Origin of the sequence: Bradyrhizobium jicamae (genome assembly GCF_018130215.1) — a bacterium.
In the GTDB taxonomy this organism is placed as follows: Bacteria; Pseudomonadota; Alphaproteobacteria; order Rhizobiales; family Xanthobacteraceae; genus Bradyrhizobium; species Bradyrhizobium jicamae_A.
This window is the reverse complement of record NZ_JAFCKQ010000004.1, coordinates 111,221-165,041: the sequence shown is the minus strand read 5'-3', so window position 1 is coordinate 165,041 and position 53,821 is coordinate 111,221. Positions and strand designations below refer to the sequence as shown.

Here is a 53,821-nt window from a genome sequence, read left to right as displayed (position 1 = left end):
CGGCTGGCTGTCGCGCATCAGGCGGTCGATGTGCATGCGGATGTGGGCCGCTTCGGCGGTGGTGTTGGCGAGCGCAATCGCGCGGTCGAAGGCGACGCGGGCCTCGTCGTTGCGGCCGAGCTGCATCAGGAAAGCGCCGCGCACGCCGAAATAGTGGAAATAGTTGGAGAGCCGCGGCGCCAGCGGCTCGATCATCTCCAGTGCAGCCCCGGGCCCCCTCACCTTGGAGACCGCAACCGCACGGTTCAGCGTCACCACCGGCGACGGCTGCATGAGCTCGAGCGCGCCGTAGAGCAGGTCGATCTGCGTCCAGTCGGTATCCTCGGGTGTCTCGGCACGGGCGTGCAGGGCCGCGATCGCGGCCTGCACCTGATAGGGTCCGCTGTTGCGGTGGCGCATCGCCTTGTCGATCAGCGCCAGTCCCTCGGCGATCAGCGCCTGATTCCACAGGCTGCGGTCCTGGTCGTCGAGCAGAATCACCTGGCCTCCCGCATCGAAGCGAGCGGCGGCACGGGCATGCTGCAGCAACAGCAGCGCGGTCAGCCCCATGATCTCCGGCTCGCTCTGGAACAGGCGGAGCAGCAGCCGGGCGAGGCGGATCGCCTCCTCGCAGAGTGGCGAGCGGATCTCCGCGGTGTCACCGCTCGCCGAATAGCCCTCGTTGAAGATCAAATAGATCATCGCTGCGACCGAGGCGAGCCGCTCGCTGCGCTCGATCGCGCCCGGGGTCTCGAACGGCACCTTGGCGTCGGCAACGCGCGCCTTCGCCCGCGTGATGCGCTGCTCCATTGCCGCTTCCGACACCAGGAAGGCGCGCGCGATCTGCTTCACCGTGAGGCCGGAGACGATGCGCAGCGCCAGCGCGATCTGCTGCGTCGCCGGCAGGTCCTTGTGACAGCAGATGAACAGCAGCCGCAGGATGTCGTCGCGGTAGTGCGAGCCGTCGAGCCGTTCGGCGATCTCGTCCTCGGCATCGTCGAGATCGGAGATCGCCTGATCGTCCTCGGGAAGCGGCTGCTGCTTCCTGTTGCGCCGGACCTCGTCGATTGCAACGTTGCGGCCGACCATGATCAGCCACGCCGCCGGATCGCGCGGCGGGCCGTTCTGGGGCCAGCTCTTCAGCGCGCGCAGGCAGGCGTTCTGGAATGCCTCCTCGGCGGTATCAAGGTTGCGGAAATAGCGCAGCAGCGCGCCGACGGCCTGGGGACGCGCCGAGGTCAGCGCGGCATCGATCCAGGCTGTATCGGTCACGGCTTGGCACCTCCGGGATGGAACACCCCGACCGGGCGGATCTCGTAGGTGCCGCCGGGATTGGCCTTGCCGAGATCACGCGCGACATCCAGCACCTCGTCGAGGTTCTTGCAGTCGACGATGTAGAAGCCGAGCAGCTGCTCCTTGGTCTCGGCGAAAGGGCCGTCCAGCACCAGCGGCGGATCGTCCTTGCGCAGCGTGGTTGCGGCCGTGGTCGGCAGCAGTCGCGCGACCGGGCCGAGCCGGCCCTGTTTGGCGAGTTGCTCCTGCACGACGGACAGTTTTTGCATGACGTCGGCGTCGTGTTCCTTGCTCCAGGACCCGACGAAGTCTTCGTCATGATAGCAAAGGATGGCGTAAAGCATGGACAGGGCATCTCCGTTCATTCCAGGAACGAACGATTATGCCCGCTGCCGACATCGGAACGAAAGAAATTTTACCAGCCGGTTCCGAATGCTAGAGCGTTTTCGAGCGAAGTGGATACCGGTTCGCGCGAAGAGAACGTCAAAACAACAATCTGGAGCTCCGCTCCGATTCCATCGGAACGGAAACGCGCCAGAGGTCGCGGCGATGGACCGTCAGACCGTCACCGCGACTGACGCGACGCGACGATTACCAGTAGATGCCGTAGCGGGCGGCGATGCGGCGGGCCTTGGCCTCGTCGCTCTCGTAATAACGGGCACGCGCCTTCTTCACCGGCTTCGCCGTGTACCGCTTCGGCGTCTCGGCCGGCGCGGCCTGCGGCTGAGCCGGCAAGGCTTGCACGTCGCCTTGCACCTGACCCTGCGTGGTCTGGGCTTCGGATGCCGGCGCGGGATCAGCCGGCTTGGTGGTCTCGGCCGCCTGTGCGGGGGCGGGCGTGTCGTTGGCGGCCAGCACGAGGCCGCGGCTCTGGCCGGCCTGGGCGGCGGCGGAGGCGAGGACGAAAGCGGAAATCAGGAACAGTTTGCGCATGGAAGTTCTCCCCTGTTGATGGCAGGACACTAAACGGGTGGTTCTGGCCATTCCGTGATCTAGATCACACTAGTCTTGGAGGTATCCGGATGAGTAACGGCGCACTCGCCTTGCTGGTGCACGGCGGCACCGAGAACTGGTCGCCGGCACGCTGGAAGGCGCGGTTCGACACGGTTTGCGCCGACCGGCGCGTGGTGTTGTTGCCCGAACCGGCGCTCGATCCGGCCGACGTGCATTACGCCGCGGTCTGGAAGCCGAAGCCCGGCGAACTCGCCGCGTTCCGGAATCTGCGTGTCATCTTCAATCTGGGCGCCGGCGTCGACGCGCTGATGGCCGACCGCTCGCTGCCCGACGTGCCGCTGGTGCGGGTCGCGGTCGACGACCTGACCGACCGCATGACCGAATATGTCGTGCTGCATGTGCTGATGCATCATCGCCAGGAGCTCTATTTGCGGGAGTCGCAGCGCGCGAGGCGCTGGGCGCCGAAATATCAGTGGGTGGCGGGCGCGCTGACCGTCGGCATCATGGGGCTCGGCACGCTCGGCGCGGCGTCGGCGCGCGCGCTCAGGGCGCTGGGCTTCCATGTGGTGGGCTGGAGCCGCAGCGAGAAGCAGATCGACGGCATCGCATGCTTCCACGGCGCCGAGGGCTTCGATGGCTTCCTGCGCCAGACCAACATCCTGGTCTGCCTGCTGCCGCTGACGCCTGATACGCGGCATGTCCTCAACCGCGGCGTCTTTGCCAAGCTCAATCGCGACAGCCCGCTCGGCGCGCCCGTGATCATCAATGCCGGGCGTGGCGGCCTGCAGAACGAGGCCGATATCCTGCGCGCGCTCGACGACGGCACACTCGGCGCCGCCTCGCTCGACGTCTACGAGGCCGAGCCACTGCCGGAGGACAGCCCGTTCTGGAGCCATCCCAGGGTGGTGCTGACGCCGCACAATGCGGCCGATACCGATGCCGACGAGATCTCGAAATACGTCGCGCGCCAGATCCTGCGATTTGAGGCGGGTGGTGTGCTGGAGAACGTGGTGGATCGCAAGCGGGGGTATTGACCGCCGTCCCGGCGAAGGCGGGCCCGACATTCGACCGTCATTGCGAGGAGCTCGCGACAAGATTGCAAAGCAATCTTGCGATGAAGCGACGAAGCAATCCGTCGTCCGCATATTGGGAGACATGGATTGCTTCGCTTGCAATGACGGCGGAGAGACCTCAGCCCATCGTGGCCACCACTTCGGCGAGCCGGTCGTAGGCGGGCTCGACGCCCTTGTCGACACCGGAATTGAGATGGCCGTCGCGGGCTTCCCGGGTCGGATGCCTGATGGTGGTGGTCAGCGTGGTCTTGCCGTCGGCCTCGACGAAGACCGACGTCACCAGATATTCGTCGCTGGTGAAGCCGGGCATCGCGAAGACCTCGCCGAACACGACGCGCTCGGGGCGCACCACCTCGCGGTAGGTCCCGCTCAGCACGTGCTCGATGCCGTCGGTCGAGCGGAACACGAAACGGTACGCGCCGCCGACGCGCAGGTCGATCTCGCAGACCGGCATCGCAAGCTCGGCGCAGCCGAGCCAGCGGACGACATATTCCGCCTTCGTCATGGCATCGAACACCAGGCGCCGCGGCGCGTCGAACTGGCGCGTCATCGCGAATTCGAGATCCGATGGGGTCGTGATCTTCAGCTTCTTATCCACGCGTGCGTCCACGTTGCTTCTCCTTGTCTACGCTGGTTTTACGTTTGGTCCGCGGCGAGGCCTTTGCGGTCACCTTGGCGACCTCCTCCGCCTTCATCTCCTCGAGCAGGCCGTCGAGGCGGTTGAAGCTCTCGTCCCAGAAGCGGCGAAAATTCCCGAGCCAGAAGTCGACCTGCCTGAACGAGGCAGGCGCGATGCGGCATGGCCGCCACTGCGCCTCGCGGCCGCGCGAGATCAGCCCGGCATGCTCCAGCACCTTGAGGTGCTTGGAGATCGCCGGCAGGCTCATGTCAAACGGCTCGGCCAGTTCCATCACCGAGGTCTCGCCGAGCGCGAGCCGCGCCAGGATCGCGCGCCGGGTCGGATCGGCCAGCGCCGCGAAAGTCGAGCTGAGGGGGTCGAGCGGCATTCTTGTTTAGCCTCTTATTTAGCCCCTAGGTTAAATAACCTTGAGGTTAAATACGGCCTGACGAGGCGTACGTCAAGCGCCGATTTTGTCGCGCGCTCGACGCGGCTCGTGCCAGGTCCAGGTCTAGGAAGACTTGCGCGCCAGGGTGACGTGCGTTGCGTTCGGGCTCACGACGCGATCTGCGACCGCATAGCCGAGCCGCGGCAGGTCGAGCCCCGCAAACAGGCTCTCGCCCTCACCCAGCACGACCGGCGGCAGCACCAGGTGCAGTTCGTCCAGCAGACGCGCCGCAAGGAATTGCCGCACCACCGCGACGCCGCCGCCGACCCTGATGTCCCTGCCCTGGGCTGCGGCGCGCGCCCGCTCCAGTGCCGCAACGATGCCATCCGTCACGAAGTGAAAGGTCGTGCCGCCCTCCATCGGAAGATCCGGCCGCGCGTGATGGGTCAACACGAACACCGGCGTGTGATACGGCGGATTATCGCCCCACCAGCCTTTCCAGGACTCATCGGGCCATGGCCCGCGGACCGGCCCGAACATGTTCCGTCCGAGGATCCAGGCGCCGATATTCTCCATCGACTTCCGCGCGATCTCGTCATCGAGCCCTGTGCTGCCGCCCTCCTGGCCGGTCATCTCGCGAAACGTGCGCGTCTCGAAGAACCAGCTGGCTGGCAGCGCGAGACCGCCCTCGCCGAAAGGATGCTCGAGGCTCTGGCGGGGCGCTGCGCCAAAGCCGTCGATCGATACCGTGAAGACTGAAGTCCTGACTTTTCCCATGATGTCTCACTTCCATGACTGACGCGTCGCATGGAAGACGGCGGGGGTGACCGGGAGCCGACATTCGACGCGGAAGAAATCTCGCGGCTATTTCGCCCCGCACATGACGTCGATGGCGCCCTGCACGATCGCTTCCAGCTCCTTGCGGGGGACGCGGGCGCGGGCGCGGATCGCAATGGTGTGGATGGTCGCGGATGCGAGATGCGCGAGTACGGTCGGATCGGCACTGCCGGGCAATTCGCCACGCTCTTTCGCGAGGCGGAAGCAGATCGCAAAGGCCTTGTCGAGCTCGACAAAGCCTTCCAGCACCATGGCCCGGATCGCGGGATCCGACACCGCCTCGGAGGCCGCCGTCATCACCGTGAAGCAGCCGCGCGGCGATTCCCCCCCGGTGTAGATGTCGAGCGCGATCGCGTAGATGCGCTTCAGCCGCTCCCGAAGCGGCGCGTCGCTGCGGAAGATGTCGGCCATCGCGGCGCGCGCGTCGTCGCGGTAGCGCTGGTAGCTCTTGATATAGAGCTCGCGCTTGTCGCCGAAGGCGCCATAGAGGCTCGGCCGGTTCATGCCGGTGGCGGCAGAGAGATCATCGAGCGAGGTCGCCGCAAAGCCGTCGCGCCGGAACAGATCGAGCGCCTTGGCGAGCGCGACCTCCGGCTCGTAGGCGCGCGGCCGTCCACGGCGCTTCGGCGCAGCGGGCGCTGCGATTTTGGCAGCAGCTGGCGGCTTGTTATTTTTTTGTACCATTTCGCATTAAATTCCTTGACGAAGCAAATATTATCCAAGACAGTACAAAAATCAATATCGGCCGGGATGCCCGCGCCGAACTCCGAAGGAGGCACCCATGGATCTGTATTTCTCGCCGCTCGCCTGCTCGATGGCGACCCGTGTCGCGCTGTATGAAGCGGGCCAGGCGGCCAATTATCTCGAGGTCGATCCCAGGACCAAGCAGGTGCGGAACGACGGCTCCGACTTCAGCACGATCAACCCGATCGGGCTGGTGCCGACCTTGCGCACCGACGACGGCATCGTGCTGACCGAGAACGCCGCGATCCTGCAATATGTCGCCGACCAGTTCCCGCAATCCGGCATCGGCACCACGTCGAATGCCGAACGCTCAAAGCTGCATCAATGGCTCTGCTTCATCGGCACCGAACTGCACAAGGGCCTGTTCCTGCCCTTGCTCGACAAGAAGGCGCCGCCGGAAGCCAAGAACTACGCGCTGGAGAAATACGTCTCCCGGCTCGACTATCTCGAGAACCATCTGAAGGGCCGCGAGTTCCTGCTCGACCATTTCAGCGTCGCCGACGCCTATCTCGTCACGGTCATCAACTGGACCATGGCAACGCCGCCGATCGAGCTGGCAAAATGGCCGGCGCTGAAGGCCTATTACGAGCGTCTGCGCACCCGGCCGTCGTTTGCAAAGGCGATCGCCGAGGAGTTCGAGCTCTACAAGGCCGAGAAGGCGAGAGACAAGGCCGCGGCGTAAGGCAAACTGCGCTCCCTCGCCCCGCTGTTGCGGGGTCGAGACGAGCGAAGCTCGCTCTTAGAGGGTTGGGGTGAGGGGCTGCCTCCGCGAGCAGCGAGCGACCCGGGCTACAACACCAATCAGAACGGGCGCTCGCCCAGCCCCGGCACATCCGCCGGCCGCGGGCCGGGTGCCGGCCAGTGGAAACGGCGATCCTTCTCTGCAATCGCGATGTCGTTGATGGAGGCCTCGCGGCGGCGCATCAGGCCGTGCTCGTCGAACTCCCACTGCTCGTTGCCGTAGGAGCGAAACCAGTTGCCGTCGGCATCATGCCATTCGTACTGGAAGCGCACCGCGATGCGGTTGCCGTCGAACGCCCAGAGATCCTTGATCAGGCGGTAGTCGCGCTCCTTCTCCCATTTGCGGGTGAGAAAGGCCACGATCGCCTCGCGTCCCTCGAACACCTCGGAGCGGTTGCGCCACCGGCTGTCCTCGGTATAGGCGAGCGCGACGCGCGCGGGATCGCGCGAATTCCAGGCATCCTCGGCCATGCGCGCCTTCTGGGCTGCGGTCTCGTGGGTGAACGGCGGAAGCGGCGGGCGTGACATCGGCAACCCCTTGCTGTTGTTGAAGCGCAAACTTAGTGCCGCGGCCGGAAGAGTCGATGGGGCGTTTGCTATCGGCCGATAGCTACTCCATATCGGCCTTCATCAGCGCGCGAATGCCCTTCGGGATCGGCTGTGCGCGGCCGCCGCTGATGAAGGCGACGCGGACCTGCGCCTTCACCAAAACATCATGGCCGCGCTTGACCTCCTGCGCCAGCATGATCGAGGCGCCCTTGACCGCGACCGGCCAGGTCACGACGTCGAGGATGTCGTCCATCCGCGCGGGTTTCAGGAAGTCGAGCGTCATCGAGCGCACGACGAAAGCGAAGCCGCCGCCCTCCACCTCGGTCTCCTCGAACAGCGCGTTCTGCTCGGCGCCCATCAGGCGCAGATGATTGGTTCGCCCACGCTCCATGAAGCGCAGATAATTGGCGTGATAGACGATGCCGGAAAAGTCCGTATCCTCGTAATAGACGCGGACCTGCATGTGGTGGCGGCCGTCGCGGATCTCGCCGTCGATGTGGGGGAGGGTCAATTGCGGCCTCGATTTGCGCTGAAGCTCGCATGATCCTTCCGGAAAACCGCCTTACACTTTCCCGGATCATGCTCCAGCGCCGGTATCGCGCGAAACCGCCCGGCCGCGCAAGCGCGGTCAGGACATCGCAGGCCCCCTGGCGCCGAGCGTAACCTGCACGATCTCGGGCGGCACGCCGAGGCGGAACGGCATGATGCTGCAGCCGAGGCCGCCGGAGACGATGACGTCGGTCTTCAGCTTGAGATGGCCATAGGCGAGCCGCATGCCGTGCTTCACCGGTACTGCGGGTGACCAGCCGAGCAGGCGCACCTGGCCGCCATGGGTGTGGCCGGACAGTTGCAGCGCGACGCGCGAGGGCACGCGGACCGCGATGTCGGGCTCATGCGCGAGCAGGATCACCGGCGCGTCGTCGGTGACCTGGGCCAGCGTCGCGCCGAGATCGTCGACGCCGACTTGCGCGACGTGACGGAAGCGGCGCGCCGGCATGTAGGCGAGCTGATCGCCCAGCCCGGCGAGCCAGAACGGGCGGCCGTCCTTGACGAGCCGCACCGCATCGTTCTCGTAGACGGGAATGCCGACGTGCTCCAGCGCGCGGCGCGCCGGCGGCGTGCCCTCTCCCCGGCGCTGCAACGCCTTGTCTTCCCAGTAATCGTGATTGCCGAGGATGGCGTGCACGCCGAGCGGCGCCTTCAGGCCTGCGAGCACCGCCGCCCACTCGGATGCCGGAATGAACCGGGTGACGTGCCGCAGCCCCGCGACATAGTCGCCGAGCATCACGATGATGTCGGCATTCAGCGCATTGGTGCGATCGACGATCTCCGAAATGCGATCGAGCGACATCCAGGGATCGCAGGCGTGGATGTCGGCGATTACGGCGATCTTCAGAGGAAAATCCGCCGGCCACCGCCGCGGCGACAGGTCGTAGCGCGTCAGCGCCAGCCGGACCACCGGCTCGCTGACGCCGTAGGCCGCGGTCGAGGCACTGGTGGCGGTCAATCCGCCGGCGGAATAAAGAAACTGGCGACGCGAAATCATGGACATGTGATCGGTGATGCCTGATCGATCATAGGCCCGTTGATTAGAGCGGAATTGGGCCGCATTTGTGCAGAACGGCTGCAGACATGCCGCCATCATTACCGGCTTGCGCGCTGCATTGCACCAACACGTCCCTTCACGTCTTCGGGATCAAGATCACTCGTCGTCGCCATCGCCGCCGAACAGGCCGAACTGCGCCGGATCGCGGTTCGGCTCGGCGAGGCCGAGATGGCGGAAGGCATGCGAGGTGAGCAGGCGACCGCGCGGGGTGCGCTGCAGATAGCCGCACTGGATCAGATAGGGCTCGATGATGTCCTCGATCGCATCGCGCGGCTCCGACAGAGCCGCTGCCATGGTCTCGACGCCGACCGGGCCGCCGCCGTAGTTCATCGCGATCGTGGTGAGGTAGCGGCGGTCCATCGCATCGAGGCCCGCACTGTCCACTTCGAGCGCGGAGAGCGCGCGATCAGCGATCTCCCGGTCGACGGAATCGGCATCGGCTGCGGAGGCGAAATCGCGCACGCGGCGCAGCAGGCGGCCGGCAATGCGCGGGGTGCCACGGGCACGGCGCGCGATCTCGTTGGCGCCGTCGGACGTCATGCCGATGTTGAGCACGCGGGCGCCCCGCGTCACGATCTTCTCCAGTTCCTGCTCGGTGTAGAAGTTCAGCCGGATCGGGATGCCGAAGCGGTCGCGCAGCGGATTGGTGAGCAGCCCTGCGCGCGTCGTCGCGCCGACCAGGGTGAACTTGGCCAGCTCGATCTTCACCGAGCGCGCCGCGGGGCCTTCGCCGATGATGAGATCGAGCTGAAAGTCCTCCATCGCCGGATAGAGCACCTCCTCGACCGCCGGGCTGAGGCGATGGATCTCGTCGATGAACAACACGTCGCGCTCTTCGAGATTGGTGAGCAGCGCTGCGAGATCGCCGGCCTTGGCGATCACGGGGCCCGAGGTGGCACGAAAGCCGACGCCGAGCTCGCGCGCCACGATCTGCGCCAGCGTGGTCTTGCCGAGGCCGGGGGGGCCGACGAACAGCACGTGATCCAGCGCCTCGCCGCGCTTCTTCGCGGCCTCGATGAAGATCGAGAGGTTCTTGCGCGCCTGCGCCTGGCCGACGAACTCCGTCAGCGATTGCGGGCGCATCGCGGTGTCGCCGACGTCATCGGTGCGGCGTTCGGGGGTGACGATGCGGGAGGGCGTGTTCATGCGTAGACAATATCACGAGGCTGGCAATTCCCCCTCGCCCCGCTCTTGCGGGGAGAGGGTCGGGTTTCTCCCCGCAAGCGGGGCGAGGTGAAGCACAGCTCTCGCGGAAGTCTACAGCTCACTTCGACAATTCCTTCAGTCCCAGCCGGATCAGCTGCGCGGTCTCGGCATTTTCGCCCGCGCTGCGCGAGGCGGCGGCGATGGCGGCCGCCGCCTGCGGCTGACCGTAGCCGAGATTGACCAGCGCGGAGATCGCATCCGTCACCGGGCGCGGGGCGCGGTTGTTGTCGATGGCGCCTGACAGTTGCACCACTGCCGGATCGACATTGGCGTAGCCCGGCGCCTTGTCCTTCAACTCGCTGACGATGCGCTCGGCGACCTTCGGCCCGACGCCCGGCGTGCGCGCGACCGCCGCCTTGTCACGCAATGCGATCGCATTCGCGAGATCGGTCGGCGGCAGCGTCCCGAGCACCGCAAGCGCGACCTTGGCGCCGACGCCCTGCACGGTCTGCAGCAGGCGAAACCATTCGCGCTCGTGATCACTGCGGAAGCCGAACAGCTTGATCTGGTCCTCGCGGACATAGGTCTCGATCGAGAGCACCGCGGCCTCGCCCGGCGACGGCAGCGCCTGCAAGGTGCGGCCGGCGCAATGCACCTGATAGCCGACGCCGCCGACGTCGAGGATCACGTAATCCTCGCCGTAGGAATCGATCAGACCCTTGAGCTTGCCGATCATAGGCTCGCCACCTTCAGCCGCAGCGCGGCGCTCTGGCGGTGATGGGCGTGGGTGATTGCGATCGCGAGCGCATCGGCCGCGTCGGCGGAGGGCGGCTCGGCTTTCGGCAGCAGGATCTTCAGCATCACCTGGATCTGGTTCTTCTCGGCGTGGCCCGCGCCGACCACGGTCTTCTTGACCTGGTTCGGCGCGTATTCGGCAACCGAGATGCCGAACATCGCAGGCGCCAGCATGGCAACGCCGCGCGCCTGGCCGAGCTTCAACGTAGCGACGCCGTCCTTGTTGACGAAGGTCTGCTCCACCGCCGCCTCCGCCGGCCTGAAATCGCCGAGCACGGCGGCCAGCCCCTCATGGATCGCCAGCAGCCGGCTCGCCAGCGGCAGATTGTCCGGCGGTTCGACCGACCCGCAGCCGACATAGACCAGACGATTGCCCTCGGTCTCGATCACGCCCCAGCCGGTGCGGCGGAGACCCGGATCAATACCGATGATGCGGACGGGAGAGCGAATCGGAGACGATGCCATGCGGTAGTGATACCGCCTGCGTCCGGAGAACGAAACACAAACAGAGCGTCATCCCCGCCTCTGTCATGCCCGCGTCCCGATCCCATATGCTGCTGATGGGCGCATCGACAGGAGCCGCCATGTCCTGCCTTGTCGTTTTTTTGACGATTGCCGTCCTGGCGATCGCGTGGTTGTCGGGGCATTTCACGGCCATGCGCGCCATCGAAAAGGGACGATCGAGCCGCGCCTGGTTCGCCTGGGGCGCGTTGCTGTTTCCGCTCTTTCCCCTTCCGTGGGTGATCCTGACGCTGCTGCCGACCAAATAGGGCCGCCTCCGGGGCGGCCTTGTCATCGGCCGTCGCGGCATCCGCAGGCAGCGTCAGCCGCCCATCTTCGCGATCAGCGCGTCGGACACTTCGAAATTCGCGAACACGTTCTGCACGTCGTCGTGCTCGTTGAGCAGGTCCATCAGCTTCAGCAGCTTTTCGCCGGTCTCGTCGTCGACCGCCACCGTGTTCTGCGGCTTCCAGGTCAGCGCCGCCTTGCGCGGCTCGCCGAACTTGGCTTCCAGCGCCTTGGCCACCTCACGGAACGTCTCCTGCGAGGCGTAGACCTCATGACCGGCTTCGCTCGAGATCACGTCGTCGGCTCCGGCCTCGATCGCGGCATCCAGCATCGCGTCATCGGAGGCGACGCTGGCGTCGTATTCGATGATGCCGGTGCGGTCGAACATGAAGGCGACCGAGCCGCTTTCACCGAGATTGCCGCCGGACTTGGTGAAGAAGGAGCGGATGTCGGAGGCGGCGCGGTTACGGTTGTCGGTCAGCGCCTCGACGATCACGGCGACGCCGCCCGGGCCATAACCTTCGTAGCGGATCTCGTCATAATTCTCGCCGTCGCTGCCGGCGGCCTTCTTGATGGCGCGCTCGATATTGTCCTTGGGCATGTTCTCGGCCCGGGCCGCGACCACCGCAGCGCGCAGGCGCGGGTTCATCGCCGGATCGGGGGTGCCGAGCTTGGCCGCCACGGTGATTTCGCGGGCCAGCTTGCCGAAAAGCTTCGACTTCTGGGCGTCCTGCCGGCCCTTGCGGTGCATGATGTTCTTGAATTGGGAATGGCCGGCCATGCGACGTCTCTTGGAAGCTTCAGGTCTGAACGGGTTGGAAAGGCGGCCTTATAGGCCTGTGACCGGCCAAAATCAAAGATCGGCAGGGCACTCAACCGCCAAATACTACCGCAAGCCGGAATATGAGGCACTTGTTAACCCTGACTTCACGACCGGATGAGAGGATTCGCTCGCGTCCCACCTCAATTTTCCAGAGTCCAACTTTTCAAGAGTCCCCCATGGCGTTCGGATTGTTTCGAAGGCAAGGGCCGGAGCCGGTTGCGCCTGCCGTTGATCCAAAGGTTCCAGCGGCGGCAGCGGCTGCCCCCGAAGCACCTTCCGCTGAGGCCGATTCGGCCAAGGCGATCCTGGAGCTGTTGGAACTCGAACTCGGCGCCATGATCCGCCAGCTCGAGCGTGCCGCAGGCTCCGTGGCCGACGGTGCCGAGGCAACCGCAGCGACGCTCGCAACCATCCGCGCCCGCACCGACGCCCTGACCGGGCGCAGCAACGACGCGCAGAGCACTGCAACCACGTTCTCGGAAGCCGCCGACCGCTTCACCCACTCCGCTGAAGGCATCGGCCAGCAGGTGCGCAGCGCAAGCCGGCTCGCGGATGACGCCGCCGCGGCGGCCCGCGAGGCCACCGCCAATGTCGATCGCCTGCGCGAATCGTCCGCTGCGATCGGCAACGTCGTCAACCTGATCGCGCAGATCGCGCGCCAGACCACGCTGCTGGCGCTCAACTCGACCATCGAGGCCGCGCGCGCCGGCGCCGCGGGCAAGGGTTTTGCCGTGGTCGCAACCGAGGTCAAGGCGCTGGCGGTGCAGACCCAGAGCGCGACTGAGGAGATCACCAGGAAGATCGAGGCGTTGCAGAAGGACGCCACCGGCTCGGCGGATGCCGTACACCGGATCTCCCAGGCGATCGAAGCGATCCGCCCGGTGTTCGAGAACGTCAACGGCGCGGTCGCCGAGCAGAACGAGATCACCGGCGAGATGGGCCAGAATGCGGCCTCCGCTTCCCGCTTCATCGTCTCGGTCGGCACCAGCGCCGGCGAGATCGACAGCGCGACGCGCGAGGCGGCTGATCATGGCGACGATGTCGCCCGGGCCGGCAAGGCGGTGACCGCCTTCGCCCAGAAGCTGAAGGCGCGCTGCGCGGTGCTGCTGCGCCAGAACGAACGCGGCGATCCCCGCGAGAACGAGCGGCTGCCCTGCAACCTGCAGATCGAGATCAAGACCGCGCGCGGCTTCATCACCGCGCCGGTCTACGAGATCGCGATGGATGGCATCCTGATCAGCGGGCCGGATGCCGACAGGCTGCCCGCCAATGAAAGCCTGAGCGCAACGCTTGCCGATATCGGCGCCTGCCGGATCAGGATCGGCGAGCGCTCCAAGGCCGGTGCGCAGGCTCGCTTCGAGGCTGCGACCGCCGAGCTGCGCGGGAAGATCGAAGACCGGATGTGGGCGATCCACGAGGAGAATGCCGAGCTCGTCACCCGTGCGATGGAAGCAGGCAACGCGCTGACCAGGACCTTCGAGAGCGGGCTGGCGAGCGGCGCCATCACGATCGACGACATGTTCGACACCAATTATGTCGAAATCCCCGGCACCAATCCGGTGCAATACCGCACCAGGATGCTCGATTGGGCCGATCGCACCTTGCCTGCATTCCTGGAAGCGTTCCTCGCCAAGGACAAGCGGCTGGCATTTTGCGCCACCGTCGACCAGAACGGCTATCTGCCGGTTCACAACAGGATCTACTCGCAGCCGCAGCGACCGGGCGATGTCGCCTGGAATACCGCCAACAGCCGCAACCGCCGCATCTTCAACGATGCCGCGGGCCTTGCCGCGGCCCGCAACCAGCGCGCCTATCTGATCCAGAGCTACGCGCGCGACATGGGCAACGGCAACACCGTGATGATGCGCGAGATCGACGTGCCGATCCGCGTGCGCGGCCGGCACTGGGGCGGATTCCGCACGGCGTACAGGCTCTGATGGGATCAGGAGCCCGGATGCAGCGAAGCGCAATCCGGGACCAGTGTTTCCAAGGTCAAGAATCCCGGATTTCGCTGCGCTGCATCCGGGCTACGCAGTTCGCGCTCAGGCAAGACCGAAGCCGCGAATCAGGCTCTAGGTTGGAAATTGTCGCGGCAGGTCGACGGACCGCTTTGACGGGAGGAAGCTCGAAGATGTCGGTCGTGCAGCTTGCAGTCCTGGACACGTCATCCAGCCGGGCGTTGGCCGAGCGGCTGGTCGACCAGCTCGCCGACCGGATCGGCGGTCTAGGGGTGGAACTCGCCGACATCGCCGGCAACGTCCAGGAGGTGGCAAACCGCGTCACCAACCAGTCGGAGCGGTTCCACCATTTGCAGAACACGGCAGAGACCATGGTGTCGGCCAATCACGACATCGCCAATGCCTCGCAGGCGGTGCAATCGACCGCATCCGCTGCGGTCGGCCAGATCGCGGAGTCGCGCAGCGTGGTCGAGACGGCCGTCAACCACATCTCGGAGCTGGTCGCCGCGGTCGGCCGGATCGAGGCGCGGCTCGCCGCAGTCGGCTCCGCGCTGAGCCAGGTCGCCAAGGTCTCCGGCTCGATCGAGGCGATCGCCAAGCAGACCAACCTGCTGGCGCTCAACGCCACCATCGAGGCCGCGCGGGCCGGCACCGCCGGCCGCGGCTTTGCCGTCGTCGCCAGCGAGGTGAAGAGCCTCGCGGAGGCGACCCGCCAGGCGACGCATCAGATCTCCGACACCGTACGCGACCTCGACGGCCAGATCGGCAGCCTGATCGGCGAAAGCAGCGACGCGGCGCTGCGCGCAAAGAGCGCCGGCGAAGGCGCCCAGCAGATCTCCGGCATCATCATGCGCGTGCAGGAGGGCTTTTCGTCGGTCGGCGCCGAGATCGGCAGCGTCGCGCGCGCCGCGACCTCCAATCTCGGTCATTGCGACACCGTGATCGCCGAGCTGAACGAGCTCGCCAAGGGCGTCGATCTCTCCTCGCGCGACCTCAAGCACGCCGACGAGCGGGTGGCGAAGCTGCTGGAAACCTCCGAAGGCCTGATCGCGCTGATCGCCGACAGCGGCGTCGAGACCTCGGATGCGCCGCTGATCCGCGTCGTGACCGATACCGCAAGGCAGATCTCCGAGGTGTTCGAGAACGCCATCGCGCGCGGCGAGATCACGCTCGCGCAATTGATGGACGAGAAGTATCGCGAGATATCAGGCACCGATCCGAAGCAGTATCTCACCGACTACGTCGCCTTCACCGACCGCGTGCTGCCCGCGATCCAGGATCCGATCCAGAAGAGCGACCCGCGCATCGTGTTCTGCGTCGCCTGGGCCAAGGGCGGCTACCTGCCGACCCACAATCCGAACTACCGGCTGCCGCAGGGGCCCGATCCGGTCTGGAACAACGCCAATTGCCGCAACCGCCGCCTGTTCAGCGATCGCGCGGTGAAGAAGGTCGCGGCCAACACCAAGCCGTTCCTGCTGCAGACCTATCGTCGCGACATGGGCGGCGGCAAGTTCGTCCTGATGAAGGACGTGTCATCGCCGATCTTCGTCGGCGGCCGGCATTGGGGCGCGTTCCGGATGGGATTCAGGCAGGGCTAGCTCGCTACAGCTGCGCTTCGATCGCGGCCTTGTCGATGACCGACCAGACATTTTCGATCCGCCCGTCGCGGAACTCGTAGAACACGTTCTCGCTGAACTGGACGCGCCGACCATTGACCGGCAGGCCGAACAGCACGCCCGTCGGCGTGCAGTCGAAGTGCAAGCGGCTCGCGATGCGCGGCGGATCCGAGACCAGCAAGTCGATGTCGAAATGGAGATCGGGAATGGCGCGAAAGTCGCCTTCGAGCATCTCGCGATAGCCCGACAGCCCGACCCGCTTGCCGTTGTAATGCGCATCCTCGTGCACGAATGCCGCCAGATTGGCCCAATCCTGTCTGTTCAGGCAGGCAATGTAGCCGCGGTAGATCTCGGCCAGGTCGGTTCTCGTCATGCGTTGCCTGTCGCCGCTCTCGGGTGCCCTCCCCTCGCGTCGAATAGAGCACCTCCCTCCCGGAAAGGCCAGCCGATCCGGCAGCTCACCCATCCAAGGGCGCCAGCCGGCACAAACGTCAATGGCGGACGACCAAAACAAGTGGCCCCAGCGCCGGGAAGCGCCGGAGCCAGTATCTGCTCAACCCCTTACATTTAGGCCGTATAGTTGAGGAGCATGGAGCCTGACGACGAAGCCGTCGTGCTCGAACCGGTTGCGCCGTATCCCGAGCTCCCTGATTGCAGGTCCTGCAGCAGCTTGATGAAGTCTTGCAGGACCTGCGTTTCGCTGCTGCCGCTCGTCGACGAGCTGTCGCTCGACGCGTCGGTGCTCGATGACGATGAGCCGGCGCTCGTCGAAGAACTCGTACCGGAGGAAGTGTCCGATGGCGGTGGCCCCGGAGGCGGCCCCGGCGGCGGACCACCGGCGCCGTTGAGTCCACCATTCGTGCCGCTGCCCGAATTGCCGAACGTATTGGAAAAGAGGTTCTGCAGTTCGGTCGCCTGCGAGCTGGTCAGGTTGCCATTCGAGACCTGTGCCTGGATCAAATTGTCGATCGTCGTCTGCATGTCGGTTGGCGTCGAGCTCGACGATGTGCCTGCCGCCGCTTGCCGGTCCGCGTTGAGCGAGGTGTCGATGCTGGTCAGTGCCGTCGAGAGCGCGCTTTCATCGGCAGAGCTGATGGTGCCGGACGCTACTTCGGACTGAAGTTCAGTCTGTAACCTTTGCAGGGGAGAGCTGTAACTGCTCACGCTCGTTGCTGATGTGATTGTCATGTCGTTTGCCCAAGAAGTTAAAGCCCCGGCGAACCATGAGCAATCGTGTTTAATTTTCTCCTGTTGCGGCGTCGTTTGCAGTTTCGAAGTATTTCGGGAGGCGCGTCGAGCAATCTCGAAACAAGAAATTCGTACGAGCATCTCGAAGGTCGCGGCCTCAACGACCTGCGATTCCCCGGACGTCTCGAATGATCAGCGTGCTTGCGATCGGCAACTCTTGCCGGCGCTGCAGATCTTGCCGATGTCGTTGCATGCGCGCATCGGCTGACGAAGACAATTCAGCACCGGCATCTGCTCACGAGATCCAGAACTCCGGGACCGCGGGCGACAGCCGTCCGCCGGCGCGCACCGGTGCGATCTTCACGGCAAGCCCGGTCGTGTCGTCGGTCTCGATCGCAACGCCGCTCAGTGTCGCCACACCGGCGGCCGGCTCGAAACGGCTCGACGGGATGCCGGTGAGGAAGCGCTGCAGCGGCTCCTCTTTCTGCATGCCGATCACCGAATCATAATCGCCGGTCATGCCGGCGTCGCTCATATAGGCGGTACCCGCGGGCAGCACCTGGTGGTCGGCCGTCGGGACATGGGTGTGGGTGCCGACGACGAGGCTGACGCGGCCGTCGCAGAAGAAGCCGATGCCCTGCTTCTCGCTGGTGGCCTCGGCGTGGAAGTCGAGCACGATGGCGTCGGCGCCCTCGCGCAACGGACAGGCCTCGAGCTCGCGCTCGATCGCGGCGAAGGGATCGTTGGAGGACGGCTCCATGAAGACGCGGCCGATCGCGTTCATCACCAGCGCGCGCTTGCCGTTCTTGGTGTCGATCAGCGCCGAGCCGCGGCCGGGCGAATGGCGCGGAAAGTTCAAGGGACGGATCAGGCGCGGCGCGCGCTCAATGAACACCAGCGCTTCCTTCTGATTCCAGGCGTGGTTGCCGAGCGTGATCGCGTCGGCGCCGGCGTCGAGCAGCTCCTGGTAGATCGCCTCGGTGATGCCGAAGCCGCCGGCGGAGTTCTCGCCATTGACGATGACGAGATCGAGCGACCAGTCCTTGATCATGCCGGGGAGGTGGTCTGATATGGCGGTGCGGCCGGTCCTGCCGACGACGTCACCAACGAAGAGAATACGCAATTTTAGGGACTCCGGAAATCGAACGTCTTGCGCTCCGTTAGCACATAATCCAGCGGGACGTCGTGCGACAACGCCGGAATCACCTTGGTTTCCTGCGCGGCGAAAGCAAGGCCCGCGCCGATCACGTGCTTGGTCTTGCGCAGATGGGCGAAGGTATAGTCGTAATAGCCGGCGCCGTAGCCGATGCGGTGGCCGAGCTTGTCGAACGCGGCGAGCGGCACCAGCATCACGTCCGGATGCACCTCGGCGGCGGCAGGCGACGGTTCGGGGATGCCGAGCGGCCCGAGCATCAACCGGTCATGCGGCGACCAGGCGCGGAAGGTGAGCGACTGGCCGCGCAAGTTGATGCAGGGCAGCGCGAGGCGCGCGCCCTTGCCTGCGAGCTTGAGCATCAGCGGCGTCGGGTCGATCTCGCTGCGGATTGGCGCGTAGCCCGACACGATCATGCCCGGCGCGATCTCGAACGGGGCGCCGCGCTTGGCAAGCGCCTCGGCGGCGGCGCTGCGTTGCTCGTCGCTCAGCGCATCGCGCTTGGCCAGCGCCAGGGCCCGAAGCTCGGCCTTTGATGGAGATGCGTGCATGACCATCTTCCGCTGTCATCATCCGCGGCGGCGGACAATGTGAGGATCCAGAGACGCGTGCATTCTTCGCAGACAGACCGCGGCGTTACTTGACACCCCGCAGATGCGGGGACGCTGCTACTCGATCAAACCGCCGCAGCGCGACGACAAGAAAATTAGAGTGCGAAGCCACAGAGGCCGTTGGAGCGCTCGATCCCGGAGTTCCCTACGAAAGTAGGTGGGCACCATATGTCCGGGTCCACGGACCCGGCCAGGGACAGTTCCCTAAAGGATCGATAAGGCCCCGGGGATATTATGGCTCCTGACGCACGACGCAGCTTCGCTGGCAGCTAATGTAGCGATCGTTGCCGCAATCCGCCAGCGCTAAGGAAGACGCCGCCGGAGCTATCCCCGTGCCCCTGCCCTCCATGGGAGGACGAGGATCACCCGATCGCGATGCCGCCGCCGATGGTGCGGTTGAGCACCTGCGTGGTGCGCTCGATCCGTTCAGCGGCGGCGTTGAGCGCGTTGGAGACGGCGACCTGTGTCGCGCGGGCGCGTTCGGCGGCGGTGGCACGCGCGCTGCGGAGCTGCTCGACCTCTTCCTCGAGGCTGCGGATGCGCGCGCCGGCATCGAGCAATTCGTCACAGGCGGTGAGCGCGGCCATCACGGTCAGCCTGGCGTCGCCGATCTCACCGAACTTGCCGCGCAGCGATTCCACGCGGGATTCCAGGTTCTCCGCGAGCTTGAGCAGCCGCACCTCCTGGCCTTCCTCGCAGGCCATCCGGTACTGCCGGCCGTTGATGGTGACATTGATGTGGCTCATCTGCCCTCTCCGCCGTCGAGCACGGCACGGATGCTGCCGATCGCCGCGTCGAGTTTCTCCGAGATCTCGCGATTGGTGCGCTCGAGCTTGCGCGTCTTCACCAGCGAGCCGTCGAGCTCGTCGGCGAGCCGCGAGCGGTCGGCGCCGAGCGCCTGGATCCGGCTCGCCAGCTCGTTCTCGTCGCGGTCAGCCTCCCTGCGCCGCTCCACCGAGCTCTCCAGTGCATCAAGCGCCGCCATCAGCCGCTTGGTCGCGGCATCGATGTCGGCAAGCGGTGCCTCGGTGCTACCAGACCCGTTGGCGGGACGATCACTCATGAGACGCGGCGAGAACCCTCGGTTAGGCCTGCTTGGAATTAAGCCTGCCTGAAGCAGCCTGCCGCACGGCAAAACCGGCGTTTCGGCAAGCGTTTACGGCACGAAATTTACGTGGCAAGCGAGCGAAGCGCAACGCCGGCGCCGAACTATGCACCGATCAATCGAATCGGCCGATTCCGAGCAACTTTTCCCCGTTCCGGGGCGTTTGATCGCCTTGGAGTTGGGGAATTGAGGTGCTAATCCAGCCCGCAACCCCGTAAGGCCATCCACGCACGCGTCGCGGCTGCCCGCCCCGATGCGTACCGCAACAAGCTCCTCATTTCAGGCGGAACCTCATCATGACGCAGGTCGATCATACCCGTATGGCCAATGCGATCCGTGGCCTTGCCATGGACGCCGTCGAGAAGGCGAAATCGGGCCATCCAGGTCTGCCGATGGGCGCCGCCGACATCGCCACGGTGCTGTTCACCCAGTTCCTGAAATTCGATGCGGCCGATCCGGCCTGGCCGGATCGCGATCGCTTCGTGCTGTCGGCCGGCCACGGCTCGATGCTGCTCTACGCGTTGCTGTACCTCACCGGCAACAAGGAGATGACGCTCGACCAGATCAAGCATTTCCGCCAGCTCGGCTCGCTGACGCCGGGACATCCCGAGAATTTCCACACCAAGGGCATCGAGACCACCACCGGTCCGCTCGGCCAGGGCATCGCCACGGCGGTCGGCATGGCGCTGGCCGAGAAGATGCTCGCCGCCGAGTTCGGCAAGAAGATCGTCAACCACCACACCTATGTGATCGCCTCCGACGGCGACCTGATGGAAGGCATCTCGCAGGAAGCGATTGCGCTGGCCGGCCACTGGCGGCTGAACAAGATGATCGTGCTCTACGACGACAACGGCATCTCGATCGACGGCCCGACTTCGATCTCCGACTCCGTCGACCAGGTGAAGCGCTTCAAGTCCGCCGGCTGGGCCGCCGAATTGATCGACGGTCAGGATCAGGCGGCGATCGCGGCGGCGATCACGCGCGCGCAGAAGTCGAGCAAGCCGTCGCTGATCGCCTGCAAGACCACGATCGGCTACGGCGCGCCGCACAAGGCCGGCACCGCCAAGGCGCATGGCGAGGCGCTCGGCGCCGACGAGTTGAAGGCAGCCAAGGAAAATCTCGGCATCTCGCTCGAGCCGTTCTCGGTGCCTGACGACGTGCTGAAGGCCTGGCGCGAAGCGGGCGCCCGCGGTGCGGCCGCGCACACAGCGTGGGATGAGCAGTTCGCCCAGCTCGGCAGCCGCAAGCGCGCCGAGTTCGAACGCCGCATACGCCACGAGCGTCCGCAGGCGTTGGCCAAGGCGCTGCGCGCTCACAAGAAGGCGCTGCTGGAAAATCCGCTCAACGTCGCGACCCGCAAATCGTCGGAAGCCGCGATCGAGGTGATCGCGGCTGCGATGCCGATGGAGTTCGTCGCCGGCTCCGCCGACCTCACCGGCTCCAACAACAACAAGGCGAAGTCGGCCATTGCCTTCGCCGCCAAGACGCCGAAGGGCCGCTTCATCCATTACGGCATCCGCGAGCACGGCATGGCAGCGTGCCTGAACGGCATCTTCCTGCACGGCGGCTTCGCCCCGAACGGTGCGACCTTCCTGGTGTTCACCGACTACGCGCGCGGCGCGATGCGGCTGTCGGCGCTGATGGGCACCGGCGTCGTCTATGTCATGACGCACGACTCGATCGGTCTCGGCGAAGACGGCCCGACCCACCAGCCGGTCGAGCATCTTTCGGCGCTGCGCGCGATGCCCAACATGCGCGTGTTCCGCCCCTGCGACGCGATCGAGACCGCGGAGTGCTGGGAACTCGCGCTCAACCGTATCGACGGACCGACGGTGCTGGCGCTGACCCGCCAGAACCTGCCGCAGCTCCGCACCACGGCGCCGAACGACAACCCGTGCAGTCACGGCGGCTATGAACTGGTCGCAGCGCAAGGTGACGCAAAAGTGTCATTGTTCGCTTCCGGTTCCGAGGTCGAGATCGCCGTTGCCGCGCAGAAGCAGCTCGCCGAGCGCGGCATCGCGACGCGGGTGGTCTCGGTGCCGTCGCTGGAATTGCTGCTGGCGCAGCCCGCCGAGCGGCAAAACGCCATTATCGGCAGCGCCCCGGTCAAGATCGCGATCGAGGCCGCCGTGCGGTGGGGCTGGGATGCCGTGATCGGCCGCGATGGTGAATTCGTGGGCATGCATGGTTTCGGTGCCAGTGGCCCGGCGAAGGACCTTTTCAAGCACTTCGGCATTACCGCCGAGGCCGTCGTTAATACTGCCCTGAAGCGCGTCTGACGCCGGCCTTCAAAGGTGCCCGCTGACGGTTGAGCTTGGCGCGAAAAAGGATTACCAAGGCTCCATCTTTTCCGCTCGCGCCCGGCCGAACCGGGCGTTCCGCCGCAAAACCCTCGTGGGAGCCTTCCCACGGGGCGGGCATCAGCTTTTAGAGGAGAGACGAGCATGGCAATCCGCGTCGCGATCAACGGGTTTGGCCGCATCGGCCGCAATGTGCTGCGCGCCATCGCCGAGTCCGGCCGCAAGGACATCGAGGTGGTCGGCATCAACGACCTCGGTCCGGTGGAGACCAATGCGCATCTGCTGCGCTTCGACTCCGTGCACGGTCGCTTCCCCGGCACCGTGACGGTCGACGGCGACTCGATCAGCCTCGGCAACGGCAAGATCAAGGTCTCGGCCGAGCGCGATCCCTCCAAGCTGCCCTGGAAGGACCTCGGCGTCGACGTCGCGCTGGAATGCACCGGCATCTTCACCTCGAAGGACAAGGCCTCCGCGCACCTCGCCGCCGGCGCCAGGCGCGTGCTGATCTCCGCTCCCGCTGATGGCGCGGACGCCACCATCGTCTACGGCGTCAACCACGAGACGCTGACCAAGGATCACCTGGTCATCTCGAACGGTTCCTGCACCACCAACTGCCTGGCGCCGGTCGCCAAGGTCCTGAACGACACGGTCGGCATCGAGACCGGCTTCATGACCACGATCCACGCCTATACCGGCGATCAGCCGACGCTGGATACCCTGCACAAGGACCTCTATCGCGGCCGCGCGGCGGCGATGTCGATGATCCCGACCTCGACCGGCGCGGCGAAGGCGATCGGCCTCGTGCTGCCCGAGCTGAAGGGCAAGCTCGACGGCGTCGCGATCCGCGTGCCGACCCCGAACGTCTCGGTTGTCGACCTCAAGATCGTCGCCAAGCGCGCCACCGACGCCAAGGAGATCAACGCGGCGATGAAGCGTGCCTCCGAGCAGCAGCTCAAGGGCATCCTCGGCTACACCACCGCGCCGAACGTATCGATCGACTTCAACCACGATCCGCACTCCTCGACCTTCCACGAGGACCAGACCAAGGTGCAGAACGGCACGCTGGTGCGCGTGATGTCGTGGTACGACAACGAGTGGGGCTTCTCCAACCGCATGGCCGACACCGCGGTCGCGATCGGCAAGCTGGTGTAAGACCGACGATCCATGATGCCCGGCCCAGTGCCGGGCATTCTCGTCTTTGACCCTCGCATGCGAGACGTGGATGGCCGCGACGAGTGCGGCCATGACGCAGGAAACGCCCCATGACAAAAACATTCCGTACCCTCGACGACGTCGATGTGAAGGGCAAGCGCGTGCTGCTGCGCGTCGACCTCAACGTTCCCATGGAAAACGGCCGCGTCACCGACGCCACGCGGCTGGAGCGCGTCGCTCCCACCATCACCGAAATCTCCGGCAAGGGCGGCAAGGTGATCCTGCTCGCCCATTTCGGCCGGCCCAAGGGGCGCGATCCCAAGGAGTCGCTCAAACCGGTCGCTGAAGCCTTGTCTAAGGTGATCAAGCGCCCCGTCGCATTCGCCGACGACTGCATCGGCGAGGTCGCGGCCAAGGCGGTTGCTGCCTTGAAGGACGGCGACATCCTCTGCCTGGAGAACACGCGTTTCCACAAGGAAGAGGAAAAGAACGACGCCGGCTTCGTCGCGGAGCTGGCGAAGCTCGGCGACATCTGGGTCAACGACGCCTTCTCCGCCGCGCATCGCGCGCACGCTTCGACCGAAGGCCTCGGCCACAAGCTGCCGGCCTATGCCGGCCGCACCATGCAGGCCGAGCTCGACGCGCTCGGCAAGGCGCTGGAAGCGCCGACCAAACCGGTCATCGCGATCATCGGCGGCGCCAAGGTGTCGACCAAGATCGACCTGCTCGAGAACCTCGTGACCAAGGTCGATGCGCTCGTGATCGGCGGCGGCATGGCCAACACCTTCCTGCACGCGCAGGGTGTTGCCGTCGGCAAGTCGCTTGCCGAGAAGGATCTCGCTCCGACCGCGCTGCGGATCATGGAGAAGGCCAACGCGGCGAACTGCGCGATCATCCTCCCCGTGGATGCCGTCGTCGCCAACCAGTTCGCGGCCAATGCGCCGTCGCATGCCTACGGTCTCGATGCGATCCCGGCCGACGGCATGATCCTCGACGTCGGCCCGCAATCGATCGCACGCATCCATGCCGCGATCGACGATGCCGCCACCCTGGTCTGGAACGGGCCGCTCGGCGCCTTCGAACTGACGCCGTTCGACCGCGGCACCGTGGTCTCGGCCAAGCACGCCGCCGAACGCACACGGGCGAAGAAGCTGATCTCGGTCGCCGGCGGCGGCGACACCGTCGCAGCCCTCAATCAAGCCGGCGTCGCCGGTGACTTTTCCTACGTCTCGACCGCGGGCGGCGCGTTTCTTGAATGGATGGAAGGCAAGCCGCTGCCCGGCGTCGAAGTTCTGAAGAAGGCCTGATTCACGGGCGTCACGCGCGAACGCGCTGCAAATACAGGGAGAATTCGAATGGCTCGCATCACGTTGCGGCAACTGCTCGACCACGCGGCCGAGCACGATTACGGCGTACCTGCCTTCAACATCAACAACATGGAGCAGGCGCTGTCGATCATGGCCGCCGCCTCCGAGGTCGACGCCCCCGTCATCATCCAGGCCTCGCGCGGTGCGCGCTCCTACGCCAATGACGTCATGCTCAAGCACATGATGGATGCCGTCACCGAGATCTACCCGCAGATCCCGGTCTGCGTGCATCTCGACCACGGCAACGAGCCGGCGACCTGCATGACCGCGATCCAGGCCGGCTTCACCTCTGTCATGATGGATGGCTCGCTCAAGGCCGACGGCAAGACCCCCGGCGACTGGGACTACAATGTCGGCGTCACCCGGACGGTGACCGGCATGGCCCATCTCGGCGGCATTTCGGTGGAAGGCGAGCTCGGCGTGCTCGGCTCGCTCGAGACCGGCATGGGCGACAAGGAAGACGGCCACGGCGCCGAAGGCAAGCTGTCGCATGACCAGCTGCTCACCAACCCGGATGAAGCCGTGAAGTTCGTCCAGGAGACCAAGGTCGACGCGCTCGCGATCGCAATGGGAACCTCGCACGGCGCCTACAAGTTCACCCGCAAGCCCGATGGCGACATCCTCGCCATGAACGTGATCGAGGAAATCCATCGCAAGCTGCCGAACATGCATCTGGTCATGCACGGCTCCTCGTCGGTGCCGCAGGATTTGCAGGACATCATCAACGCCAATGGCGGCAGGATGAAGCCGACCTGGGGCGTGCCGGTCGCCGAGATCCAGCGCGGCATCAAGAACGGCGTGCGCAAGATCAACATCGATACCGACAACCGCATGGCGATGACCGGCCAGATCCGGAAAGTCCTGAACGACAATCCGGAAGAGTTCGATCCGCGCAAGTACCTGAAGCCGGCGATGGAGGCGATGACCAGATTGTGCAAGCAGCGCCTGCAGGAGTTCAACACCGCAGGCCAGGCCAGCAAGATCAAGAAGGTGCTCACCACAGCCGAAATGGCCAAACGCTACGCCAAGGGCGAACTCGACCCCAAGATCGCCTGATCAGATCGCCTGATAACATTAACGACGGGACACCGCTTCTGACGCAGTCGGACGCGGTGTTCCGGCCCGCGGTCCCTGCGACCGCCGCCGCGACGAACGTTTTCTAGGCAATTGCCCGAGAACCGCCTATTTTGGCTCGCAAAGGCAATTCGCTCCGGAGGACGCCTCGATGAATCTCGCTGACCTCAACAAAGTTGCGCTTGCCATGGTCACCCCCGGCAAGGGCATTCTCGCCGCCGACGAATCCTCCGGCACGATCAAGAAGCGGTTCGACGCCATCAAGGTCGAGTCGACCGAGGACAATCGCCGCGACTATCGCGAGATGCTGTTCCGCTCGCAGGAAGCGATGAGCAAGTACATCTCCGGCGTCATCCTGTACGACGAGACGATCTGGCAGAACGCGAAGGACGGCACGCCGCTGGTCAAACTGATCGAGCAGGCGGGTGCGATCCCCGGCATCAAGGTCGATGAGGGCACGCAGGCCCTGCCGGCCTGCCCCGGCGAGCTCGTCACCGTCGGCCTCGACAGGCTCGCCGAGCGGCTGGCGAAATATTACGAGCGCGGCGCGCGCTTCGCGAAATGGCGCGCAGTGATCGATATCGGCGGCGGCGGCACTGGCGGCCGGGGCACTGGCGGCCCGAGCATCCCGACCATGACTGCGATCCGGGTCAACGCGCACGCGCTGGCGCGCTACGCCGCGCTGTGCCAGGCCGCGCAGATCGTGCCGATCGTCGAGCCCGAGGTGCTGATGGATGGCGATCACGACATCGACCGATGCTACGACGTGACGCAGCGGGTGCTGAACCGCACCTTCCAGGAATTGCGGGTGCAGCGCGTCGCGCTGGAAGGCATGATCCTGAAGCCCAACATGGCGATCTCGGGCAAGAAGTGCCCGAAGCAGGCCTCCGTCCAGGAAGTCGCCGAGAAGACCGTCCGCCTGCTCAAGAGCTGCGTGCCGGCCGCCGTGCCCGGCATCGCGTTCCTGTCCGGCGGACAGAGCGACGAGGAGGCGACCGCGCATCTCGACGCCATGAACAAGATCGGCCCTCTGCCGTGGCGGCTGACCTTCTCCTATGGCCGCGCATTGCAGGCTGCGCCGCAGAAGGCGTGGTCGGGCAAGGCCGACAACGTCGCCGCCGGCCAGCGCGCCTTCTCGCATCGCGCCAGGATGAACGGCCTCGCCAGCACCGGCACGTGGGATGCCGGCCTCGAAAAGCGGGCGGCGTAGTTGCCCACCAAGCCCGTTCCACCGCGCCCCGTCCCGCGCCTCTACCTTGCGACGCCCGAGGTCGACGACCCCACGCAGCTCGCGGCTGATCTTGCCGAACTGCTGGCCGCGGCCGACGTCGCCGCCGTGCTGGTACGGCTGCGCGAGACCGATCCCCGCAGCATGACCTCGCGCGTCAAGGCGCTGGCGCCCGTCATCCAGAACGCGGGTGCGGCACTGCTGATCGACGGCCATCCCGAGCTCGTGGCCCGCGCCGGCGCCGACGGCGCGCACCTGACCGGCATCGCGGCAATGGAAGACGCCACGCCCGCGCTGAAGCCCGACCGCATCGTCGGCGTCGGTGGTCTCGCGACCCGCCACGATTCCATGGCTGCGGGCGAAGCCGGCGCCGACTACGTGCTGTTCGGCGAACCCGACGCCAACGGACAGCGGCCGTCGATCGAGGCGATCGCCGAGCGGCTGCAATGGTGGGACGAGTTGTTCGAGCCGCCCTGTGTCGGCTTCGCCGCCAGCTGCGGGGAGGCAGAGGAATTCGCGGCCGCGGGTGCGGACTTCATCCTGGTCGGCGACGCCGTCTGGGCCGATTCGCGCGGCGCCAGGGCGGCGCTGATCGCAATCGGCGAGGCGATCACGCATGCGCATGCTAGGGCGCTCGGAAAGGCCGGGGCCGAGGGATGACGCCGGAATGAAGTGCCTGCGTCCGATAGCTGTTCTGCTCGGCTGCACGATGCTGGCAGGCGGCGCGACGGCCCAGCTTTCGATCACGCCGCCGGCACAGGCTCCGGCGGCGAAGAAGGAAGCTCCGAAGGAGAAGCCGAAGGTCTCCTCGCCGGTTGCCAAGAAGGGGCCGCCGAAGCCCGCGGCCACGCCGACGCCCACACCAACGCCGGCGCAGGCACCTTTGCCCTCGCTGAAGCAGGCCTTCGACGATCCCAACGTCGATCTCGTCTACGGCGCCTATCAGCGCGGCCTCTACAAGACCGCGTTCGACCTCGCGACCGCGCACGTCGAATACAACAACGACCCGAAGTCGATGACGATGCTGGGCGAGCTCTATGCCAACGGGCTCGGCGTCAAACGCAACTACGCCAAGGCCGACGAGTGGTATCAGAAGGCCAGTGACGCCGGCGACCGCGAGGCGATGTTCGCGCTCGCCATGATGAAGATTGCCGGCCGCGGCGGCGCGGTGGACAAGGAAGGAGCGGTCAAGCTGTTGGCCTCGTCGACCAAGCTCGGCGAGCCGAAGGCGGCCTATAATCTCGCGCTGCTTTATCTCGACGGCCAGACCCTGCCGCAGGACGTCAAGCGCTCCGCCGAACTGCTCCGCATGGCCGCCGACGCCGGCAATCCGGAAGCGCAATATGCGCTCGCCACCTTCTACAAGGAAGGCACCGGCGTGCCGAAGGACCTCGAGAAGTCGGTGCGGCTGCTGCAGGCCGCCTCGCTCGCCGACAATGTCGATGCCGAGGTCGAATACGCTATCGCGTTGTTCAACGGCACCGGCACACCGCGGAACCTGCCGGCGGCGGTGGCGCTGCTGCGCAAGGCGGCGCGGCAGAACAGCCCGATCGCGCAGAACCGTCTCGCTTTCGTGCTGGCGACGGGCCAGGGCGCGCCGATGGACAAGGTCGAGGCGCTGAAATGGCATACGGTGGCCAAGACCGCCGGCAAGGGCGACCCCGCCATCGACGAAATGCTCGAGGACATGTCCCCGGAAGACCGCGCCAAGGGCGAGGCAGCCGCCCGGAAATGGATCGGAAACAACGTCAAATGACGCCTTGACGGCGCCTCGTCCAGAGGGCACCCAGTCCGAAAAGCCTCTGGCGCTGCCTGCCGCTCCTCTGACCCCGCAAGCCCTTCATCATGCTCTATTCCGCTCTCATCAACGTCATGGTCAAGGCCGCGCGCCGCGCCGGCCGCAGCCTCAAGCGCGACCTCGGCGAGATCGAACATCTCCAGGTGTCGCTGAAGGGGCCGGCGAATTTTGTCTCGCTCGCCGACAAGCGCGCCGAGGAGATGCTCTACACCGACCTCGAGAAGGCGCGGCCCGGCTACGGCTTCCTCGGTGAGGAAGGCGGCCAGCGCGAAGGCTCTGACAAGAGCCATACCTGGATCGTCGATCCGCTCGACGGCACCACCAACTTCCTGCACGGCATCCCGCAATTCGCGATCTCGATCGCGCTGGCGCGCGAGGGCACGGTGATCGCGGGCGTGATCTACAACCCCGCCAATGACGAGCTCTACATCGCCGAGCGCGGCAAGGGCGCCTTCCTCAACGACCAGCGGCTGCGCGTCGCCGGCCGCCGCAAGCTGGATGAATGCGTGATCGCCTGCGGCCTGCCCCATATCGGCCGCGGCAATCACCAGCTGGCGCAGCAGGAGATGGCCGCGCTGCAGACCAGGGTTGCGGGCTTCCGCCGCTTCGGCGCTGCCTCGCTCGACCTCGCCTTCGTCGCCGCCGGCCGGCTCGACGGCTACTGGGAGCGCAACCTCAATTCCTGGGACATCGCGGCCGGCCAGATCATGGTCCGGGAAGCCGGCGGCACCGTCTCCGGCATCCAGGGCAATGACGACCCGCTGCAAACCGGCCATGTCGTCTGCGGCAACGAGTTCGTGCACGGCGAGCTGATCAAGATCCTGAAGCCGCTCGGGCAATAAAGCGGCGGCTCGATCTAATCGTCGTCATCGTCATCAACGTCGTCTTCCTCGTCGCGAAACTCGCCGGCTGCGGTCAGGCCCTCGATGGTCGTGGCGCCCTTCGCCTTGATCACCCGGCGAAGCGGGACCGAGCTCTCGCCCTGCAACGCCGCCATCAGATGTTCCGAGTGGGTGACGATCCAGATGTCGGCGCGGCGGGACGCCCTGGCGATCAGCCTGGCCAACGGCGCCAGCAGCGATGGATGCAGGCTGGCCTCCGGCTCGTTGAGCGCGATGAATGGCGGCAGCCGATAGCCCATGAACACGGCGAGCAGGCAGATATATTTCAGCGTCCCGTCGGATAGTTCGTGCGCCTTGAACGGACGCGGCATGTCCGCGAGCTGCAGATCAAACTCGCACCGCCCATTTTCTTCCCATGCCCGCAGCTCGGCGCCCGGGAACGCATCCTCGATCGCATCCTGCAGGTCGGACGCATCTCGCCTGATGACGCAGAGCGTCGCCAGGGTGGCAGCCAGATCGCTGCCATCGGCGCTCAGCGACGGCGTCGTGATTGCGAGACATGGCTTTCGGATCGGCGACGCCGGATCGGTGCGAAAATCGTGATAGAAACGCCAGCCCAGCATCGCGCCTCTGATCATGTCGATCTCGGGACACGCCTTGGCGTCGAGGAAACCGGCGAGCGCCGTTTCCGACGGCAGCACCGCATCCCTGTGGTCGCTCCAGGCGCCGCTCTCTCCGCGGATGCTGACGAGCGAGTTCTTCCGCGCCATCATGCGGACTTTTTGCTTGCCGTGGGTCGCCTCGATGCATTCGGACTTGATCATCGGCTCGCCGGAGAATGCGGCTTCGACCGGGCTGGGAAACCCGAGCTCGATGGCGTATCTGATGTTGTCGAATCTGGCTGCGAGCCGCAGCCGTCCATCCTCGCCGCGCTTGCGGATCCCGGACCAGCAGACGGAGTTCAATCCGCCTTCGTCGGCGATCGTGCGGGTGATACGGCCCGTCGCCGCATCGCGCAACAGCGACAGGGACTTGTAGAGATTGGACTTGCCGACGCCATTCTCGCCGACGAATACGGACAGCGGTTGGATGGGCATGAAGAGCCGCCGAATGGAGCGATAGTTCGCGATCGCAATGTCGGTCGGACGCATTCCATGCCCTCAATCCCCGGGTTGCCTGCGCGCTTCCGGCTCAATCCAGAGATGCAATCTGGATTGACCGGCTTGCAAAAGCAAGCCGCGGACGGCGCCGCGCCCTGACGTGATCTCGGACATCAGTGACCGATCCTGGCCGGTGCCGGCGGCCCATGCACTTCACCCCTTTCCGCCGCCTTCTCGCGGTCGCCCGCCAGCACACGCTGCACGCTGACGAAGAACACCGGGACCAATAGCAGCGCCAGGATAACCACCGCGATCATGCCGCCCATCACGGACGTGCCGAGCGCCTGCTGGCTGGCGCCGCCGGCGCCGGTCGCGATCGCCATCGGCAGCACGCCGCAGACGAAGGCAAGGCCGGTCATCAGGATCGGACGGAAGCGCAGGCTGCACGCCTCCACCGTGGCCTCCACCAGCGGCCTGCCCTGCGCGCGCAGATCCCTGGCGAACTCGATGATCAGGATCGCGTCCTTGGCGGCGAGACCGATGATGGTGATCAGGCCGACGGTGAAATAGACGTCGTTGGACAGGCCGCGCAGCGTTGCGGCCACCACCGCGCCGAGAATGCCGAGCGGAATCGTGAGCAGTACCGCGAGCGGGACGGTCCAGCTCTCATACAGCGCCGCGAGCAGCAGGAACACCACCAGCACCGACAGCGCCAGCAGGAATGGCGCCTGCGAGCCCGACAGCTTCTCCTGCAGCGACTGACCGGTCCATTCATAGCCGAAGCCACGCGGCAGCTTGTCGGCAAGCCGCTCCATCTCCGATATCGCATCACCCGAGGTGAAGCCGGGTCGCGCCTCGCCGGAGATGCGCACTGCCGGATAGTAGTTGAAGCCCGCGATTTGCGTCGGCCCCTTCGACCATTCGATGGTGGCGAAGGACGAGAACGGCACCAGTTGCCCGCGGCTGTTCTTCACATTGTAATTGAGGATGTCGTCCGCGTTCATGCGGCTGGTCTTGTCCGCCTGCACGATGACGCGCTGCATGCGCCCGCGGTTCGGGAAGTCGTTGATGTAGTTCGAGCCGAGATTGGTCGAGATCGTGTTGTTGATGTCCTCGAAGGTGACGCCGAACGCGCCCGCCTTCTCGCGGTCGATCATCAGATTGACCTGCGGCGCCGACGGCAGCCCTTCGACATAGACCTTCTGCAGCACGGGGCTGGCATTGGCCTCCGTGACCAGGCGGTCGGACGCCGCGATCAGCGCCGCGTAGCCCTTCTGGCCGCGGTCCTGCAGGCGGAACGAGAAGCCCGAGGAGTTGCCGAGGTTGTCAATCGGCGGCGGTTGCAGCGCCGAGATCCTTGCGTCACGAACCGACGCCAGGTCACGGTTGATGTCGGCAACGATCGCCGCCGCCGAATCCTTCGGCCCGCGCTCCGACCAGTCCTTCAGCGTGATGAAGGCCTGCGCCGTGTTCATGCCCTGGCCGAGGAAGCTGAAGCCGGTGAGGAACGTCACGTTCTCGATGCCGTCACGGTCCTTCAGATATTTCTCGACCTGCTCGACCGCGGCCTCGGTGCGCGCATAGGAGGACTCCGACGGCGTCTGCACGTCGGTGGTGATGAAGCCCTGGTCATCGACCGGCAGGAAGCCGCCGGGCAGCCGCACGAAGCCGTAACCCACGGCTGCGAACAGCACGGCGTAGATCAGCATCAGGCGGCCGGTGCGCTTCAGCCCGCCCTGCACGGTCCTGACATAGCCGGCCCGGCTGCTGTCGAGCGCGCGGTTGAACCAGCCGAACACGCCCCTGCGCGCGTGGCCATGGCCCTGCTGCACCGGCTTGAGCAGCGTCGCGCACAGCGCCGGCGTCAGCGACAGCGCGAGCAGCGCCGAGAACGCGATCGCCGCCACCATGGTGACCGAGAACTGGCGGTAGATGATGCCGACCGAGCCCGGGAAGAACGCCATCGGCACGAACACCGCCATCAGCACCAGCGTGATGCCGATGATGGCGCCGGTGATCTGCGACATCGCCTTCTTGGTCGCCTGCTTCGGCGGCAGGCCCTCTTCGGCCATGATGCGCTCGACGTTCTCGACGACGACGATGGCGTCGTCGACGAGGATGCCCACCGCGAGCACCATGCCGAACATCGTCAGCATGTTGATCGAGAAGCCCGCGATCATCAGCGTGGCACAGGCGCCCAGCAGCGCCACCGGAACCACGATCGTCGGAATGATGGTGTAGCGGATGTTCTGCAGGAACAGGAACATCACGATGAACACCAGCACCACCGCCTCGACCAGCGTCATCAGGACCTTCTCGATCGAGGCCTTCACCACCGGCGTGATGTTGTAGGGGATGTCGTAGCCGATATTGGCCGGGAAGAAGCGCGACAGCTCCTTCATCTTGGCCTCGACCGCGCTCGCGGTCGCCAGCGCATTGCCCTTCGGCGACAGCAGCACCGAGAGGCCGGCCGTCGGCTTGCCGTTGAGGCGGGTGTTGAACTGGTAGGAGAGGCCGCCGACCTCGATCCGCGCGACGTCGCGCAGGCGGACCGTGGAGCCGTCGGCATTGGCGCGCAGGATGATCGCGCCGAACTCGTCGGGCGAGGCGAGCTGGCCCTTCACCAGCACCTGGGCCGAGATCTTCTGCGCGTCGGTGCTCGGCTCGGCACCGATGCTGCCGGAGGCGACCTGGGCGTTCTGCGCCGAGATCGCCTTGTTGACGTCGTCGGCGGACAGGCCATAGCCGACCAGCTTGGCGGGATCGATCCAGATGCGCAATGAACGCTCGGTCGAATACAGCGTGGCGCGACCGACGCCGGGAATGCGGCGGATCTCGCCCAGCACGTTGCGGATCATGAAGTCGCCCAGCCCAACCTCGTCGAGGCTGCCGTCGGTCGAGTTCAGCGTGATGATCTGCAGCACCGCCGAGGAGGCTTCCTCGACCAGGATGCCCTGCTGGATCACGGCGCGCGGCAACCGCGCCTCGACGCGCTTGAGGCGGTTCTGCACCTCGACCGAGGCCTGGCTGGTGTCGGTGCCCGGCTTGAAGTTGGCAATGATCTCGACCTGGCCGAGCGAGTCGGAGGTCGATTCGAAGTTAAGGATGTTGGCGGCGCCGTTCAGCTCCTCCTCGATCAGCCGGGTGACGCTGTTGTAGAGGTTCTCGGGCGAGGCGCCGGGATAGCTGGTCGAAATCGAGATCGAGGGCGGCGCGATGATCGGATATTGCGCGACCGCGAGCAGCGGAATGGAGATCGCGCCGACCAGGCAGATGAACAGCGCGACGACCCAGGCGAAGATCGGCCGGTCGATGAAGAAAGCGGGCATGTCAGATCACCGCTCGATATGCGCGGTTTGCCTGGAATCGCCTGTCTCCGCGGCCGCGGCGTCGACCTGCGGCCAGGCATGCGGGCGCACCTTGTCGCCGGCGGCGAATTTCTGGAAGCCCTCGACCACGACCTTGTCGCCGGCCTTCAGGCCATCGGTGACGAACCATTGGCCGCCCTGCAGCGAGCCGGTACGCACCGGCTGCACCGCGACGAGGTTGTCGCCCTTGACGACGAACACCTCGCTGCCGCCGCCGCCATTGCGCTGGATCGCCTGCTGCGGCACCGCGATCGCATCGGAGTCGATGCCCTGCTCGATCTGCACGCGGACATACATCCCCGGCAGCAGCACCCGGTTTGGATTGCGAAATTCTCCGCGCAGCGTCACCTGGCCGGTATAGGCGTCGACCTTGGCGTCGGAGAACAGCAGCTTGCCCTGCAACGGATAGGCCGAGCCATCGTCGAGCACGAGGCGGACCTTCAACGCGTCCTGGGCGATGCGGTCGAGATCGCCGTTCTCGAAGGCGCGGCGGAGCTGGTGCATCTCGGTCGCAGACTGCTGGAAGTCGGCATAGATCGGATCGAGCTGCTGGATCGTCGCCAGGCTGTTGGCGTCGTTCTGCACCACGAGCGCGCCCTCGCTGACCAGCGCCGCGCCGATGATGCCGTCGATCGGCGCACGGATGGTGGCGTAATCGAGATTGAGCTTTGCGCGTGCGACGTCGGCCTCGCGACCCTGCACGTCGGCCTCGGCCTGCTTCAGAGCGGCGATCGCCTTTTCGTTCTCGGCCTCCGGCGCCGTGCGCTGGCTGGTCAGCGTCGCGATCCGGCGGGCGTGCAGCGTGGCCTGCTCGAGCACGGCCTTGGCGCGCGACAGCGCCGCCTCGGTCGACTGCAATTCGACCTCGAACGGTCGCGGATCGATCTGATACAGCGGATCGCCGGCCTTCACCTCGCTGCCCTGGTGAAACATGCGGTTGACGATGATGCCGGAGACGCGCGGGCGCACCTCGGAGACGCGGGTCGGCGCGATGCGGCCCGGCAGCTCGCGCACCATCGCGCGCGCCTGCGGCTTCACGGTGACGACGCTGACGTCCGGCTCGGCGGCTTGCGTGGCGGCGGTCGCGGGGTTCGGTTCATCGCAGCCGGCAAGCAGTGGCGCCGTCACGGCCAGCATCAAAGCAATGCATGCCGATTGCGCGCGAAGTCCAGACATCGGAAAGGTCGCCCCTTGAAAGAGTGTGAACAAACAAACAGCGGCATCGTCTCGACACCGCTCGCGTCCACGTGAAAATAAAATCTGCTTGCTGCGACGCAATGCGTTTCGCGGGCGGCTCATTGTCACACAACCCTATCGCGCTGATTTCGCGGACCCTTTCGCCGACTCACCGGATTGTGAGCAGGTTCCATTGCAAGCCGTATGGGCGGAACGCGGCATTTGCCCGTGCGAAAACGCCGCGGACTGTAACTTTGTAACGCCCCGACACGAATCGCCGGCCGTGCCGTTGCCGTCGCCCGACGACGCTCGCTTGCGCGATTCCTCGAGCGGGCCGCAACCTGCACGACGGCTGAAGGCGCGGATGCCGACGGGGCGGTTTTCAACGCGATGCGCCGCTTTGGGGTGCCGGATTCGGCTTTCCTGACTTTCCTCCCCCCGCCGCTGTGCCATATTGCTGACTGATGCGGCCTTCGCGAACGGATGACCCGGCAATGCCCCCTTCCCGCTCCGACATGGAGATCGAACTGAGCAAGCTGTCCTCGCCCCGGATCTTCCTGGTGCGGATGCTGGTGTTCCTGGTGCTGTGCGGCCTGATCGGCTTCGTGCTTTACAAGCAGATCGTCACGGCCTTCTTCGCCAATCCCGGGCTGAACGCCCTGATCGGCCTGGTCCTCCTGATCGGCGTCATACTGGCCTTCCGTCAGGTGATCCGGCTCTATCCCGAGGTCGCCTGGGTCAACAATTTCCGCATCGCCGACCCCGGCCTTGCGATCGAGCGCCGCCCGACGCTGCTGGCCCCGATGGCCGCGATCCTCGGCGGCGAGCGCACCGGCCGCATGACGATCTCGCAACAGACGATGCGGCACCTGCTCGATTCGATCGCGACCCGCCTCGATGAAGCCCGCGACATCTCGCGCTACATGACCGGTCTTCTGGTCTTCCTCGGCCTGCTCGGCACCTTCTGGGGTTTGATCGAGACGGTCGGCTCGGTCGGCAAGGTGATCGATGGGCTCAAGGTCGGCGGCGACGCCGGCGCGCTGTTCGAGACGCTGAAGGAGGGCCTCGCCGCCCCGCTCGGCGGCATGGGCATCTCGTTCTCGTCCTCGCTGTTCGGCCTTGCCGGCTCGCTGATCCTCGGTTTCCTCGATTTGCAATCGAGCCAGGCCCAGAATCGCTTCTACACCGACCTCGAGGACTGGCTCGCCACCACTGTGCGCGGCATTTCCGGCGAGGACGCTGCCGGCGGAGGCGAGTTGCAGGGCGCGATCGAGCGGCTGCGCACCGCGGTCGAGGAAGGCGGCAGCAACCGCAGCACCACGGCGGCGATGGCCAACCTCGCCGAGGCGATCCAGGGGCTGGTCGCGCATATGCGCACCGAGCAGCAGATGATCCGCGAATGGGCCGACGGCCAGGGCGAGCAGAACCGCGAGATCAAGCGACTGCTGGAGCGCCTTGCCCGCCAGCCGGAGAAGAGTTGAGCTACGGAGGTCGGTTTGCTGGACCACGTCACCATCGGCGTCCGCGATGTCGAACGATCGAAGGCGTTCTATGACGAGGCGCTGCGCGCGCTCGGCATCAGCCGCCTCTATGCCGAGGGCGCCGATTTCGCAGGCTACGGTATCCGCCCCAAGGCGTTCTTCTGGATCGGCCGGCGCGCCATCACGCAGACCGGCGCCCATATTGCCTTCACCGCCGCCGATCGCGCCACCGTCGACCGCTTCTACGACGACGCTGTCAGGGCCGGCGGCCGCGACAACGGGCCGCCCGGAATTCGGCCGCACTATCATGCCAATTACTACGGCGCTTTCGTCCTCGATCCCGACGGCCACAATATCGAGGCCGTCTGCCACGCGCCGCAAGGCCCGAAGGGACTCTGAATGGCCCTCGCCCGCTCCCGCCGCAGCGAATCCGCGTTCAACTACTGGCCCGGATTCGTCGATGCGCTGTCGACACTGGTGCTGTCGATCGTGTTCCTGCTCTCGGTGTTCCTGGTGGTGCAGTTCTTCCTGTCGCAGGAGGTCACCGGCAAGGACAAGGCACTGGAGCAGCTCAACGCCAGGATCGCGCAGCTCAACGAGCTGCTGTCGCTGGAAAAGCTCGGCAAGCTGAGCCTCGACGACCAGGTGGCGCAGCTCAAGGCCGGCCTCGCCTCCGCCGAGGGCGAACGCGACCGCATGAAGGGGCTCTATGAAGGGCTGGCGAATTCCGGCAACGACGCGCAGGGCCGCGCCAACGAGCTCAACAAGGCGCTGGATTCCGAGAAGGCGGTCTCGTCGCGCGCACTGGCGCAGATCGAGGTGCTGAACCAGCAGATCAGCGCGCTGCGCCGCCAGCTCGCCGCGCTCGAGGAGGCGCTCGACGCCTCCGAGAAGCGCGACAAGGACTCGCAGAGTCGGATCGCCGATCTCGGCCAGCGCCTCAACGTCGCGCTGGCGCAGCGGGTACAGGAATTGTCGAAGTACCGCTCCGAATTCTTCGGCCGGCTGCGCGCCATCCTCGGCAACCGCCCGGATATCCGCATCGTCGGCGACCGCTTCGTGTTCCAGTCCGAAGTATTCTTCGACACCGGCCAGGCGACGCTGCTGCCCGAGGGCAAGACCGAGCTCGAGACGGTGGCGACCGCACTCATCGATCTGGACAAGCAGATCCCGAGCGAGATCGCCTGGGTGCTGCGGGTCGACGGCCACACCGACGTGCGGCCGATCAACAGCCCGGTGTTCAAGTCGAACTGGGAGCTGTCGGCGGCCCGCGCGATCTCGGTGGTGCAGTATCTGGTCTCGCTCGGCGTGCCGCCGCAGCGCCTGGTCGCCGCCGGCTTCGCCGAATTCCAGCCGCTCGACACCGGGCAGAACGAAGACGCCTACAAGCGCAACCGCCGCATCGAGCTGAAGCTGACGGAGAAGTAGGTGGCGAATGCCTTCGAGCTCCGCCCCTACCGCGCGGCCGACGAGGACGCGGCGATCGAGCTGTGGCGGCAGACCTGGCAGCAGGCTTATCCGTCGATCGACTTCACCGCGCGCGTCGCCTGGTGGCGCGAGCGCTGGCGGAGCGAGCTGGTGCCGAATGCTGCGATCATCGTCGCCGAGCAGGATGGCGTACTGACCGGCTTCGTGACCATCGACGGCACCGGCTATCTCGACCAGCTCGTGGTCGATCCCGCGCATTGGGGCTCGCCGCTGGCGGGCGCACTGGTCGATGAAGCCAAGCACCTTGCGCCCGGCGGCGTCACGCTGCTCGTCAACAAGGACAACGCGCGCGCGATCCGCTTCTATGAACGCAGCGGCTTTACGCATGCCGGCGAGGACGTCAACCCGACCTCGGGACGCCCGGTGCTGAAGATGGCGTGGCGGCCGTGAGGCTCTCTCTCCTCATGTCGTCCCGGCGAAGGCCGGGACGACACTGAACGTTGTGAGTCATACATCCGCATTCTCGCGGCGCGATGCGCCCGAGGTTTTCCGAAACTTCCGCCCTCTCCTTGGTCGGAGGGCGCAGGGAAAGCCGGGTGCCGATCGCACCCATGGGCCCGGTGCAACAAAAAAGCACCGGGGTAGGACCACAGGTGTAACCGGAAACAACCGGCTTTCCCTGCGCGATGGGTTACGGCTTATACGTGCTCTCCCCGGCGAGACTGGGCTTGCTTGTCACCGTCGCCAGCGAGAGAGATTGCCCTCGCTGATGAGACACCTGCCACCAGGGCGTCAGGCCTGCACGATTTCGCCGTCCGCTGCATGCGCTCTCGTCAGTCACGCACGCAACGTCCACCGCATCCCACCGCGCGTTCGTGACGTGCGCTCGCCCCTCGATCGGGTGAGACGGGTGAATCCATACACTGATTTGCCATTACGATAAACCGAAATATTTCTGCAGCGAGGGCTTGCGCCGTCGGGCAAATCAGATGTAGGGCCCGCGTCCTCCATCCTGTCGTTCCGGCGCGATGCGCAACATGGAACTATGGTGCGCAATTGCGCGCCTGAGAATCTCGGGATTCCGGGGGCAGCCCGGCGGGCTGCCCCCGGATGACGACAGCGAAGTATTTCCGCGCTCACCGCCCCACCATCCGTTGCAGATGCTCCGGATATCGTGCCCCCTGCACTTCGACGGCGGCCAGCGCGTGGCTGATCTCGGCGAGATCGGCTGATGTCAGTTCGACCTGCGCGGCACCGATGTTCTCCTCGAGGCGATGCAGCTTGGTGGTGCCGGGGATCGGCACGATCCAGGGCTTCTGCGCCAACAGCCACGCCAGCGCGATCTGCGCTGCGGTTGCGCCCTTGGCCGCGGCGATCTTGCCGAGCCGGTCGACCAGCGCCTGGTTGGCGCGGCGCGCCTCCTGCGAGAAGCGCGGCACGAGGTTGCGGAAGTCGCTGCTCGCAAACGTCGTGCTCTCCGTGATCGCGCCGGTGAGGAAGCCGCGGCCGAGCGGGCTGTACGGCACGAGGCCGATGCCGAGTTCCTGCAGTGTCGGCAGGATCTCCCGCTCCACGCCGCGTTCCCACAGCGAATATTCGCTCTGCAGCGCGGTGACCGGCTGCACGGCATGCGCGCGGCGAATGGTCTGCGCAGCGGCCTCCGACATGCCGAAGTGCCGCACCTTGCCGGCCGCGATCAGTTCCTTCACCGTGCCGGCGACGTCCTCGATCGGCACCTCGGGATCGACCCGGTGCTGATAAAGGAGATCAATCACATCGATCTTCAGCCGCTTCAGCGAGGCGTCGGCCACCGCGCGGATATGCTCGGGCCGGCTGCTCACGCCGCGCTGCTGGCCGGTCGACGGATCGATGTCGAAGCCGAACTTGGTGGCGATCACGACCTGGCTCCGGACCGGCGCCAGCGCCTCGCCGACCAGTTCCTCGTTGGTGAAGGGGCCGTAGACCTCGGCGGTGTCGAAAAAGGTCACGCCGCGCTCGACCGCGCCGCGGACCAGGGCGATGCCCTGCTGCTTCTCGAGCCCAGGGCCGTAGGCGAAGTTGAGGCCCATGCAGCCGAGGCCGATCGCCGATACCTCCAGGTTGCTGTTGCCGAGTTTGCGCTTCTGCATGATGTCTCTCCGCATCGATGACAAGGATCTGTCGCCGCAGGATTTAGGGCGTGCGCCGGCCAGCGATTAGGCGGTAGGATCGGGATGGACTTATGAATGGGATTCATCAATGCCGCGGCAGGACGTCAATAACCTGATCGCCTTCCTCGCCGTCGCGCGGGAACGCAGCTTCACCCGCGCCGCCGCGCAGCTCGGCGTGTCGCAATCGGCGCTCAGCCACACCATCCGCGCGCTGGAGGAGCGGCTGGGCATGCGGCTGTTGACCCGCACCACGCGCAGCGTGGCGCCGACGGAAGCCGGCGAGCGGCTGCTGCTGAATGTCGGTCCGCGCTTCGACGAGATCGAGACCGAGCTCGCAGCCTTGAGCGCGCTGCGCGACCGGCCGGCTGGCTCGATCCGGATCACCACCGGCGAGCACGCCGCCGAAACCATCCTGTGGCCGAAGCTGGCCGGCTTCCTGCCGCGCTATCCCGACATCAAGGTCGAGCTATCCCTCGACGACAGCCTGACCGACATCGTCGCGGCCCGCTTCGATGCCGGCGTCCGGATCGGCGAGCAGGTGGCGAAGGACATGATCGCGGTGCGGATCGGACCGGATTTCCGCATGGTCGTGGTCGGCGCGCCGTCCTATTTCAAGCGGCACGAACGCCCGAAGCGGCCGCAGGACCTGACGCAGCACGCCTGCATCAACATCCGCCTGCCGACCTATGGCGGCCTCTATGTCTGGGAGTTCGAGAAGCGCGGGCGCGCCATCAAGGTGCGCGTCGACGGGCAACTGGTGTTCAACAGCGGCGCGCTGCGGATCAAGGCGGCGATCGCCGGGCTCGGTCTCGCCTATATCGCCGAGGATCGCGTCCGCGCCGAGCTCGCCAGGGGGCACCTGGTCCAGGTGCTCGACGACTGGTGCGTGCCGTTCCACGGCTATCACCTCTATTATCCGAGCCGCCGGCAATCCTCGCCGGCCTTCGCACTGCTGGTCGACGCGCTGCGCTATCGGGGATAGGCGGCGCGCTCACCGAACAAGCACGGATGGAGCACGCTGCAGTTCAGTCGTACCCCGCCTTCTCAAGTCCTCCGACGTAACTTTCGCGCATCCATGCGTGAGCAAGCGTGGACCGTTCAGCAATCTCTTTCAGCGTTTGCACCGGCGTAAGGGATCTGAGGACCGAGACGGCCTCCCGGGCTTCGTCGATTCTGCCGAGGTGCGCCAACGCTGCGGCCTTGTAACGCCATGATATCCGCACAGATGGCCCGAGCTCAATCGAGCGGGTCAACTGCGACAGCGCCTCCGTGAAATTCCCTTCGAAGAAAGCCACCATACCCAGGCCTTGGGGTATGAAATAATTGCGCGGGTCGAGCGGGTTGATGCGCAACGCTCTGTCAAAGTTTTGTCGTGCTACATCCAGTTCACCGCGAAACAGATAGCCATAGGCACAGTTGACGCAAACAATAGCTGAATTGGGCTGAAGCCGCAGCGCCCGTTCGCCATATTCCCGCGATTTCGCGTGCTTGCCGATGAACACCGAAAGGACCCAGGAAGCAACAGCGAGCGCGGTGCCGTCTTCGGGATCGGCTTGAACCGCCTGCTGCGCAATCCTCTCCGCCTCGAGCGTCCCCTCCTTGAACGGTCGCGCACCAAAAATGGATTGTCGCCCGATACAGTCAGCCAGATATGCGAGCGCGCTGGAATATTCAGGGTCTATGGCGACCGCCTGTCGAAGATAACCCTCCGCTCGCGCATAGGATGGCGCGTTGAGCTCTCGCAGGAAGGGCTGGGCGCGCAAAAAGCAGTCGTAAGCGGTTAAGTCGGAGGTCGGCTTTTTCTTGGACCTTTCGATCTCCCTCAGATTGATGGTTGGCTCGATCGCCGAAGCCACGGCGGACGTCACCTCGTCCTGCAACTCGAAAACGTTGGTGTATTCGCGCTCGAAACGGTCTGCCCAGATATGGTGTCCCGTATCGGCCTCTATGAGCTGACCGGTAACGCGGACCCTGTTTCCGGCCTTGCGCACGCTGCCCTCGAGCACGTATCGAACGCCAAGCTCCCGTCCGACCTGCTTGATATCGACGGCCCTGCCCTTGTAGGTGAAGGTGGTGTTTCGCGCGATCACGAAGAACCACTTCACGCGCGACAACGCCGTGATGATGTCCTCCACCATCCCGTCCGCGAAGTACTCCTGCTCGGCGTCACCGCTCATGTTCTGGAACGGCAGAACCGCGATCGACGGCTTGTCGGGAAGAGCAAGGCCAGGCGCGGCGGTCGGCGCCGCATCGGCCTGCGCTTTCCGCCTCAGCGCGTAGGTTCGGACCGGCCTCGAGATGTTCTTGAGCTGCCGTTCGCCGGCGTCATCGAACAGCACCTCGATCTTGCCGTCGACCTCACCATGCACCTTGGCCGAAACGAGGATGCCTCCGGGATCAGCCAATCCTTCCAGGCGGGCAGCGATATTGATCCCCTCTCCATAGACGTCACCCTGGGCGTCCACGATGACATCGCCCAGATTGATGCCCATGCGCAGCCGGATCGCTTCCCCATCGGCGGCAAGCCGCTCCTGCACCTCGATGCCGCATTTCACGGCGGCCACGGGGCTCGCAAACTCGGCGAAGACACCATCTCCGGTGGTCTTGATCAGGCGGCCCTTGTGGCGAGCCAGGGCAGGCTCCACGACGTCGCGGCGCAGCCGCTCGATCTGGGCGTAGGTCGCTTCCTCGGCACGTTCCATCATCGAGGAATAGCCAACGACATCGGCCGCCAGTATCGCCGCTAGTCGTCGTTGGACAGGTTCACCGGCCACGGGCGCCCCTTTCGATCGCTCATGCATCTAAGCACGGCGCCGGGCGGACAGGCCATCGGATTCGCGGACCAATCCTTCTGGACGAAAGTCGCAGGGGAACACCGCCGGCCGGGCTGGCGGACAGCTCGCGAGCCCGACCGTACGCATCATCAGCGCGTCGTGCCGGGCATGCAGGGCGGCTGCGTGTACGGCGCGGTGGCGTAGGCGCCGACGTTCGGCGCCCGCACGCAGTCAACGGCCTTGCTGCCCGCCGCCTGGGCATGCCGCGTCGCGGCGCTGGCAACGGACGCGTCGATCGCGACTGCAACGAGGGCAGCCACCACGAAAATCAATCTGGTCATGGCTCTTCTCCACGGGGTGATGGAGACGGCAAAGCCGGCTCCTTGCACATGGAGCGTCGAAGCGAGCGGGTTATTTCATCACGCGCGATCACCGCCGCGCGAGCGGCGGCCGCTACTCCACGCCGGCCGGCTCGGACGCGGCCTCGGCAGGCTCAGCCACAGGCTCCGCCATCACGAATCTGAGCCCGTAGGTCTTGCCGCGCCGCCAGACCACCTCGCAGGCATGTCGTCTGGAATGATCGGCGAGCAAGGTCAGGGCGAGGCGATCCTTCACGCTGAACTCGACCTCGGTGACGATCTTGGCGCCGCCGGGCGAGACGTCGACGACCGCGCATTCGCGCTCGGTCAGGCCATCATCCACCGTGATCCAGGCCGGGCGGTTGTTGAGTTGCCGTCGCGGCTCGCGGCTGACCTTGATCCTTCCATTATGGCTCGCCATCGTCGTCACTCCAGGGAGAGGCAGAGCACCGACGACATCGCTCGCTGCGGACGCCGCTCGACGCACAACCACGTCAGCCACAATGCAGCCCGGCCCGTAAAGTCCGGCTTAGCGCGATCGCTTGAACTTTACCGGAATCTTGACGCGGCTTTTAGGGATGCCGAATTCATCAAATCCGGCAGTGGGATACCGATCCTTTGGGCGCCGGTCGCTTGACTCGATCGCACCTCTGTTGATGAAGTGAGGCAGCGTGGCTTGCCGCCGCGCCCCCCTGCAACAAGAGCGGCCTCAAGACGCCCTCATCTGACGGAAACGCCCCATGCTGATTCCCCTCGCCGACGTGCCGCGCTGGTATGCCGACCGCAAGCCGACGGATGCGATCGCCGTCAGCCACGGCCAGGACACGCTGACCTGGGAGCAACTCGAACGCAGGGCCAATGCGCGAGCACGGGCGTTTGCCGCGAGGGGCGTCAAGCCTGGCGACTTCGTCGCGATCGGGCTGCCCAACAGCAACGCGTTCTTCGAGACCACCTTTGCGGTGTGGAAATGCGGCGCGACGCCGACCTCGCTGTCGTGGCGGCTGCCGCGCGGCGAGGCCGCCGCGGTGCTCGATATCCTCAAACCCGCGCTGGTCGTCGGCGGCGAGGCCGACTGGAATGCGCCGAACTCGCTGCCGGCGAGTTTCGTGCCCGACGGATTTTCCGACGAGCCGATCGCCGGCCCGATCGCGCGCTACTGGAAGGCGATGACGAGCGGCGGCTCGACCGGACGACCGAAGGTGATCCTCGATCACAACCCCGCCGTGATCGACACCGCAACGCCGCTGATGCTCGGGATTCCGGATCAGGCCTCGCTGCTCAATCCCGGCCCGCTCTATCACAACGCACCGTTCATCCTGTCGCACTCGGCGCTGTTCGGCGGCGGACGCCTCACCGGCATGGTGAAGTTCGACGCCGAGGAGACGCTGCGGCTGATCGAAGAGAACCGCGTGCAGTGGGTGAACTTCGTGCCGACCATGATGCACCGGATCTGGGCGCTGCCCGAGGAGGTGCGCAACCGCTACGATGTCTCCAGCCTGCAGATCGTGTTCCACATGGCAGCTCCGATGCCGCCATGGCTGAAGGAGAAGTGGATCGAATGGCTCGGGCCGGAGCGGGTCTGGGAGCTCTATGGCGGTACCGAGCGGCAGGGCGCCTGCGTCATCAACGGCGTCGAGTGGCTTGCGCACAAGGGCTCCGTCGGCAAGATCGGGGAGGCCGCGCGCCTGCGCATCATCGGCGAGGACGGCAATGACGTTGCAACAGGCGAGACCGGCGAGATCTATTTCCTGCCCAATGACGGCGCCGGCAGCACCTATCATTATCTCGGCGCCGCGCCGAAGCGGCGCACCGACGGCTGGGAATCGCTCGGCGATATTGGCCGGCTCGATGAGGAAGGCTATCTCTATCTCGGCGACCGCCTCGCCGACATGGTGCTGCGCGGCGGCGCCAACATCTATCCGGCCGAGGTCGAGGCCGCGGTGAGCGCGCATCCCGATGTGCGCTCCTGCGTCGTGGTCGGGCTGGCAGATCCCGAATTCGGCCAGCGCGTGCATGCGATCCTCGAACTGGCCGACGAGACCGACGCGCAGGCCGTCGCCGACGGCATGGGCGATTTCCTTGCCGACCGGCTCAGCCGCTACAAGCATCCGGAAAGCTTCGAACGCGTCGGCGTGGCGTTGCGCGATGATTCCGGCAAGGTCCGCCGCACCTTGCTGCGCGACGAGCGCGCCGCCTGGATCAAGGAGGACCGCGCCTTCCGCATCATGCCTGCGCGGAAGGCATCACGGGGCGATTGAGTTCAATTCATCTTGCGATGAGGACGTCTGCACGCCACATGAGCTGTGCAGGCGCCCGCCCAAGGTATATGTTTCCATCTTCCCTGCCGGCAGAACCTCGGATTTACTTCGGAGGTTCCAGCGCCCTGCACGCCAGGAGATCCTACATGGCCACGATGACCGAATGGAAAGTGCCGCCGGCCTTTCAGCCCCGCCCCGAGGATTATCGCTTTAATCTGGATCGCGCGCTGATGAGCGTAGTCGGACTGCATTCGATCATTCCGTCCGACGCCTTCAGCGCCGAGACGCTCGGCACCGAGCGCGTCGGCAATGGCGTACTGATCGATGACGGACTGGTGCTGACGATCGGCTATCTGATCACGGAGGCCGAAACCGTGTGGCTGCATCTCGGCGACGGCCGTGTGGTCCCGGGACACGCGCTCGGCTTCGATTTCGAATCCGGCTTCGGCCTCGTGCAGGCGCTCGGCCGGTTCGATCTCGATCCACTGCCGATCGGCTCGTCGGCGCTGACGCGGATCGGCGACAATGTCGTGCTCGGCGGAGCCGGTGGCCGCACCCGCTCGGTCGCCAGCCAGATCGCAGCGAAGCAGGAGTTCGCCGGCTACTGGGAGTATCTGCTCGACGAGGCGATCTTCACCTATCCGTCGCATCCGAACTGGGGCGGTGCCGGGCTGATCTCCGACACCGGCGAATTGATCGGCATCGGCTCGCTGCAGCTCGAGCGCGAGCGCTCCGGCAAGGCCGAGCACGTCAACATGGTGGTGCCGATCGACCTCCTGAAGCCTGTCATCAGCGACATACGCAAGTTCGGCCGCGTCAACAAGCCGGCCCGGCCATGGCTCGGCATGTTCACCACCGAGATCGACAACCGCATCGTCGTGGTCGGCATCGCCAGCAAGGGCCCGGCGGCGGGCGCCGAATTGAAGACCGGCGACGTGATCCTCGCGATCGCAGGCGAAAAGGTGACGAGCCAGACCGTGTTCTATCGCAAGCTCTGGTCGCTCGGCTCGGCCGGCGTCGACGTGCCGCTCACCGTCTACCATGAGGGCGTCACCTTCGACGTGACGCTGAACTCGATCGACCGCATGCGGCTATTGAAGGCGCCAAGGCTGCACTGAACAAGACTGAAAGGCAGCGGCGATGAGCGAGGCCGTGGTTGACAACATCGTGGCCGTGCTGCCGCCGCTGTTGCAGACGCTGGAAGCGCTGACCTTTGTCGCGCGCAATCTCAATCCGGCGGAGTTCGGCCGGGTGATGGAGATCGCGGGCGAGCCCGACGCGGCGCTGCAGGCGGTACGGCCGCGGCTCGCCGACTGGCCGGAAAAGTTCGCGCAGATCAGGGCGGCGCTCGAGGCGGCGTGCGACGCCGCGCTGTCCGGTTATGCGGGCCTGCGCGCAGTGGAGAGCGGTCAGGGCGATCTCGTCAGCGTGTTCCGCGCGCTGCGCTATCTCCCGCGTGCGCAGGAAGCGCTCTATGCGCTGGTCGCGCAATTGCCGCCGGTGAGCCAGTTTTTCGTCGTCCCGGAATTGTGCGAGGACGCCGACCTGCTCGCCAGGCTCGATGCGCCGGCGAACGCGAACACGGGAATTTTCCACGAGCAGAACGAACCAGGCAGCCGCGGCGGCTTCTCGCTCTACGTGCCGGAATATTACACGCCCGATCGCGCATGGCCGCTGGTGATGGCGCTGCATGGCGGCAGCGGCAACGGCCGCGGCTTCCTGTGGAGCTGGCTGCGCGACGCCCGAAGCTTCGGTGCCATTCTCGTCGCGCCCACGGCAACGGGAAACACCTGGGCGCTGATGGGCAACGACACCGACACCCCGAACCTCAACCGCATCCTCGATTATGTCGGCTCGCGCTGGACTGTCGACGGCAAGCGCCTGCTGCTCTCAGGCATGAGCGACGGCGGCACCTTCAGCTATGTCAGCGGCCTCGACGGTGCCTCGCGCTTCACGCATCTTGCCCCGGTTGCGGCGACGTTCCATCCGCTGATGGCCGAGATGGCCGACGCCGGGCGGCTGCGCGGCTTGCCTGTTTTCATCACCCACGGCCAGCTCGACTGGATGTTCCCGGTGCAGACCGCGCGGCAAACCCGGCAATTGCTGTCCGCTGCCGGCGCCAATGTCACCTACCGCGAGCTCGACGATCTCAGCCACACCTATCCCCGCGAGATCAATGCGGAGATATTGCGGTGGCTGAATCAAGCGTAAGAGACGCACGGCCTGTCCTCGTCATTGCGAGCATTGCTTCGTCGCTTCGCTCCTCGCAATGACGTGGAGAGAGTGCCGTACTACCCGTTCACCCGCGGCTTCAGCAGGTCGGAGAAGCCGACCCTGTGCAGCATCTCGCTGCGAACGCGGTCGATCACGCCGAACGCGACCTCCGCGCCATCCTGCGTCGGATCGATGTGCACGCGGAACGGCCGCTTTCCGAACGGCGCGTCGACCACCTCGACGATCGCTTCCGCCACCGATGACGCATCGGCATCCGCGGGCACGATCGCCGAGAACGCCGTCATGATCTGCTCGCCGAAGCCGGCATAGGGACCGGCCTCATATTCGGCGACGCGCGCATGGTCGGCGGGTCGGCCGGAATGCGCGAAGTGATTGGTGCCGCCGGTGAAGGCGCCGGGCACGATGATCGAGGTCTCGATGCCCCAGCGCGCCAGCTCGCGCGCATAGATCACCGCCATCGCGTCCATGCCGGCCTTCGCCGCGAAATACGGCGCGAGATAGGGCGGCGTACCGCCGGCCGAGCTGCTGCTCGACACCCAGACCAGGAGCCCCCTGCCCTGCTTGCGCAGCTGCGGCAGCGCGGCGCGGTTGACGCGCTGGGTCGAGAGCACGTTGATGTCGTAGAGTTCGGCAAGCTGCTCGGGCGTGAAGGCCTCCGCCGGGCCGAACACCATGTGGCCGGCATTGTGCATCACGACGTCGAGGCGGCCCTCCTCGGCGACGATCTGCGCAATCGCCGCATCGACCGAGCCTTGCGAGCCGACGTCGAGCTCGAGCGCGCGCAGATCGACATTGTTGTCCCTTGCGAACGTCTCGACGTCGGCGGCCGCCGCGGCGTTGCGGCCGGTGGTGCCGCGCATCGAGGCGTAGACGGTGTGTCCTGCCTTGGCGAGCGCGTTGGCGGCGAGGCGGCCGAAGCCGCTCGACGCGCCCGTGATGACGATGACCTGTTTCATGACAAGTTTTCCTTGCTGTCGGGTTGGATGAATCTTTGCGGGCGTCAGACCAGACCGCCATTGGCGCGCAGCGTCTGTCCGTTGATCCAGGCCCCGTCGGGACCGGCAAGGAAGGCGACGACGGCGGCGATGTCGTCGGGCGTGCCGAGCCGCTCCAGCGGCACCATCCTGGCGAAGCGATCAATCAGGTCGTCCGACTTGCCGTTGAGGAACAGGTCGGTCGCGGTCGGGCCGGGTGCGACGGCGTTCACGGTGATGGCGCGGCCGCGCAATTCCTTGGACAGGATCGCGGTCAAGGACTCGATCGCCGACTTGGTCGCGGTGTAGATGCCGTAGCTCTCGAGCCTGGTGCCGACCACGCTGGTCGAGAAATTGACGATGCGCCCGCCATTGCGCAGCCGACGGGCGGCCTCGCGCATGGTGTTGAAGCTGCCCTTGAGGTTGACCGCGATGTGCTGGTCGAACAGCGCATCGTCGGTGTCGGCGATCTTCGCCAGCTTCATGATGCCGGCATTGTTGACCAGCACGTCGACGCCGCCGAATGCCGCTTCGGCCGCGTCGAACAGGCCGCGCACGGCACTGGCGTCGCTGACATCGGCCTTTGCCGTCAGCGCCCGGCCGCCGGCGGCCTCGATCCTGTCGGCGACCGCCTGGGCCGATTTGGCATCGCCGGAATAGTTGATCACGACGGTGAAGCCGTCCAGGGCCAGGCGTTCGGCGATTGCGGCACCGATTCCGCGCGACGCGCCCGTCACCAGGGCTACCTTGTTGGTTTGATTCGTCATTTTAGATCTCCATCGGTTGAGCGGATCAGCCGCGTTTCGATGGCAGGATCTTACTTCTTTGCATATTTCGGATAATCGTGCATTATCTGGCATCACTATTCGCTTTATTCGGACAATAGCATGGACCGATTTGAGGCGATGCGCGTGTTCACCCGCGTGGTGGAGCGCCGCAGCTTCTCGCTTGCCGCCGACGATCTCGGTCTGCCGCGCTCGACGGTGACCGACGCGGTGAAGGGATTGGAGGCGCGGCTCGGCGTGCGGTTGCTCGAGCGCACCACGCGCGCCGTGCGGCCCACGCTCGACGGCGAGGCGCATTACCGGCGCTGCCTGTCGCTGATCTCGGATCTCGAAGACGCCGAAGGCGCGTTCGGCGGCGCCAAACCAAAGGGATTGCTGCGGCTCGAAGTGCAGGGCACGCTGGCGCGACACTTCCTGCTGCCGAATCTGCCCGGCTTCTTCGCCGCCTATCCCGACATCGAGATCACCATGAGCGAGAGCGATCGCTGGATCGACCTGATCCGCGAGGGCGTCGACTGCGTGCTGCGTTTCGGCCAGTTGCGCGACAGCGACATGATCGCGCGCCAGGTGGTGATGCTGGACCGGCTGACCTGCGCGACACCGGAGTATTTCGCGCGCTTCGGCATGCCGACCGATCCGCTCGCTCTCGACGGCCATCGCATGATCGGGCTCCGTTCGCTGACGACGGGACGGCTGCGCCACATGGAGTTCGTGATCGACGGCGTGCTGAAGGAATTTCCGCTGCCCGCGCCGATGTCGGTGACCGGGCCGGAAAGCTATCTGGCGACCGCCAGGCTCGGTCTCGGCCTGGTCCAGGTGCCGCGCTTTCATGCCGAAACCGATCTGGCGCAGGGAACGCTGGTCGAAGTGTTGCAGCACTGCCGGCCGCCATCGGTGCCGGTGCACCTGCTCTATCCCCGCAACCGCCAGCTCTCGCCGCGTGTCCGCGTCTTCATCGATTATGTGATGCGCGCGTTTGGACAGGGCTGAGTTGCTGCCGGAACCAGCATCGCCCCTGCGACGTTATCCGGCCAACACCGGAGGATGTGTGATGCGAGTCATTTTGGGAATGATCCTGGGCGCTCTGCTGCTCGGCTGCGGCGTCTATGCCCATGATTCCATGCAGTCGACGGACAAGCAGGTCGCAGCAGAGAACCGCAACATCGTCAATTGGGACGTCGCCGCGCATGACTGGAACGTGTTGAAGACGCGCGCGCATGAGGAGTGGACCAGGATCGCATCCAGGTAACGGCTGAATGATCGTAGCTGCGTCCCGGCACCGGGACGCAGCGTCACATCCCGAGCGCTGACGCCATGAGTGCCGCGCCGAAGCCGGCCCCCAAAGCGGCCCATTCCCGGTTGTTGATCGCCATCGCTGCGATCGCAACCAGGGTCCCGACCAGACCTGCCAATCCGCCGGACAAGCAGCCGCCGACAATGAATGCGACGAAGAGATTGCCGGGCGCGAGACGAAGAAACCGCGCCACGACACCGTCGTCGCGGAGCGATCCAGCAAGAACGTATCCGCCGGCGCGCATGGCGTAGCAGGTGACGCCGAGAATCAAGATGGCGGCGAGAACCTCGAGGTCATGCATCGGTCCGCTCCATCATGCTCACCAGCGTGCCGCATCCGCCCCCGATCAACATGGACCAGCTGGCGTCCACGAACCGGGCCACCAGCAGCGCGACGATCGCGGAGGTCAGCCACGGCCAGACCGATTTCAAGTTTTTCCACTGGCTCGGAAGCAGGGTCGCGATGAACATCGTCGGCAGCAAGGCGCCGGCGAGCTTGAGCGAGCCGCCTGCGGCCAGCGGCGCGGCGTAGGCAAGCGCAGTGCCGCCGCTCCAACCGATCGCCATCGGGATGCTCGATCCAAGCAGGTAGCCTGCGTCAGGCCCGTTGCGCTCCGCGTCCGAGCTCGTCATCAGCCACGACGCGTCCGCCAGCAGGAACAGAGTGGGCAGCATCCGGCGGATCGCAAAGCGACCGAACAGCTGGCGCAAATGCGCGCCCATGAGTAAGTATCGCGAATTGGTGGCGATGCAGGCGACGACCATGGCGACGATCGGCAGCGGGCTGGCCCACATGCTCAGCGTGATCGCCTGGGCCGTGGCGGAGTAGACGAGCAGGCTGAACAGGAAAGCATGCGACGCTCCCAGCCCGAGCCCCTTGTATGTCAGTCCCATCACGAGGCCCGCGGCGCCGTTGCTGAGCAGGAACGGCAGGGCCGCGACCAGGCCCCGCCTGAATCCGGCTGAGGTCATGGTCGGGACGCGGGGCGAGGTTTTTGCACTTGTAATGGTCATGACCATTAGATTAGATTGATGAGAGGCCGTGATGTCAAGGGATCCCGCGCGGGCAGCGACGCAGTTCTTCGGTGGACGGGTCTGCCTCGACTTCGCGAACACGCTCGACTGGCGAACCTCTGATGAGCCGCAGGAGCTGATCCCGGATTATGCGTCCCTGCTGTCCTGGAGCGAACGTCGCGGGACATTGCCGCTTGCGGCGAGCCGGAAGCTCAAGGCGCGCGCGGCGAGCCGCGAAGCCGAGGCCATTTTGCAGAAGGGCTACGCCCTGCGTCGCGACATCTGGACCATCTCGGACGCGCTGCGCGACGGACGCAGCGCGGACCTCCGCCTCGTCAACCAGATGCTATCAGGCGCGCCGCGGCAACCCGAGCTGATGCGGCAGGACCGCGGCTATCGCCACGCCCTCGCCGGGGCCGACGTCAGCGAGCCGCTATGGCCGGTGCTGTGGTCGCTGACGGCCCTGCTGGCGTCCGACGACGCCGGCCGCATCGGTTGTTGCGAGGCCGAGGGCTGCGGCTGGTTCTTTGTCGACGAGAGCCCGAACCGGACCCGCCGCTGGTGCTCGAGCGAAGTCTGCGGCAATCGCGAGCGCGCGCGCCGCGCCTATGCGAAGCGGAAGGGCTCCGCGTGAGTCAAAGCTTATTCTTCTCGATCTTGCGGCCCATATTGGCCTTGCGGGCGTCGGCGATCACCTGCTCGAACTGATCCATGCTGAGCACCCCGGGCACGCGGTACTTGCCGACGATGAACGACGGAGTGCCGTTGAAGGCGAAGGCTTCGGCCTGATCGTTGTTGCGGGCCAGCACGGCGTCGATCGCCGATGCGTTGCTGTCGAGATCCTTCTTCAACCGGTCCATGTCGAGACCGGCACCCGAGAGCAACTCGCCGATGCGGGGCTCGGTGATCCGCGAACTCACCGCCATCATCGCCTCATGGGCGACCAGGAACTTGTCCTGATAGCGCGCCGCCAGCGCCATCCGGGCGGCGACCTTCGAGACCGGTCCGAGGATCGGCCAATCCTTCAGCACCAGGCGGACCTTGCCGTCGTCATGCACCACCTGGCGCAGTTCGGGCTCGAGCTTGCGGCAATAGGGGCAGTTGTAGTCGAACCATTCGACAATGGTGATGTCGCCTTCAGGATTGCCCGCCACCGGGATATCCGGGTCGCGCAGCACCTGCGCCTCGGTCAGCACCTTCTCTTCCTGCGCGTCATCCGCGCGGGCGGATCGCGCGGCCAGCAGGACCGCGCCGGTTCCGAGCAGGCCGAGCGCAGCGCGGCGGGTCGGGCCGGGATTGATGGCGGATGGAGTGGTCAACCGGTTCATATGCAGGTCTCGCGAGGAACTCTCGCCCTTCTACGCTCAGGACGCCGTGATGTTACGCAGCAGCATATAGATCGCCACCACGATAATGACAGTGGCGAACACGATGTTCAGCGCGCCCCGCCGTTCCGACAGATGCCGCGCCGAGCGCGTGCCGACCAGCCCTCCGGCGATGCCGCCGGCGACGAATAGCCCTGCCAGGCCCCAGGACACCAGCCCGGACCACGCATAGCTCAGCGCCGTGGTCATGCCGAAGGCGGTGACCGCCACCAGCGAGGAACTGACCGCGTTCATGATCGGCATGCCGGTCGCCAGCATCAGGGCGGGCACGATCAGGAAGCCGCCGCCGATGCCGAAAAAACCGGACATCGTC

General features: G+C 65.8%; 58 protein-coding genes and 1 other RNA gene (2 of these 59 cut by a window edge). 26 read left to right on the top strand and 33 right to left on the bottom strand.

The features are described 5' to 3' along the window. From JQ586_RS08200 to JQ586_RS08190, 3 genes are all read right to left on the bottom strand, one after another. Positions 1-1,251, bottom strand: the 5' portion of a protein-coding gene (locus JQ586_RS08200) for an RNA polymerase sigma factor (protein WP_212394025.1). 21 nt of this gene lie to the left of the window's left edge; 1,251 of the gene's 1,272 nt are visible here — the first part of the coding sequence; the start codon lies at positions 1,249-1,251; its stop codon lies beyond the left edge, outside the window. Next, positions 1,248-1,616: a YciI family protein gene (locus JQ586_RS08195; protein ID WP_212394024.1), complete on the bottom strand. Its 369-nt coding sequence runs from the start codon at positions 1,614-1,616 to the stop codon at positions 1,248-1,250. Before JQ586_RS08195 ends, JQ586_RS08200 begins: the two co-directional genes overlap by 4 nt. Before the next feature lie 247 nt (positions 1,617-1,863). Further along, positions 1,864-2,205, bottom strand: a complete 342-nt coding sequence (locus tag JQ586_RS08190; RefSeq protein WP_212394023.1) for a hypothetical protein — start codon at positions 2,203-2,205, stop codon at positions 1,864-1,866. An 89-nt stretch (positions 2,206-2,294) separates the two neighbouring features. On the opposite strand from JQ586_RS08190, the gene JQ586_RS08185 reads away from it, so the two are divergent. After that, a complete protein-coding gene (locus JQ586_RS08185) occupies positions 2,295-3,260 on the top strand; it encodes a glyoxylate/hydroxypyruvate reductase A (protein ID WP_212394022.1) in 966 nt (321 codons plus the stop codon). 157 nt (positions 3,261-3,417) lie between these two features. Here JQ586_RS08185 and JQ586_RS08180 read toward each other — a convergent pair whose 3' ends face one another. From JQ586_RS08180 to JQ586_RS08165, 4 genes are all read right to left on the bottom strand, one after another. Next, complete coding sequence (locus JQ586_RS08180) at positions 3,418-3,909, bottom strand: SRPBCC family protein (RefSeq protein ID WP_212394021.1); 492 nt, start codon at positions 3,907-3,909, stop codon at positions 3,418-3,420. Continuing rightward, a complete protein-coding gene (locus JQ586_RS08175) occupies positions 3,890-4,306 on the bottom strand; it encodes a metalloregulator ArsR/SmtB family transcription factor (RefSeq protein ID WP_212394020.1) in 417 nt (138 codons plus the stop codon). Before JQ586_RS08175 ends, JQ586_RS08180 begins: the two co-directional genes overlap by 20 nt. Positions 4,307-4,429: 123 nt before the next feature. Next, positions 4,430-5,083: a dihydrofolate reductase family protein gene (locus JQ586_RS08170; RefSeq protein WP_212394019.1), complete on the bottom strand. Its 654-nt coding sequence runs from the start codon at positions 5,081-5,083 to the stop codon at positions 4,430-4,432. Between the two features lie 87 nt (positions 5,084-5,170). Further along, a complete protein-coding gene (locus JQ586_RS08165) occupies positions 5,171-5,827 on the bottom strand; it encodes a TetR/AcrR family transcriptional regulator (protein ID WP_212394018.1) in 657 nt (218 codons plus the stop codon). A 97-nt stretch (positions 5,828-5,924) separates the two neighbouring features. Between JQ586_RS08165 and JQ586_RS08160 the strand changes: the two genes are divergently transcribed. After that, positions 5,925-6,569, top strand: coding sequence for a glutathione binding-like protein (locus JQ586_RS08160; protein WP_212394017.1), 645 nt, complete (start codon positions 5,925-5,927; stop codon positions 6,567-6,569). Positions 6,570-6,688: 119 nt separating this feature from the next. Here JQ586_RS08160 and JQ586_RS08155 read toward each other — a convergent pair whose 3' ends face one another. From JQ586_RS08155 to ruvC, 6 genes are all read right to left on the bottom strand, one after another. Next, positions 6,689-7,156: a nuclear transport factor 2 family protein gene (locus JQ586_RS08155; RefSeq protein ID WP_212394016.1), complete on the bottom strand. Its 468-nt coding sequence runs from the start codon at positions 7,154-7,156 to the stop codon at positions 6,689-6,691. A gap of 82 nt (positions 7,157-7,238) precedes the next feature. Beyond that, positions 7,239-7,688: a tol-pal system-associated acyl-CoA thioesterase gene (gene ybgC / locus JQ586_RS08150; protein ID WP_212394015.1), complete on the bottom strand. Its 450-nt coding sequence runs from the start codon at positions 7,686-7,688 to the stop codon at positions 7,239-7,241. A gap of 117 nt (positions 7,689-7,805) precedes the next feature. After that, positions 7,806-8,723 (bottom strand): metallophosphoesterase, encoded by a 918-nt coding sequence (locus JQ586_RS08145; RefSeq protein WP_212394014.1) that lies wholly within the window; start codon positions 8,721-8,723, stop codon positions 7,806-7,808. Between the two features lie 156 nt (positions 8,724-8,879). Next, entirely contained in the window at positions 8,880-9,929 is a 1,050-nt protein-coding gene (gene ruvB, locus JQ586_RS08140; RefSeq protein WP_212394013.1) for a Holliday junction branch migration DNA helicase RuvB, read from the bottom strand. Positions 9,930-10,047: 118 nt separating this feature from the next. After that, the gene (ruvA, locus tag JQ586_RS08135; protein WP_212394012.1) at positions 10,048-10,665 is read right to left on the bottom strand and encodes a Holliday junction branch migration protein RuvA; all 618 of its coding nucleotides are present in this window, start codon (positions 10,663-10,665) and stop codon (positions 10,048-10,050) included. After that, on the bottom strand, positions 10,662-11,189 hold the full coding sequence (gene ruvC / locus JQ586_RS08130; RefSeq protein ID WP_212394011.1) for a crossover junction endodeoxyribonuclease RuvC: 528 nt from the start codon (positions 11,187-11,189) through the stop codon (positions 10,662-10,664). Before ruvC ends, ruvA begins: the two co-directional genes overlap by 4 nt. 86 nt (positions 11,190-11,275) lie before the next feature. Between ruvC and JQ586_RS08125 the strand changes: the two genes are divergently transcribed. Then, entirely contained in the window at positions 11,276-11,494 is a 219-nt protein-coding gene (locus JQ586_RS08125) for a hypothetical protein (RefSeq protein WP_212394010.1), read from the top strand. Positions 11,495-11,547: 53 nt separating this feature from the next. Here JQ586_RS08125 and JQ586_RS08120 read toward each other — a convergent pair whose 3' ends face one another. Further along, positions 11,548-12,294 carry a YebC/PmpR family DNA-binding transcriptional regulator gene (locus JQ586_RS08120; RefSeq protein ID WP_212394009.1) on the bottom strand — a complete coding sequence of 249 codons (747 nt, stop codon included), beginning with the start codon at positions 12,292-12,294 and terminating at the stop codon, positions 11,548-11,550. Between the two features lie 218 nt (positions 12,295-12,512). Here JQ586_RS08120 and JQ586_RS08115 point away from each other — a divergent pair, with 218 nt between their 5' ends. Together JQ586_RS08115 and JQ586_RS08110 are read left to right on the top strand one after the other, a co-directional pair. Further along, on the top strand, positions 12,513-14,273 hold the full coding sequence (locus JQ586_RS08115) for a methyl-accepting chemotaxis protein (protein WP_212394008.1): 1,761 nt from the start codon (positions 12,513-12,515) through the stop codon (positions 14,271-14,273). 194 nt (positions 14,274-14,467) lie between these two features. Then, positions 14,468-15,892: a methyl-accepting chemotaxis protein gene (locus tag JQ586_RS08110; protein ID WP_212394007.1), complete on the top strand. Its 1,425-nt coding sequence runs from the start codon at positions 14,468-14,470 to the stop codon at positions 15,890-15,892. A 4-nt stretch (positions 15,893-15,896) separates the two neighbouring features. On the opposite strand, the gene JQ586_RS08105 is transcribed toward JQ586_RS08110, so the two are convergent. Continuing rightward, a complete protein-coding gene (locus JQ586_RS08105; protein WP_212394006.1) occupies positions 15,897-16,283 on the bottom strand; it encodes an ester cyclase in 387 nt (128 codons plus the stop codon). A gap of 216 nt (positions 16,284-16,499) precedes the next feature. Between JQ586_RS08105 and JQ586_RS41290 the strand changes: the two genes are divergently transcribed. Then, on the top strand, positions 16,500-17,030 hold the full coding sequence (locus JQ586_RS41290; RefSeq protein WP_212394005.1) for a hypothetical protein: 531 nt from the start codon (positions 16,500-16,502) through the stop codon (positions 17,028-17,030). A 66-nt stretch (positions 17,031-17,096) separates the two neighbouring features. Beyond that, positions 17,097-17,366 (top strand): hypothetical protein, encoded by a 270-nt coding sequence (locus JQ586_RS08095; RefSeq protein ID WP_212394004.1) that lies wholly within the window; start codon positions 17,097-17,099, stop codon positions 17,364-17,366. Between the two features lie 27 nt (positions 17,367-17,393). Here JQ586_RS08095 and JQ586_RS08090 read toward each other — a convergent pair whose 3' ends face one another. From JQ586_RS08090 to JQ586_RS08070, 5 genes are all read right to left on the bottom strand, one after another. Next, positions 17,394-18,221 carry a TIGR00282 family metallophosphoesterase gene (locus JQ586_RS08090; RefSeq protein WP_212394003.1) on the bottom strand — a complete coding sequence of 276 codons (828 nt, stop codon included), beginning with the start codon at positions 18,219-18,221 and terminating at the stop codon, positions 17,394-17,396. Positions 18,222-18,223: 2 nt separating this feature from the next. Continuing rightward, positions 18,224-18,802 carry a 5-formyltetrahydrofolate cyclo-ligase gene (locus tag JQ586_RS08085; protein ID WP_212394002.1) on the bottom strand — a complete coding sequence of 193 codons (579 nt, stop codon included), beginning with the start codon at positions 18,800-18,802 and terminating at the stop codon, positions 18,224-18,226. A 161-nt stretch (positions 18,803-18,963) separates the two neighbouring features. After that, positions 18,964-19,125: non-coding RNA, 6S RNA (gene ssrS, locus JQ586_RS08080), on the bottom strand. Between the two features lie 99 nt (positions 19,126-19,224). Then, positions 19,225-19,608 carry a cell division protein ZapA gene (locus tag JQ586_RS08075; RefSeq protein ID WP_212394001.1) on the bottom strand — a complete coding sequence of 128 codons (384 nt, stop codon included), beginning with the start codon at positions 19,606-19,608 and terminating at the stop codon, positions 19,225-19,227. After that, entirely contained in the window at positions 19,605-19,925 is a 321-nt protein-coding gene (locus tag JQ586_RS08070) for a DUF4164 domain-containing protein (RefSeq protein ID WP_212394000.1), read from the bottom strand. Before JQ586_RS08070 ends, JQ586_RS08075 begins: the two co-directional genes overlap by 4 nt. Before the next feature lie 338 nt (positions 19,926-20,263). On the opposite strand from JQ586_RS08070, the gene tkt reads away from it, so the two are divergent. The 8 genes from tkt (at position 20,264) to JQ586_RS08030 (ending at position 29,728) form a co-directional block, all read left to right on the top strand. After that, positions 20,264-22,246: a transketolase gene (tkt, locus tag JQ586_RS08065; protein ID WP_212393999.1), complete on the top strand. Its 1,983-nt coding sequence runs from the start codon at positions 20,264-20,266 to the stop codon at positions 22,244-22,246. Positions 22,247-22,411: 165 nt separating this feature from the next. Beyond that, positions 22,412-23,419: a type I glyceraldehyde-3-phosphate dehydrogenase gene (gene gap, locus JQ586_RS08060; protein ID WP_212393998.1), complete on the top strand. Its 1,008-nt coding sequence runs from the start codon at positions 22,412-22,414 to the stop codon at positions 23,417-23,419. Positions 23,420-23,529: 110 nt separating this feature from the next. After that, positions 23,530-24,726, top strand: a complete 1,197-nt coding sequence (locus JQ586_RS08055) for a phosphoglycerate kinase (RefSeq protein ID WP_212393997.1) — start codon at positions 23,530-23,532, stop codon at positions 24,724-24,726. Positions 24,727-24,774: 48 nt separating this feature from the next. Further along, on the top strand, positions 24,775-25,842 hold the full coding sequence (fba, locus tag JQ586_RS08050) for a class II fructose-bisphosphate aldolase (RefSeq protein ID WP_212393996.1): 1,068 nt from the start codon (positions 24,775-24,777) through the stop codon (positions 25,840-25,842). Between the two features lie 169 nt (positions 25,843-26,011). Then, positions 26,012-27,070, top strand: a complete 1,059-nt coding sequence (locus tag JQ586_RS08045; protein ID WP_212393995.1) for a class I fructose-bisphosphate aldolase — start codon at positions 26,012-26,014, stop codon at positions 27,068-27,070. Then, on the top strand, positions 27,071-27,748 hold the full coding sequence (locus JQ586_RS08040) for a thiamine phosphate synthase (protein ID WP_212393994.1): 678 nt from the start codon (positions 27,071-27,073) through the stop codon (positions 27,746-27,748). 7 nt (positions 27,749-27,755) lie between these two features. Then, a complete protein-coding gene (locus JQ586_RS08035) occupies positions 27,756-28,844 on the top strand; it encodes a tetratricopeptide repeat protein (RefSeq protein ID WP_212393993.1) in 1,089 nt (362 codons plus the stop codon). An 89-nt stretch (positions 28,845-28,933) separates the two neighbouring features. Then, entirely contained in the window at positions 28,934-29,728 is a 795-nt protein-coding gene (locus JQ586_RS08030) for an inositol monophosphatase family protein (protein WP_212393992.1), read from the top strand. A gap of 14 nt (positions 29,729-29,742) precedes the next feature. Here the strand turns inward: JQ586_RS08030 and JQ586_RS08025 are convergent, their stop codons facing one another. The 3 genes from JQ586_RS08025 to JQ586_RS08015 form a co-directional block, all read right to left on the bottom strand. Next, positions 29,743-30,879 (bottom strand): AAA family ATPase, encoded by a 1,137-nt coding sequence (locus JQ586_RS08025; protein WP_212393991.1) that lies wholly within the window; start codon positions 30,877-30,879, stop codon positions 29,743-29,745. 122 nt (positions 30,880-31,001) lie between these two features. Next, the gene (locus JQ586_RS08020) at positions 31,002-34,157 is read right to left on the bottom strand and encodes a multidrug efflux RND transporter permease subunit (RefSeq protein WP_212393990.1); all 3,156 of its coding nucleotides are present in this window, start codon (positions 34,155-34,157) and stop codon (positions 31,002-31,004) included. A 6-nt stretch (positions 34,158-34,163) separates the two neighbouring features. Further along, positions 34,164-35,372, bottom strand: coding sequence for an efflux RND transporter periplasmic adaptor subunit (locus JQ586_RS08015; protein WP_212393989.1), 1,209 nt, complete (start codon positions 35,370-35,372; stop codon positions 34,164-34,166). Positions 35,373-35,866: 494 nt separating this feature from the next. Here JQ586_RS08015 and JQ586_RS08010 point away from each other — a divergent pair, with 494 nt between their 5' ends. The 4 genes from JQ586_RS08010 to JQ586_RS07995 are packed head-to-tail and all read left to right on the top strand — an operon-like array spanning position 35,867 to position 38,731. Next, the gene (locus JQ586_RS08010; protein ID WP_212393988.1) at positions 35,867-36,853 is read left to right on the top strand and encodes a flagellar motor protein MotA; all 987 of its coding nucleotides are present in this window, start codon (positions 35,867-35,869) and stop codon (positions 36,851-36,853) included. A 15-nt stretch (positions 36,854-36,868) separates the two neighbouring features. Continuing rightward, positions 36,869-37,252: a VOC family protein gene (locus JQ586_RS08005; protein WP_212393987.1), complete on the top strand. Its 384-nt coding sequence runs from the start codon at positions 36,869-36,871 to the stop codon at positions 37,250-37,252. Further along, positions 37,253-38,281, top strand: coding sequence for a peptidoglycan -binding protein (locus tag JQ586_RS08000; RefSeq protein WP_212393986.1), 1,029 nt, complete (start codon positions 37,253-37,255; stop codon positions 38,279-38,281). After that, positions 38,282-38,731 carry a GNAT family N-acetyltransferase gene (locus tag JQ586_RS07995; RefSeq protein WP_212393985.1) on the top strand — a complete coding sequence of 150 codons (450 nt, stop codon included), beginning with the start codon at positions 38,282-38,284 and terminating at the stop codon, positions 38,729-38,731. It begins immediately after the preceding gene. A 686-nt stretch (positions 38,732-39,417) separates the two neighbouring features. On the opposite strand, the gene JQ586_RS07990 is transcribed toward JQ586_RS07995, so the two are convergent. After that, positions 39,418-40,410, bottom strand: a complete 993-nt coding sequence (locus tag JQ586_RS07990; RefSeq protein WP_212393984.1) for an aldo/keto reductase — start codon at positions 40,408-40,410, stop codon at positions 39,418-39,420. Positions 40,411-40,519: 109 nt separating this feature from the next. Between JQ586_RS07990 and JQ586_RS07985 the strand changes: the two genes are divergently transcribed. Further along, on the top strand, positions 40,520-41,413 hold the full coding sequence (locus JQ586_RS07985; protein ID WP_212393983.1) for a LysR family transcriptional regulator: 894 nt from the start codon (positions 40,520-40,522) through the stop codon (positions 41,411-41,413). Between the two features lie 43 nt (positions 41,414-41,456). On the opposite strand, the gene JQ586_RS07980 is transcribed toward JQ586_RS07985, so the two are convergent. From JQ586_RS07980 to JQ586_RS07970, 3 genes are all read right to left on the bottom strand, one after another. Continuing rightward, complete coding sequence (locus JQ586_RS07980) at positions 41,457-43,205, bottom strand: tetratricopeptide repeat protein (protein ID WP_212393982.1); 1,749 nt, start codon at positions 43,203-43,205, stop codon at positions 41,457-41,459. A gap of 149 nt (positions 43,206-43,354) precedes the next feature. Beyond that, positions 43,355-43,546, bottom strand: a complete 192-nt coding sequence (locus JQ586_RS07975; protein ID WP_212393981.1) for a hypothetical protein — start codon at positions 43,544-43,546, stop codon at positions 43,355-43,357. A 112-nt stretch (positions 43,547-43,658) separates the two neighbouring features. After that, positions 43,659-43,985, bottom strand: coding sequence for a PilZ domain-containing protein (locus JQ586_RS07970; protein ID WP_212393980.1), 327 nt, complete (start codon positions 43,983-43,985; stop codon positions 43,659-43,661). A 319-nt stretch (positions 43,986-44,304) separates the two neighbouring features. Here JQ586_RS07970 and JQ586_RS07965 point away from each other — a divergent pair, with 319 nt between their 5' ends. From JQ586_RS07965 to JQ586_RS07955, 3 genes are all read left to right on the top strand, one after another. Beyond that, positions 44,305-45,822 carry an AMP-binding protein gene (locus JQ586_RS07965; RefSeq protein WP_212393979.1) on the top strand — a complete coding sequence of 506 codons (1,518 nt, stop codon included), beginning with the start codon at positions 44,305-44,307 and terminating at the stop codon, positions 45,820-45,822. A gap of 146 nt (positions 45,823-45,968) precedes the next feature. Further along, positions 45,969-46,940, top strand: a complete 972-nt coding sequence (locus JQ586_RS07960; protein WP_212393978.1) for a S1C family serine protease — start codon at positions 45,969-45,971, stop codon at positions 46,938-46,940. 22 nt (positions 46,941-46,962) lie between these two features. Next, a complete protein-coding gene (locus JQ586_RS07955; protein WP_212393977.1) occupies positions 46,963-48,033 on the top strand; it encodes a phospholipase in 1,071 nt (356 codons plus the stop codon). An 80-nt stretch (positions 48,034-48,113) separates the two neighbouring features. Here JQ586_RS07955 and JQ586_RS07950 read toward each other — a convergent pair whose 3' ends face one another. Beyond that, entirely contained in the window at positions 48,114-49,013 is a 900-nt protein-coding gene (locus JQ586_RS07950) for an SDR family oxidoreductase (protein WP_212393976.1), read from the bottom strand. Positions 49,014-49,057: 44 nt separating this feature from the next. Further along, the gene (locus JQ586_RS07945) at positions 49,058-49,798 is read right to left on the bottom strand and encodes an SDR family oxidoreductase (protein ID WP_212393975.1); all 741 of its coding nucleotides are present in this window, start codon (positions 49,796-49,798) and stop codon (positions 49,058-49,060) included. 120 nt (positions 49,799-49,918) lie between these two features. On the opposite strand from JQ586_RS07945, the gene JQ586_RS07940 reads away from it, so the two are divergent. Continuing rightward, on the top strand, positions 49,919-50,806 hold the full coding sequence (locus JQ586_RS07940) for a LysR family transcriptional regulator (RefSeq protein WP_212393974.1): 888 nt from the start codon (positions 49,919-49,921) through the stop codon (positions 50,804-50,806). A gap of 61 nt (positions 50,807-50,867) precedes the next feature. Beyond that, positions 50,868-51,065, top strand: coding sequence for a hypothetical protein (locus JQ586_RS07935; protein ID WP_212393973.1), 198 nt, complete (start codon positions 50,868-50,870; stop codon positions 51,063-51,065). Positions 51,066-51,108: 43 nt separating this feature from the next. On the opposite strand, the gene JQ586_RS07930 is transcribed toward JQ586_RS07935, so the two are convergent. Then, complete coding sequence (locus tag JQ586_RS07930; RefSeq protein WP_212393972.1) at positions 51,109-51,411, bottom strand: AzlD domain-containing protein; 303 nt, start codon at positions 51,409-51,411, stop codon at positions 51,109-51,111. After that, positions 51,404-52,081: an AzlC family ABC transporter permease gene (locus tag JQ586_RS07925; RefSeq protein WP_212393971.1), complete on the bottom strand. Its 678-nt coding sequence runs from the start codon at positions 52,079-52,081 to the stop codon at positions 51,404-51,406. Before JQ586_RS07925 ends, JQ586_RS07930 begins: the two co-directional genes overlap by 8 nt. Before the next feature lie 73 nt (positions 52,082-52,154). Between JQ586_RS07925 and JQ586_RS07920 the strand changes: the two genes are divergently transcribed. Further along, positions 52,155-52,757 (top strand): CGNR zinc finger domain-containing protein, encoded by a 603-nt coding sequence (locus JQ586_RS07920; protein WP_212393970.1) that lies wholly within the window; start codon positions 52,155-52,157, stop codon positions 52,755-52,757. Between the two features lies 1 nt (position 52,758). On the opposite strand, the gene JQ586_RS07915 is transcribed toward JQ586_RS07920, so the two are convergent. Further along, positions 52,759-53,451, bottom strand: coding sequence for a DsbA family protein (locus JQ586_RS07915; RefSeq protein WP_212393969.1), 693 nt, complete (start codon positions 53,449-53,451; stop codon positions 52,759-52,761). Between the two features lie 36 nt (positions 53,452-53,487). Then, a protein-coding gene (locus JQ586_RS07910; RefSeq protein ID WP_212394127.1) for a sulfite exporter TauE/SafE family protein crosses the window boundary here: on the bottom strand, positions 53,488-53,821 show its 3' end. The gene runs 446 nt beyond the window's last position; 334 of the gene's 780 nt are visible here — the last part of the coding sequence; its start codon lies off the right edge, out of view; the stop codon is at positions 53,488-53,490.

What these genes read in the sequence shown, in the direction of transcription:
- JQ586_RS08195 (WP_212394024.1), bottom strand. Translation starts at nt 1,616, where the DNA reads ATGCTTTACGCCATCCTTTGCTATCATGACGAAGACTTCGTCGGGTCC.
- JQ586_RS08190 (WP_212394023.1), bottom strand. Translation starts at nt 2,205, where the DNA reads ATGCGCAAACTGTTCCTGATTTCCGCTTTCGTCCTCGCCTCCGCCGCC.
- JQ586_RS08185 (WP_212394022.1), top strand. Translation starts at nt 2,295, where the DNA reads ATGAGTAACGGCGCACTCGCCTTGCTGGTGCACGGCGGCACCGAGAAC.
- JQ586_RS08175 (WP_212394020.1), bottom strand. Translation starts at nt 4,306, where the DNA reads ATGCCGCTCGACCCCCTCAGCTCGACTTTCGCGGCGCTGGCCGATCCG.
- JQ586_RS08170 (WP_212394019.1), bottom strand. Translation starts at nt 5,083, where the DNA reads ATGGGAAAAGTCAGGACTTCAGTCTTCACGGTATCGATCGACGGCTTT.
- JQ586_RS08165 (WP_212394018.1), bottom strand. Translation starts at nt 5,827, where the DNA reads ATGGTACAAAAAAATAACAAGCCGCCAGCTGCTGCCAAAATCGCAGCG.
- JQ586_RS08160 (WP_212394017.1), top strand. Translation starts at nt 5,925, where the DNA reads ATGGATCTGTATTTCTCGCCGCTCGCCTGCTCGATGGCGACCCGTGTC.
- JQ586_RS08155 (WP_212394016.1), bottom strand. Translation starts at nt 7,156, where the DNA reads ATGTCACGCCCGCCGCTTCCGCCGTTCACCCACGAGACCGCAGCCCAG.
- JQ586_RS08145 (WP_212394014.1), bottom strand. Translation starts at nt 8,723, where the DNA reads ATGATTTCGCGTCGCCAGTTTCTTTATTCCGCCGGCGGATTGACCGCC.
- ruvB (WP_212394013.1), bottom strand. Translation starts at nt 9,929, where the DNA reads ATGAACACGCCCTCCCGCATCGTCACCCCCGAACGCCGCACCGATGAC.
- ruvA (WP_212394012.1), bottom strand. Translation starts at nt 10,665, where the DNA reads ATGATCGGCAAGCTCAAGGGTCTGATCGATTCCTACGGCGAGGATTAC.
- ruvC (WP_212394011.1), bottom strand. Translation starts at nt 11,189, where the DNA reads ATGGCATCGTCTCCGATTCGCTCTCCCGTCCGCATCATCGGTATTGAT.
- JQ586_RS08125 (WP_212394010.1), top strand. Translation starts at nt 11,276, where the DNA reads ATGCTGCTGATGGGCGCATCGACAGGAGCCGCCATGTCCTGCCTTGTC.
- JQ586_RS08120 (WP_212394009.1), bottom strand. Translation starts at nt 12,294, where the DNA reads ATGGCCGGCCATTCCCAATTCAAGAACATCATGCACCGCAAGGGCCGG.
- JQ586_RS08115 (WP_212394008.1), top strand. Translation starts at nt 12,513, where the DNA reads ATGGCGTTCGGATTGTTTCGAAGGCAAGGGCCGGAGCCGGTTGCGCCT.
- JQ586_RS08110 (WP_212394007.1), top strand. Translation starts at nt 14,468, where the DNA reads ATGTCGGTCGTGCAGCTTGCAGTCCTGGACACGTCATCCAGCCGGGCG.
- JQ586_RS08105 (WP_212394006.1), bottom strand. Translation starts at nt 16,283, where the DNA reads ATGACGAGAACCGACCTGGCCGAGATCTACCGCGGCTACATTGCCTGC.
- JQ586_RS41290 (WP_212394005.1), top strand. Translation starts at nt 16,500, where the DNA reads ATGGAGCCTGACGACGAAGCCGTCGTGCTCGAACCGGTTGCGCCGTAT.
- JQ586_RS08095 (WP_212394004.1), top strand. Translation starts at nt 17,097, where the DNA reads ATGTCGTTTGCCCAAGAAGTTAAAGCCCCGGCGAACCATGAGCAATCG.
- JQ586_RS08085 (WP_212394002.1), bottom strand. Translation starts at nt 18,802, where the DNA reads ATGCACGCATCTCCATCAAAGGCCGAGCTTCGGGCCCTGGCGCTGGCC.
- JQ586_RS08075 (WP_212394001.1), bottom strand. Translation starts at nt 19,608, where the DNA reads ATGAGCCACATCAATGTCACCATCAACGGCCGGCAGTACCGGATGGCC.
- JQ586_RS08070 (WP_212394000.1), bottom strand. Translation starts at nt 19,925, where the DNA reads ATGAGTGATCGTCCCGCCAACGGGTCTGGTAGCACCGAGGCACCGCTT.
- tkt (WP_212393999.1), top strand. Translation starts at nt 20,264, where the DNA reads ATGACGCAGGTCGATCATACCCGTATGGCCAATGCGATCCGTGGCCTT.
- gap (WP_212393998.1), top strand. Translation starts at nt 22,412, where the DNA reads ATGGCAATCCGCGTCGCGATCAACGGGTTTGGCCGCATCGGCCGCAAT.
- JQ586_RS08055 (WP_212393997.1), top strand. Translation starts at nt 23,530, where the DNA reads ATGACAAAAACATTCCGTACCCTCGACGACGTCGATGTGAAGGGCAAG.
- fba (WP_212393996.1), top strand. Translation starts at nt 24,775, where the DNA reads ATGGCTCGCATCACGTTGCGGCAACTGCTCGACCACGCGGCCGAGCAC.
- JQ586_RS08045 (WP_212393995.1), top strand. Translation starts at nt 26,012, where the DNA reads ATGAATCTCGCTGACCTCAACAAAGTTGCGCTTGCCATGGTCACCCCC.
- JQ586_RS08035 (WP_212393993.1), top strand. Translation starts at nt 27,756, where the DNA reads ATGAAGTGCCTGCGTCCGATAGCTGTTCTGCTCGGCTGCACGATGCTG.
- JQ586_RS08030 (WP_212393992.1), top strand. Translation starts at nt 28,934, where the DNA reads ATGCTCTATTCCGCTCTCATCAACGTCATGGTCAAGGCCGCGCGCCGC.
- JQ586_RS08025 (WP_212393991.1), bottom strand. Translation starts at nt 30,879, where the DNA reads ATGCGTCCGACCGACATTGCGATCGCGAACTATCGCTCCATTCGGCGG.
- JQ586_RS08020 (WP_212393990.1), bottom strand. Translation starts at nt 34,157, where the DNA reads ATGCCCGCTTTCTTCATCGACCGGCCGATCTTCGCCTGGGTCGTCGCG.
- JQ586_RS08015 (WP_212393989.1), bottom strand. Translation starts at nt 35,372, where the DNA reads ATGTCTGGACTTCGCGCGCAATCGGCATGCATTGCTTTGATGCTGGCC.
- JQ586_RS08010 (WP_212393988.1), top strand. Translation starts at nt 35,867, where the DNA reads ATGCCCCCTTCCCGCTCCGACATGGAGATCGAACTGAGCAAGCTGTCC.
- JQ586_RS08000 (WP_212393986.1), top strand. Translation starts at nt 37,253, where the DNA reads ATGGCCCTCGCCCGCTCCCGCCGCAGCGAATCCGCGTTCAACTACTGG.
- JQ586_RS07990 (WP_212393984.1), bottom strand. Translation starts at nt 40,410, where the DNA reads ATGCAGAAGCGCAAACTCGGCAACAGCAACCTGGAGGTATCGGCGATC.
- JQ586_RS07985 (WP_212393983.1), top strand. Translation starts at nt 40,520, where the DNA reads ATGCCGCGGCAGGACGTCAATAACCTGATCGCCTTCCTCGCCGTCGCG.
- JQ586_RS07975 (WP_212393981.1), bottom strand. Translation starts at nt 43,546, where the DNA reads ATGACCAGATTGATTTTCGTGGTGGCTGCCCTCGTTGCAGTCGCGATC.
- JQ586_RS07970 (WP_212393980.1), bottom strand. Translation starts at nt 43,985, where the DNA reads ATGGCGAGCCATAATGGAAGGATCAAGGTCAGCCGCGAGCCGCGACGG.
- JQ586_RS07965 (WP_212393979.1), top strand. Translation starts at nt 44,305, where the DNA reads ATGCTGATTCCCCTCGCCGACGTGCCGCGCTGGTATGCCGACCGCAAG.
- JQ586_RS07960 (WP_212393978.1), top strand. Translation starts at nt 45,969, where the DNA reads ATGGCCACGATGACCGAATGGAAAGTGCCGCCGGCCTTTCAGCCCCGC.
- JQ586_RS07955 (WP_212393977.1), top strand. Translation starts at nt 46,963, where the DNA reads ATGAGCGAGGCCGTGGTTGACAACATCGTGGCCGTGCTGCCGCCGCTG.
- JQ586_RS07950 (WP_212393976.1), bottom strand. Translation starts at nt 49,013, where the DNA reads ATGAAACAGGTCATCGTCATCACGGGCGCGTCGAGCGGCTTCGGCCGC.
- JQ586_RS07945 (WP_212393975.1), bottom strand. Translation starts at nt 49,798, where the DNA reads ATGACGAATCAAACCAACAAGGTAGCCCTGGTGACGGGCGCGTCGCGC.
- JQ586_RS07940 (WP_212393974.1), top strand. Translation starts at nt 49,919, where the DNA reads ATGGACCGATTTGAGGCGATGCGCGTGTTCACCCGCGTGGTGGAGCGC.
- JQ586_RS07935 (WP_212393973.1), top strand. Translation starts at nt 50,868, where the DNA reads ATGCGAGTCATTTTGGGAATGATCCTGGGCGCTCTGCTGCTCGGCTGC.
- JQ586_RS07930 (WP_212393972.1), bottom strand. Translation starts at nt 51,411, where the DNA reads ATGCATGACCTCGAGGTTCTCGCCGCCATCTTGATTCTCGGCGTCACC.
- JQ586_RS07925 (WP_212393971.1), bottom strand. Translation starts at nt 52,081, where the DNA reads ATGACCTCAGCCGGATTCAGGCGGGGCCTGGTCGCGGCCCTGCCGTTC.
- JQ586_RS07920 (WP_212393970.1), top strand. Translation starts at nt 52,155, where the DNA reads ATGTCAAGGGATCCCGCGCGGGCAGCGACGCAGTTCTTCGGTGGACGG.
- JQ586_RS07915 (WP_212393969.1), bottom strand. Translation starts at nt 53,451, where the DNA reads ATGAACCGGTTGACCACTCCATCCGCCATCAATCCCGGCCCGACCCGC.